The 57,671-nt window shown below is 40.4% G+C and carries 48 protein-coding genes, 2 tRNA genes, 3 rRNA genes and 1 pseudogene (1 of these 54 cut by a window edge); 34 read left to right on the forward strand and 20 right to left on the reverse strand.

The features are described 5' to 3' along the window. The 3 genes from BV902_RS09285 to BV902_RS09295 form a co-directional block, all read right to left on the reverse strand. Positions 1–1,058, reverse strand: the 5' portion of a protein-coding gene (locus BV902_RS09285; protein ID WP_075991693.1) for a SusC/RagA family TonB-linked outer membrane protein. 2,149 nt of this gene lie to the left of the window's left edge; 1,058 of the gene's 3,207 nt are visible here — the first part of the coding sequence; its start codon is at positions 1,056–1,058; the stop codon falls past the left edge of the window. A 122-nt stretch (positions 1,059–1,180) separates the two neighbouring features. Next, on the reverse strand, positions 1,181–2,236 hold the full coding sequence (locus tag BV902_RS09290; RefSeq protein WP_075991694.1) for a dipeptide epimerase: 1,056 nt from the start codon (positions 2,234–2,236) through the stop codon (positions 1,181–1,183). An 8-nt stretch (positions 2,237–2,244) separates the two neighbouring features. After that, a complete protein-coding gene (locus tag BV902_RS09295) occupies positions 2,245–3,471 on the reverse strand; it encodes a C40 family peptidase (protein ID WP_075991695.1) in 1,227 nt (408 codons plus the stop codon). A gap of 415 nt (positions 3,472–3,886) precedes the next feature. On the opposite strand from BV902_RS09295, the gene BV902_RS28045 reads away from it, so the two are divergent. The 3 genes from BV902_RS28045 (at position 3,887) to msrA (ending at position 5,630) form a co-directional block, all read left to right on the forward strand. Beyond that, positions 3,887–4,051, forward strand: a complete 165-nt coding sequence (locus tag BV902_RS28045; RefSeq protein ID WP_157625980.1) for a hypothetical protein — start codon at positions 3,887–3,889, stop codon at positions 4,049–4,051. Continuing rightward, positions 3,993–4,916, forward strand: coding sequence for a N(4)-(beta-N-acetylglucosaminyl)-L-asparaginase (locus BV902_RS09300; RefSeq protein ID WP_237242050.1), 924 nt, complete (start codon positions 3,993–3,995; stop codon positions 4,914–4,916). The genes BV902_RS28045 and BV902_RS09300 overlap by 59 nt, the downstream gene beginning before the upstream one ends. A gap of 198 nt (positions 4,917–5,114) precedes the next feature. After that, a complete protein-coding gene (gene msrA, locus BV902_RS09305; RefSeq protein WP_083663801.1) occupies positions 5,115–5,630 on the forward strand; it encodes a peptide-methionine (S)-S-oxide reductase MsrA in 516 nt (171 codons plus the stop codon). Positions 5,631–5,710: 80 nt separating this feature from the next. Here msrA and BV902_RS09310 read toward each other — a convergent pair whose 3' ends face one another. From BV902_RS09310 to BV902_RS09340, 6 genes are all read right to left on the reverse strand, one after another. Continuing rightward, on the reverse strand, positions 5,711–8,446 hold the full coding sequence (locus BV902_RS09310; RefSeq protein WP_075991697.1) for a DNA gyrase/topoisomerase IV subunit A: 2,736 nt from the start codon (positions 8,444–8,446) through the stop codon (positions 5,711–5,713). A 143-nt stretch (positions 8,447–8,589) separates the two neighbouring features. After that, positions 8,590–9,138, reverse strand: a complete 549-nt coding sequence (locus tag BV902_RS09315) for a GNAT family N-acetyltransferase (RefSeq protein WP_075991698.1) — start codon at positions 9,136–9,138, stop codon at positions 8,590–8,592. 27 nt (positions 9,139–9,165) lie between these two features. Next, the gene (locus BV902_RS09320; protein ID WP_075991699.1) at positions 9,166–9,843 is read right to left on the reverse strand and encodes an ABC transporter ATP-binding protein; all 678 of its coding nucleotides are present in this window, start codon (positions 9,841–9,843) and stop codon (positions 9,166–9,168) included. Further along, positions 9,840–10,754: a hypothetical protein gene (locus tag BV902_RS09325; RefSeq protein WP_075991700.1), complete on the reverse strand. Its 915-nt coding sequence runs from the start codon at positions 10,752–10,754 to the stop codon at positions 9,840–9,842. Before BV902_RS09325 ends, BV902_RS09320 begins: the two co-directional genes overlap by 4 nt. Positions 10,755–11,215: 461 nt before the next feature. Further along, entirely contained in the window at positions 11,216–12,388 is a 1,173-nt protein-coding gene (locus BV902_RS09330) for an MFS transporter (protein ID WP_075991701.1), read from the reverse strand. A gap of 344 nt (positions 12,389–12,732) precedes the next feature. Next, entirely contained in the window at positions 12,733–13,482 is a 750-nt protein-coding gene (locus BV902_RS09340) for a TrmH family RNA methyltransferase (RefSeq protein WP_075991703.1), read from the reverse strand. Positions 13,483–13,490: 8 nt separating this feature from the next. Here BV902_RS09340 and tamL point away from each other — a divergent pair, with 8 nt between their 5' ends. After that, positions 13,491–15,842 (forward strand): translocation and assembly module lipoprotein TamL, encoded by a 2,352-nt coding sequence (tamL, locus tag BV902_RS09345; RefSeq protein WP_075991704.1) that lies wholly within the window; start codon positions 13,491–13,493, stop codon positions 15,840–15,842. Between the two features lie 69 nt (positions 15,843–15,911). Here tamL and BV902_RS09350 read toward each other — a convergent pair whose 3' ends face one another. The 3 genes from BV902_RS09350 to BV902_RS09360 form a co-directional block, all read right to left on the reverse strand. Then, positions 15,912–16,439, reverse strand: a complete 528-nt coding sequence (locus tag BV902_RS09350; protein WP_075991705.1) for a hypothetical protein — start codon at positions 16,437–16,439, stop codon at positions 15,912–15,914. Between the two features lie 273 nt (positions 16,440–16,712). After that, entirely contained in the window at positions 16,713–17,171 is a 459-nt protein-coding gene (locus BV902_RS09355; RefSeq protein ID WP_075991706.1) for a hypothetical protein, read from the reverse strand. 49 nt (positions 17,172–17,220) lie between these two features. After that, the gene (locus BV902_RS09360) at positions 17,221–17,961 is read right to left on the reverse strand and encodes a hypothetical protein (RefSeq protein WP_157625982.1); all 741 of its coding nucleotides are present in this window, start codon (positions 17,959–17,961) and stop codon (positions 17,221–17,223) included. 233 nt (positions 17,962–18,194) lie between these two features. On the opposite strand from BV902_RS09360, the gene BV902_RS09365 reads away from it, so the two are divergent. After that, the gene (locus BV902_RS09365) at positions 18,195–18,443 is read left to right on the forward strand and encodes a WGR domain-containing protein (protein ID WP_075991708.1); all 249 of its coding nucleotides are present in this window, start codon (positions 18,195–18,197) and stop codon (positions 18,441–18,443) included. Between the two features lie 29 nt (positions 18,444–18,472). Here the strand turns inward: BV902_RS09365 and BV902_RS09370 are convergent, their stop codons facing one another. Both BV902_RS09370 and BV902_RS09375 read right to left on the reverse strand, forming a co-directional pair. After that, positions 18,473–19,027, reverse strand: a complete 555-nt coding sequence (locus tag BV902_RS09370; protein WP_075991709.1) for a hypothetical protein — start codon at positions 19,025–19,027, stop codon at positions 18,473–18,475. 10 nt (positions 19,028–19,037) lie between these two features. Further along, positions 19,038–19,823: an alpha/beta hydrolase gene (locus BV902_RS09375; protein WP_075991710.1), complete on the reverse strand. Its 786-nt coding sequence runs from the start codon at positions 19,821–19,823 to the stop codon at positions 19,038–19,040. Between the two features lie 446 nt (positions 19,824–20,269). Between BV902_RS09375 and BV902_RS09380 the strand changes: the two genes are divergently transcribed. Together BV902_RS09380 and BV902_RS09385 are read left to right on the forward strand one after the other, a co-directional pair. Further along, positions 20,270–21,283, forward strand: a complete 1,014-nt coding sequence (locus tag BV902_RS09380; protein WP_075991711.1) for a PDDEXK nuclease domain-containing protein — start codon at positions 20,270–20,272, stop codon at positions 21,281–21,283. A 167-nt stretch (positions 21,284–21,450) separates the two neighbouring features. Continuing rightward, positions 21,451–21,711 carry a hypothetical protein gene (locus tag BV902_RS09385; RefSeq protein ID WP_075991712.1) on the forward strand — a complete coding sequence of 87 codons (261 nt, stop codon included), beginning with the start codon at positions 21,451–21,453 and terminating at the stop codon, positions 21,709–21,711. A gap of 179 nt (positions 21,712–21,890) precedes the next feature. Here BV902_RS09385 and BV902_RS09390 read toward each other — a convergent pair whose 3' ends face one another. Together BV902_RS09390 and BV902_RS09395 are read right to left on the reverse strand one after the other, a co-directional pair. After that, positions 21,891–22,304 carry a hypothetical protein gene (locus BV902_RS09390; RefSeq protein ID WP_075991713.1) on the reverse strand — a complete coding sequence of 138 codons (414 nt, stop codon included), beginning with the start codon at positions 22,302–22,304 and terminating at the stop codon, positions 21,891–21,893. A gap of 67 nt (positions 22,305–22,371) precedes the next feature. Then, positions 22,372–22,986 carry a sprT domain-containing protein gene (locus BV902_RS09395; protein ID WP_075991714.1) on the reverse strand — a complete coding sequence of 205 codons (615 nt, stop codon included), beginning with the start codon at positions 22,984–22,986 and terminating at the stop codon, positions 22,372–22,374. Between the two features lie 302 nt (positions 22,987–23,288). Here BV902_RS09395 and recN point away from each other — a divergent pair, with 302 nt between their 5' ends. Beyond that, positions 23,289–24,950 (forward strand): DNA repair protein RecN, encoded by a 1,662-nt coding sequence (gene recN, locus BV902_RS09400; protein WP_075991715.1) that lies wholly within the window; start codon positions 23,289–23,291, stop codon positions 24,948–24,950. Positions 24,951–25,018: 68 nt separating this feature from the next. Here recN and BV902_RS09405 read toward each other — a convergent pair whose 3' ends face one another. Then, a complete protein-coding gene (locus BV902_RS09405) occupies positions 25,019–25,438 on the reverse strand; it encodes a hypothetical protein (RefSeq protein ID WP_075994693.1) in 420 nt (139 codons plus the stop codon). A gap of 139 nt (positions 25,439–25,577) precedes the next feature. Continuing rightward, complete coding sequence (locus tag BV902_RS09410) at positions 25,578–28,103, reverse strand: ATP-dependent Clp protease ATP-binding subunit (RefSeq protein WP_075991716.1); 2,526 nt, start codon at positions 28,101–28,103, stop codon at positions 25,578–25,580. Between the two features lie 185 nt (positions 28,104–28,288). Between BV902_RS09410 and ettA the strand changes: the two genes are divergently transcribed. From ettA to uxuA, 9 genes are all read left to right on the forward strand, one after another. Further along, positions 28,289–29,971 (forward strand): energy-dependent translational throttle protein EttA, encoded by a 1,683-nt coding sequence (gene ettA / locus BV902_RS09415; RefSeq protein ID WP_046672222.1) that lies wholly within the window; start codon positions 28,289–28,291, stop codon positions 29,969–29,971. 9 nt (positions 29,972–29,980) lie between these two features. Continuing rightward, entirely contained in the window at positions 29,981–31,165 is a 1,185-nt protein-coding gene (locus tag BV902_RS09420; protein ID WP_075991717.1) for a PAS domain-containing sensor histidine kinase, read from the forward strand. 42 nt (positions 31,166–31,207) lie between these two features. Further along, positions 31,208–32,275 (forward strand): response regulator, encoded by a 1,068-nt coding sequence (locus BV902_RS09425; protein ID WP_075991718.1) that lies wholly within the window; start codon positions 31,208–31,210, stop codon positions 32,273–32,275. A 373-nt stretch (positions 32,276–32,648) separates the two neighbouring features. Next, positions 32,649–33,065 (forward strand): lactate dehydrogenase, encoded by a 417-nt coding sequence (locus BV902_RS09430; protein WP_070567181.1) that lies wholly within the window; start codon positions 32,649–32,651, stop codon positions 33,063–33,065. Between the two features lies 1 nt (position 33,066). Continuing rightward, positions 33,067–34,437, forward strand: a complete 1,371-nt coding sequence (hemN, locus tag BV902_RS09435; protein ID WP_172840661.1) for an oxygen-independent coproporphyrinogen III oxidase — start codon at positions 33,067–33,069, stop codon at positions 34,435–34,437. Between the two features lie 9 nt (positions 34,438–34,446). After that, a complete protein-coding gene (locus BV902_RS09440; protein WP_075991719.1) occupies positions 34,447–36,840 on the forward strand; it encodes a heavy metal translocating P-type ATPase in 2,394 nt (797 codons plus the stop codon). A 5-nt stretch (positions 36,841–36,845) separates the two neighbouring features. Then, entirely contained in the window at positions 36,846–37,034 is a 189-nt protein-coding gene (ccoS, locus tag BV902_RS09445; RefSeq protein WP_075991720.1) for a cbb3-type cytochrome oxidase assembly protein CcoS, read from the forward strand. A 79-nt stretch (positions 37,035–37,113) separates the two neighbouring features. After that, the gene (locus BV902_RS09450; RefSeq protein WP_070567614.1) at positions 37,114–37,932 is read left to right on the forward strand and encodes an SDR family oxidoreductase; all 819 of its coding nucleotides are present in this window, start codon (positions 37,114–37,116) and stop codon (positions 37,930–37,932) included. Positions 37,933–37,944: 12 nt separating this feature from the next. Then, positions 37,945–39,105: a mannonate dehydratase gene (gene uxuA / locus BV902_RS09455; RefSeq protein ID WP_075991721.1), complete on the forward strand. Its 1,161-nt coding sequence runs from the start codon at positions 37,945–37,947 to the stop codon at positions 39,103–39,105. A 139-nt stretch (positions 39,106–39,244) separates the two neighbouring features. Here the strand turns inward: uxuA and BV902_RS09460 are convergent, their stop codons facing one another. Continuing rightward, positions 39,245–40,267: a LacI family DNA-binding transcriptional regulator gene (locus BV902_RS09460; protein WP_070567173.1), complete on the reverse strand. Its 1,023-nt coding sequence runs from the start codon at positions 40,265–40,267 to the stop codon at positions 39,245–39,247. Positions 40,268–40,985: 718 nt separating this feature from the next. Continuing rightward, complete coding sequence (locus BV902_RS09470) at positions 40,986–41,408, reverse strand: hypothetical protein (protein WP_075991723.1); 423 nt, start codon at positions 41,406–41,408, stop codon at positions 40,986–40,988. A gap of 988 nt (positions 41,409–42,396) precedes the next feature. Between BV902_RS09470 and BV902_RS09475 the strand changes: the two genes are divergently transcribed. The 17 genes and pseudogenes from BV902_RS09475 to BV902_RS27295 all read left to right on the forward strand — a co-directional run bounded on the left by BV902_RS09475 (position 42,397) and on the right by BV902_RS27295 (position 57,665). Continuing rightward, the gene (locus BV902_RS09475) at positions 42,397–42,576 is read left to right on the forward strand and encodes a hypothetical protein (RefSeq protein ID WP_075991724.1); all 180 of its coding nucleotides are present in this window, start codon (positions 42,397–42,399) and stop codon (positions 42,574–42,576) included. Between the two features lie 207 nt (positions 42,577–42,783). After that, positions 42,784–44,313 (forward strand): 16S ribosomal RNA (locus tag BV902_RS09480). 121 nt (positions 44,314–44,434) lie between these two features. Beyond that, positions 44,435–44,508, forward strand: a tRNA-Ile gene (locus BV902_RS09485). Positions 44,509–44,519: 11 nt separating this feature from the next. Beyond that, positions 44,520–44,593 (forward strand) — tRNA-Ala (locus BV902_RS09490). A 227-nt stretch (positions 44,594–44,820) separates the two neighbouring features. Then, a 23S ribosomal RNA gene (locus BV902_RS09495) occupies positions 44,821–47,702 on the forward strand. 128 nt (positions 47,703–47,830) lie between these two features. After that, positions 47,831–47,942: ribosomal RNA gene (gene rrf / locus BV902_RS09500) — 5S ribosomal RNA — on the forward strand. The 16S, 23S and 5S rRNA genes sit together here with 2 tRNA genes alongside, the layout of an rRNA operon. Positions 47,943–48,862: 920 nt before the next feature. Then, a pseudogene (gene ccoN, locus BV902_RS09505) lies at positions 48,863–51,002 on the forward strand (cytochrome-c oxidase, cbb3-type subunit I). A gap of 4 nt (positions 51,003–51,006) precedes the next feature. Next, entirely contained in the window at positions 51,007–51,204 is a 198-nt protein-coding gene (locus BV902_RS09510) for a hypothetical protein (protein ID WP_046671935.1), read from the forward strand. A gap of 3 nt (positions 51,205–51,207) precedes the next feature. Beyond that, positions 51,208–52,122 carry a cbb3-type cytochrome c oxidase N-terminal domain-containing protein gene (locus tag BV902_RS09515; protein ID WP_075991725.1) on the forward strand — a complete coding sequence of 305 codons (915 nt, stop codon included), beginning with the start codon at positions 51,208–51,210 and terminating at the stop codon, positions 52,120–52,122. 15 nt (positions 52,123–52,137) lie between these two features. Continuing rightward, positions 52,138–53,526 (forward strand): cytochrome c oxidase accessory protein CcoG, encoded by a 1,389-nt coding sequence (ccoG, locus tag BV902_RS09520; protein WP_075991726.1) that lies wholly within the window; start codon positions 52,138–52,140, stop codon positions 53,524–53,526. Positions 53,527–53,537: 11 nt separating this feature from the next. Beyond that, the gene (locus BV902_RS09525) at positions 53,538–53,960 is read left to right on the forward strand and encodes a FixH family protein (RefSeq protein WP_075991727.1); all 423 of its coding nucleotides are present in this window, start codon (positions 53,538–53,540) and stop codon (positions 53,958–53,960) included. Beyond that, positions 53,938–54,654: a sulfite exporter TauE/SafE family protein gene (locus tag BV902_RS09530; RefSeq protein WP_237242052.1), complete on the forward strand. Its 717-nt coding sequence runs from the start codon at positions 53,938–53,940 to the stop codon at positions 54,652–54,654. Before BV902_RS09525 ends, BV902_RS09530 begins: the two co-directional genes overlap by 23 nt. A gap of 158 nt (positions 54,655–54,812) precedes the next feature. Continuing rightward, on the forward strand, positions 54,813–56,276 hold the full coding sequence (cls, locus tag BV902_RS09535) for a cardiolipin synthase (RefSeq protein ID WP_075991729.1): 1,464 nt from the start codon (positions 54,813–54,815) through the stop codon (positions 56,274–56,276). Positions 56,277–56,543: 267 nt separating this feature from the next. Next, entirely contained in the window at positions 56,544–56,771 is a 228-nt protein-coding gene (locus BV902_RS09540; RefSeq protein ID WP_157625986.1) for a hypothetical protein, read from the forward strand. Between the two features lie 14 nt (positions 56,772–56,785). Continuing rightward, a complete protein-coding gene (locus BV902_RS09545; protein ID WP_075991731.1) occupies positions 56,786–57,160 on the forward strand; it encodes a hypothetical protein in 375 nt (124 codons plus the stop codon). 114 nt (positions 57,161–57,274) lie between these two features. Next, complete coding sequence (locus BV902_RS27290; RefSeq protein WP_157625988.1) at positions 57,275–57,421, forward strand: hypothetical protein; 147 nt, start codon at positions 57,275–57,277, stop codon at positions 57,419–57,421. Between the two features lie 79 nt (positions 57,422–57,500). Further along, positions 57,501–57,665, forward strand: a complete 165-nt coding sequence (locus BV902_RS27295; RefSeq protein WP_157625990.1) for a hypothetical protein — start codon at positions 57,501–57,503, stop codon at positions 57,663–57,665. Positions 57,666–57,671: the final 6 nt, after the last annotated feature.

Here is a 57,671-nt window from a genome sequence, read left to right on the forward strand (position 1 = left end):
TCTGTTTTTCCTGAGATATGTACGTTTTCCCATTGTGAGGTTCCATCCGTGCTGAATTGATAGCCATGAATACCAAAACCATAAGAAGAAGTTGGTTTACCGTAATTTGCCGAATTTGGATTCCAGTCCAAAGAATTTAAGCGGAATAAGGTGTTTTTATTCGCCTGTTCAGCCGTTTGACCAGCTGCTATTCTAGAGTCGTATAAAACACTATAAAGCATATTGATTTGATCCTGTACCGAAGCAGGTTCATTATTTTTGGTTGCCCAGGAAGGACTAATGCCGATAGAGGACTTGACATTGATCTTCGGATCTCCGTTTTTTCCCTTTTTTGTGGTGATGATGATGACACCATTTGCCGCGCGGGACCCATAAAGGGATGAGGCGGCAGCATCCTTAAGCACAGAAATAGATTCGATATCGCTGGGATTTAATGTGCTCATGACGTTGTTGGTATTGACAATATAGTCGCCCATCTGTCCGACACTACCCGAAATGACTGGAACACCGTCAATGACATAGAGTGGCTCATTCGACGCGTTCATGGATCCTATGCCTCGAATGCGTATAGCTGAAGTTGCACCTGCCTGACCAGATCCATTTGACATTTGCAGACCTGCAACACGGCCAGTAAGAGCTTTTTCAAAAGAAGTGACAGGTTGTTTATCAATGGCATCTGATTTTACTTGTGCTGCCGAACCTGTATAGGTACTCTTTTTAGCCGTTCCATAGGCAACGACAATGACTTCGTCCAATGCCTGCTCATCACTGTTGAGTGAAATACTGATGGTTTTGCGGCCATTGACCTGCACTTCTTGTGGTTGATAGCCTACGGCAGATATACTTAAGGTTGCGTTGGTGTTTGCGTTTAGCGTAAACAGGCCATTTTCATTTGTTGAGGTTCCTTGGTTAGCGCCTTTTACATTTATTGTAACTCCGCTAATTGGTTTTCCGTTGATGTCCGTTATCTTACCAGCAATTTGGATCTGTTGTGCATATAAAGACTGCATCGAACTACAGGCTATGAGACACAACGTTGTGAGCACATGTTGTTTCATAAAAGTGTGAATTGATTAATTTAGTTGTTAATATTTTGGTGCTGTCGAGTGTTGGTCAAACTTGCGATAGCAATTCAGTGCAATCTTTTCTTTAAGAAAAAAACATTGCACTGAATATAGGGTTATTTTCTTACAATTCCAATTCCCGGACGGTCGGGGAGAAGGCAACTGCCATTTACCACGGTCATGCCGTCGTAGATATCATTTCCAATTAATAAAGCACCGTCTAGATCTGCCCAGTCTGTTAATGGTGCAAGTTGTGCAGCTGCACTGATCGCGCAGGAAGTTTCGGTCATACAGCCGATCATAACTTTCATTTCCAAAGAACGAGCAAGTTCTGCCATTTGTTTAGCTTCACGCATGCCCGTGCATTTCATCAGTTTGATGTTGATCCCCGAGTATACACCCTTTAATGCCGGAACATCCACAAGGCGTTGGCATCCTTCATCGGCAATAGTAGGGATAGGACTATGCTCAGTAAGCCAGGCGTTGTCGTCTATCTGCTCCTTGGGCATCGGTTGTTCCAAGAAAGAAACATTTCTTTCTGCAAGCCAGTGTGCCATTTCCAAAGCCTCTTCACGCGTTTTCCAACCTTGATTGACATCGGCACACAAAGGACGATCGGTAACCTGACGGATGGTGTCTATGATCATTTTATCCGTATCAAGACCCAGTTTCACCTTTAAAATTTTAAACTGATCAGCTTCGGCGACTTTTTGGCGGATCATTTCTTCTGTATCGATTCCGATGGTGTAGGACGTCGGTGGGATAAGGTCAGGATTTAATCCCCATATCTTATAATAGGGTTGATTCATAATTTTACCAAGGATATCATGTAGAGCAATATCAATGGAGGCTTTTGCAGCCGTGTTTTTCAAAGCAAGCTGATCGATATAATGCAGGAGCTCTTCGGTTTGAAAAGGAGAGTTGAAGCCTGTCAGATCAATCTGACTGAGGAATGATAAGACACTTTCCTGCGATTCGCCTAGATAGGGTGGCATACTCGCTTCACCATAACCGATAATGCCATCATACTCTAGTTCGGTCAATACAACCGGTGTTGTGCTTCGGCTAAAGGAAGCTACTGTAAAGACATGGCGCAAAGTTAGCGTGTAAGGTCTAAATCTCAATTTAAAGGCCCCAAAATCTTTACTAATCCATTCAGATTGATTGCTCATCGCTATGTTTATTTATTGTTGTAATAATTGCTTTCGACGACTTTCTGTATTGCGCTATCGTGGGTCCCGAGGTAACGGCGTGCAGCAACCACGGTTCGGGTTTGGAAATCATCGTAGTTTGCAGCGTCCTTAAGCATACTGTTGATCCGGACTAATCCAGCAGCGTGAATAAAAGTTCCATTGCCGATATAGAGTGCAACATGTGTTACACGCGCATTAGGATTGCTGTTTTTGCCTGCCGCAAAGAACAGTAAGTCTGCCGGTTTTAGATTTTTGAGTGCTTTCTCAGGGTCGAAATGTCCTTCTTGATCTAAAATGTCGATTTTTTCACCTGCGAGTACTTGTTGCGATGCATCTCTCGGAATCACGAAGCCGTTCATGAAAAAGCTTGTTTTGGTAAAACCGCTGCAGTCTACACCTTTCACCGATGTTCCCCCCCATAAATAGGGCAGGCCCAACATTGTTTTTGCACTGGCGATAATATTTTCCGCCGTAGGCTGGCGCGTTTCAAACCAATTTTTTAAGGTGAGACTTTCTGATTTTTTAATATAACCTAAACGTCCATCCGGATATGCTATTTCATAAAAGTTGCCTTTCTGTCCTTTTAACTGAAGGATGTCACCATATACGAGATCAGACACTCGTTGGCTTTTTTCATTGGGTTCAGAATATGATTTTCCAAACTCCGCTGTATAGATAACTTTTTCTGCTTGCCGCCAATTTGTCAGCATGGTTTTGTCCATCGCTTCAATGGACGAACTTGGTACCCATGCTATATAGCCGTCCGGCGTGCGGACACGGTAGTCACCGCTCTTTTTCTGCAGAAGATCCACTTGCGTTCCCAATAAAACCTGGCTGGTCAGCTCCGCAGCATTATCTGGAAAAGTGCGCATATTTGCAACGGAGAGTCTGATGACTCCAGTAGTTTTTTCACCTACACTTGCATCAGGCAAGAGCTGTACTTGAATATTGGCTGATATATCTTTTGCCTTTTGCTCCAAAACGAACTTAGCATCTTTTTCAGTTGTTTCAAGCACATATTGGTTCTGTGCGATATCCGCTTTTTGGATTGCTACGATCTTGGTTCTTTTATCGGGAGCGAATTCACGTTTTACGTTTTCTTGCAACTCTTTGATCTTGAAATAAGTCGTGGAATCTAGCTGCTGCGCCTGACTGCTTTCAACACCTATAAGGCTTGCATAAGCTAAAATAGCGAATTTAAGAGTGTTTTTCATGCGAATTAGTTTGTTTCTAAAGATAGGATTAATTCATAATATAAGTCAATTTTTATTGTCGATTTTTAAGTGATTTTGATGTTATGTTGCTAAAAAACGAATGTTTGGGTTTAATTTTAATTAAATTATCTAATTGCTAAAACCATTTTGTAATATTGCTTATTGATTGTGAAGTCAATATCCTTCTTCAGTTTAACACGAAGCTGTAAAAATGTGGAACAGCATTTTCCTGCGTATATCGATGAAGTAGATTGGGGATGTGACGTAAGGTCGTGCAATACACTAGAAAGAAAGCGATGCCTTTGTGCAGTCAATGATGAAAATTTTTTGTATTCGGTAGACTGAAGGCAATTTTAATGATTGTTTTTTGCTGGATTAATCAATAGCGATAGTTTTATAAAATATTAATAAGGAAATGAGTTCAAGACGTGATTTTATTAGACAAGGTTTGATTGCTGCGACGGCAATGGGGACATTGACAGCATTTGATGCGAAAGGATTGACGATTGCAGCAAAGGGCAGTGTTAAAAAAATATCCTATTGTAATTTCAACTTGGGACTTTGGGATCGCAGCAAATAAAGCCGCTTGGGAAATATTGTCCAAAGGAGGCAAGGCATTGGACGCGGTGGAACAAGGTGTGCGTGTGCCCGAGGCCGATCTCAAAAATATGACAGTTGGTAAAGGTGGTTATCCAGATCGCGATGGTCACGTCACACTTGATGCTTGTATCATGGATGCGGATGGTAATTGTGGTGCTGTTGCTGGAATGGAAAAAATTGGACATCCAATATCAGTAGCGCGGATGGTCATGGAAAAAACACCCCACGTGATGCTGGTAGGCGAAGGCGCATTGCAATTTGCGTTAGAAAATGGTTTTAAGGAAGAAAATCTACTGACCCCAGAAGGTGAAAAAGCGTGGAAGGAATGGTTGAAGGAGAAAAAATACAAACCTGTAGCCAATATTGAAAACCAATCTTTTGCAGCAGAACGTTTGCCGGGAAACCAATATAACCACGATACGATCGGTATGCTGGCATTGGATGCCAATGGGAACATTTCTGGAGCTTGTACAACCAGTGGTATGGCTTTCAAGATGCATGGTCGGGTAGGAGATAGCCCTATTATTGGAGCCGGACTTTATGTCGATAATGAAGTGGGCGGAGCTACATCGACCGGAGTTGGCGAAGAAGTCATACGGAATGTAGGTAGTTTCTTGGTTGTCGAATTGATGCGTCAGGGTTATTCTCCGGAAGATGCCTGTAAGGAAGCCGTTATGCGTATCGTGAAGAAGAAACCTGCTATTGCGAAGGAAATTCAAGTGGGATTCTTAGCAATAAATAAAAAAGGTGAATATGGTGCTTATGCGCTGCAACAAGGTTTTTCCTATGCGGTTTGTGATAGTAAACAACAAGATTTATTGATCAAAGGAAAACACTACTATTAGTAAAATAGGGTGAGCGGGGTGCGAGTATTTCATTCTCAGGTGGTGAGTAGAACGTAAACTGATATTTTTCGTGATGATAGCAGGGTATATCATTTCCGATTAATAATTATATTTGTCTAAACATTTTTCGCCGTAGCTATTAAGTCGGCTATAATGTTTGAAAAAAGTAAGTTTAAAATACGTAAGATTATAAAAAGTATGAAAGCAACATTTGGAGGAGGATGTTTTTGGTGTACAGAAGTTATTTTCCAAAACACGGAAGGGGTAACATCGGTATTGCCTGGTTATATGGGAGGGCATGTAGATAAGCCAACTTATGAGCAGGTCTGTACGGGTACAACTGATCATGTTGAGGTTGTCGAGCTAGAATATGACGAAGAGCTGGTGAACTATGAAGACCTATTGAAAATCTTTTTTAAGACACATAACCCGACGACATTAAACCGTCAAGGTAACGACGTGGGGACGCAGTATAGATCAGTTGTTTTTTATCATAATGAAGAACAGGAGATCTTAGCGCAGAATTTTATCGACGAATTGGAAAATGAGGATGTTTATGAGGACGCTATTGTCACAACGGTAGAACCAGCTGTGACATTTTGGTTAGCAGAAGATTATCATCATAATTATTTTAATGATCATCCTGAAAATCCATTTTGTTCAGTAGTCATTGCTCCAAAACTTCAAAAATTCCTAAAAGAATTTAAAGCTTAAAGGACAATACTTAAGGTGTTGTATCCTACACAAAAAAGGCTCGAATATTTATTCGAGCTTTTTTGTGTATTGAATACGAGTTAGAACATTTCCATCTGTCCTTTATCGTCGATTTGGATGTCATTTGGATTAGTGATTTCCAATTTGATATCGTCATTTTTATCGGTTGACTCTACCTCCTTCTCCTTCACGGAACTGTCCACCGCCGTTATGGTACTATCAACCGTTGTTTCTGTGATATCAGTACTCGTTTCGGCTGCTTTTTCTTTACCTTTTTGACTTAAATCTTCATCCGCTGTTGTTAGCGTAACCGATTTTACGGTATGGAAAGACAGGCGGTTTCCTTGTGCTTTTATTCCTTTTACGTCAATAATTTCAGTCAAAGGCTGATCAAGAGTTTCTTCCGTTTGGGATTTACCTTTTAAAATCTCCAATTTGACCATCGGTTCAGCCGCATTACTCATCAATACCAATTTAGATCCTGCATCTTCATTAATAAAGGAAATGCGTTTTCCAATAGGTTGATCGTCAAATTTAAAACGTTTGACAAAGTACGTTCCGCTCTTGCCGTCCTGATGCACAACTGTATAGATATGGTCTGGATAGTATTTTTCGATCCGGATCATTTTCTCGTCAAAGTGGTTGCTTAGATCAAAGTTTGATAATTCGTAGCTACCATCTGAAAGCACCACCAATATCTTATCATCACCGTCGAATTCACCAAGGTATTGGCCACGCTCATCAGCGTTCAAACGTTTCATGATGGTGTCATACCATATTTTTCGTCCTGCCAGCGTGGAGACACCGGAACTTTTAAAGCTGATTTTTTTGACGGGGTATTTCGATACAATATTTCCTTGTGAAGCACGGCCCTTGATTGCAATCTCGGCAAAGTCCATGTCAAAATTTAGCTTGCGCAACTTTGTGTGCGGTTTAAGCTGTATGTTGACTACTTCTGCTTCACCGTTTGGATTGGCTGTGAAATACAGGATTTTAGATCCTTTGGAACCTTTGGATACATCATATTCCTTATCCCGTGTGACACCTACCACAGAGAAACGTTTGATGTAACTGGTGCCAGTTTCGCCTTCTTTGTAGATTGCGTTATAGATTGTACGTTCATCACCTTTTTTGAAAACAGCAACATGGATAATTCCTTTTCCAACGAATACTTTATCCTGGATTTTACTAACAACATATTTGCCATCCTCGCGGAATACAATAATGTCATCGATATCCGAGCAGTCGCATACAAACTCATCTTTCTTCATGCCTGAGCCAATAAATCCTTCCTCACGATTGACATATAGTTTGGCATTTGCTAGGGCAACTTGGGTCGCTTCTACTTTATCGAATATACGCAGTTCGGTTTTACGCTCGCGGTCTTTACTATATTTCTCACGCAATTTCTCAAACCATGCAATGGCATATTCTGTCAATTGACGTAGATGACGCTTGACTTCCTTGATCTCATTTTCGAGTGTTTTCATCATTTCGTCCGCTTTTTTAACGTCGAAACGTGTAATACTACTCATTGGTTTATCGATCAATTTTTTGTAATCTTCTGGTCGTATCTCACGATAAAATTGATCGAAGAAAGGTTCAAACAAACGATTCAGAACCTGCACCACGACCTCAAAGTCACCTGCATTTTCATAATCCGGATGTTTGTACATCCCCTCTTGAATAAATATTTTTAATAAACTACTGAAGAAGATTTTTTCTTGAAGATCGTTTAAGCGAATCTCCAATTCTCGTTTCAATAAATTTTTTGTGTTTATTGTGTTTTCCGTTAGAATGTCATTGACACTCATAAAGTGAGGTTTCTCATCTTTGATAACACAAGTGTTAGGTGAGATAGAGACTTCACAGGCGGTAAAGGCATATAAAGCATCAATCGTTACATCAGGAGAAATTCCAGGAGCCAAATGCACAATGATCTCTACATTTCCTGCTGTATTGTCCTCGATTTTTTTGATCTTAATTTTTCCCTTATCGTTTGCTGTAACCACACTTTCAATCAGACCGCCCGTCGTAGTTCCAAATGGAATTTCTGTAATTGCGAGCGTCTTTTTGTCGCGTTCTTCAATTTTCGCACGTACGCGGATTTTACCGCCACGTTGACCCTCATTATAATTTGAAACGTCGGCCATACCACCCGTAGGGAAGTCTGGGAAGATATTCGGACGTTCACCGTTTAATACCTGAATAGATCCGTCAATTAACTCAATGAAATTGTGCGGCATAATCTTGGTTGCTAAACCAACAGCAATACCTTCGGCACCTTGAGCCAATAATAATGGAAATTTTACCGGAAGTGTGACAGGTTCGCGATTCCGTCCATCATAACTCAATTGCCACTCAGTTGTTTCGGGATTGAAGACAACGTCGTTTGCAAATTTGGATAATCTTCCCTCGATGTACCGTGGAGCAGCAGCAGAGTCGCCCGTAATTGGGAAGCCCCAGTTACCTTGACAGTCAATCAGGAGATCCTTTTGGCCCAATTGTACCATGGCATCACCGATAGAAGCATCACCATGTGGGTGATATTTCATCGTGTTACCAATGACATTGGCAGCTTTATTATATCGTCCATCATCCATTTCCTTCAAGGAATGGAGGATACGACGTTGTACGGGTTTCAAACCGTCATTGATATGTGGAACGGCTCTGTCCAAGATAACATAGGATGCATAGTCCAAAAACCAGTTTTCGTATAGTCCTGATAAAGGTATCGTCTGACTTCCGTTTTCTGTTTTTCCTGATCCCAGCTCTTCTTGATTATCTTCCGTTGGGAAGTTCGTTTCGTCACTCATTTACTCAGCAATAGATTAAATTGTACAATACAGAAATGTTCGAAATAATATTTTATTCGAACGTGTAAAAATACAAAACCATTTTGTTTTATCCCAGTGAAACTATGAAAAGTTAAAAAAATTAGTTTTTAAAACTAATATAATTAGTTTGTTGATTGGTCAATGGCTAGATCATACCAATAACAGGGAATATTCCATAGATCGAAATGAAATTCTTCAGTTACCTGAAATCCTACTTTTTCCAAGACATGCCTTGATCCCAGGTTTGCTGTATGCGTGATGGCATGTACTTCAAAATGGGTCAGCTGTTCGCTGTAATATTGCATGCAGGCTAGCGCGGCTTCTGTCGCATAGCCTTTTCCCCAAGATTCCGTTCTGAAACGATAACCAAGGTCTAAAAATCCAATACGTCCGTTCTCCAATTCGTCAATATACTTAAATCCCGTCCAGCCAATCCATTGATTGCTTGATTTCTCAATGACCCCTAGACGGCCTATACCGTATTTTTCATATTGTTGCTGAATATGCGCGATGGCTTTTTTCATTTCTTCAACAGATTGAACAGGTTCGTTATTCAAAAAGGTATGAACCTCCGGCTGTGAATCCATTGCGAAAAAATAAGCTGCATCATCCATCTGTATTGGACGGATAATTAAACGTTCAGTTTCTAGTATAGGTAAGTGTTTTTCCATAGTGTTTATCTCAAGTGTTACGGTATGCTAAAGCCACAATTTGTCGATATCTTTTTGTAGTATTTTTTCTTTCATTTCCTCTTCAAATTCGCCGAACTGCTCTTTTTTTACAGATTTACTAATTCTGCCCGTTTCGAGTACCAAGATTTCATCGCAGGTATCTTTTAGCGTGGAAAAGATATGGGACGAAATCAGGATCGTTTTACCCATTGCTTTTAAACGAAGAATAATCTCCGTAAGAATAATACTGCTTTGTAGATCGATGCCATTAAAAGGTTCGTCAAGGATATAATAATTATTGTCCTGAAGTAAAGTAGCTGTCAGGGCAAGTTTTTTTTTCATTCCCGTGGAATAGGCGCTAGCATACTCCTTTAAGGGCAACTCGAAAATATTTCTCTCACTGAGGTTTTTGATCTGTTTACCGCGTGCATCCGTCAGTAGATAAATATACTCTTCGCCGGTGAGCTTTGAAAGGAAATACGGATCCGAGGTGAGGTAACCTAAATTGTTTTTTAGCGGTTCTAAATCAGATTTTAAACTTCCCGAGGCGGTTTCTAGTCCAGCAATACAACGAAACAGCGTTGTCTTTCCAGCGCCATTTTCACCGACGATACCATATACTTTTCCGCTATCAAAGAGGTAAGTAACCTCGTGGAGTACTTGATGCTGTCCAAAGGACTTATTGATATTCGTAAGCTCGATCATAAGTGATTTTTTAGATTGTTGATTGCTTTGATATAATAAAAAGGCAAGAGCGCTAGAATCAAAGGGTAAAAGCTAAAACAAAGTGCCAAAGCAAAACCTTCGGGGAAATTGATCTCCCGTGGGTAAGCGACGTATTTCAATGTGATTGCAAAAGGAAGTAAAAGTAATATTCCGCCCAATACAATACAGGCATTAAATAAATCCGATGGAAAGATGACAACATACAGAAAAAGAAGGGGCAGTACCAAGAGCAGACACTGAAAAATTCCCCTTTTAAACTTTCGCATCAGAAAGACTGTTGGTGTATGATGGTGATTCCAGAGGTAAAAAATAGGCTCCGGCAATTGATAATAGAAAACGCAGGTGAGCGCAATGCAAACGACGCAAAATAAAACAAGATTGGAATTGGCTACATAAAAACCGATTCCAGCCAATAGATATACAACAAGCAAAAGCAAGTAGCTCCGTCGGACCCCGATGATAAATTCAAAAGGTTTTTTTGCGAAAGGTGTTGGAATAGATTTTCCGAAAGCTCTAAACGTCAAAAATGTAAAAACAACAGCCAAAGTAATTAATAACAATGCATAGGGCCATTGGCTGTGGAGAAAAAGAATGACGAAGGACGGCAGCGTCAATAGGGCATTCTCTACTATTCTGATCTGATGAAAATCTCGTTTACTGTATGTGTTTTTGAGAAAATCATTTCTATTTTTTTCAGTGAGGAGAAAAAGCAGTTGAAAATTGCCTAGTATCACGGCATAACAGCCAAAAATAGGGTATTGAAACAAAAAGTAATAGATCAAATAGCATAACCCAAACAACAGGAAATATGCGATCGGAACGGGTAGTCCTGTAGCCTTGATATGGCGAGCTAGTAATCTGTATTGAAGCTTTAAATAATTGCTTACCATGATAATCAAACTTAGATAAATTACCTTTTATATGCAATATATTGCATACTATTTCTAAAACCTGTTACTTGGGTGCCTGTTCAGGCATATCGTTCGTGGATTCTATTCCGATAAGCGTGTAGGGTTAATATTTTGAAGAAAGGGAACAAGGAAGCGATGATTTTTAGACGCAACAAAGGGATATTAAATGGAGTCCAGATTCTCCATTTAGACAATGCTTGTTCAGTGATTGTTCAGTGATTGTTCAGTGCTTGTTCAGTGCTTGCTCAGTGTAGACTGAATTAGCACTGATTGATCACTGTCTAAACATTAAATAAAAATTGATATTAGCTCCTTCTTGGTAGACGTATGTGTCCGTTTTAATATTTATCTAGATTATCCCAGCAATAAGGCTGCTATCGGGAAATCAACGATGCAATTAAACCCAAAATCAAATAGCTATATTTTAAATCGAACGCAGACTAGCGGGCTTTGTGCTTTCTCTGCCAGCTCAGCATATAGGTCAATGCAAGTAGCAAAACTACCGCATTGGCATACATAATGACTGGAATCCGAAGGATAACATCACTATAGTATAATCCAGCAAGCAGTGCGCCAAGCCCTATTCCAGCTTCAAGTGAGATATACATGGTTGCTACTGCCTTACCCCGATGTTCAGGTAGGCTAAGGTCGATCGTCCAGGCATTGACGGCAGGGGAGAGTATACCTGTGCCCACGCCATAGATGCTTGCGCCGATCATCATTCCAATGAAACTATTGCCCAAACCGATAGCAACGAGTGCAATAGCAATAATGACCAATCCGACAACAATGACCTTAGGTCTTCCATAACGGTCGGAAACTTTGCCCGATACGAAACGTATCAGCACCGATGCGATCGTAAATGCGAGGAAAAATAGCCCTTTATTTTTAAGTCCCAGGTATTCACTCCAATCGGGAATTAAAGTTAAAATGACCCCATAGGCGGTATAAGATAAAAACGTGACGATTCCAGCTGGAAGGGCACGCCATTCAATAATATCCTTGCGGTTTATTTTGAGCATGGAAAGATTGAATTTTTCTTTTTTCGCCAGTGTTTCTTTCATGTTAATGACGATAAGAATAGACAGAAGTGCCATGAAAGAAGAACAATAAAACATAACATTGATACCAAAGGCCTCGAAAATGGCACTCCCAATTGCTGGGCCAACAGCTGTACCGACGCTAAAAGCCAGTCCATGCATGCCAAGAGCCTCACCCCATCTTTTTTGAGGAACCAGATCGGCGACATACGCAGAAGTTGAGGTAGGTTTAAAACCGGTGGAAAAACCATGTATCAATCGTAAGAATAGGAAGCCCGCGACTGATGTTAAAATGGGATAAAGAAAACCACAGATGAAACAGACGATAGATCCAATTGCCATGACCGGTACACGTCCCCACCGATCGGTCAATTTACCACTAAAAGGCCGCGAAATTCCAGCAGTCAAAGTAAACAATGCTATGATTAGCCCTTTGTACTCCGCACCCCCCAAACTGCTCAGATAATTGGGTAGTTCTGGGATAATCATATTGAAACTGGAAGAAAATAGGAGCGAGCTTAAGCAAAGTAAAATAAATTGTAACGTATAGATGGATTTCTGTTCAGCGGGCATGGTGTAATTTTATCGTGTGTGAATATTCAAAAAAGAACATGGATAGCGGTATCGATCCGTCTTTCAATTGAACTGTTCAAATGTACAGTTTTTGGAGCGATTAAGCTTTTTCTTTTGACAAAAATTAATCGAATCTTTTAAACGAATAGAAAAATGTCGCGACGGGGCTTTTTCTCTATTAAAATTGATATTTTTGATGAAGATCAGAGTTTAAATATGGAAGGGTATATCCAGCCACCTTTCATACCGACTTGGGCTTTGCCGTGGCAGAAACTGAAGATTTGGAAGGAAACAGGATTGGATTACATCAAAAGCTCTAAGCGAAGCATCAAATAGAATCTGTTTTAGGTCAGTTTTTGTCTGGAAATCTCACTACAGAAGATCGTTGTTGCTACGGCTACATTCAATGATTCGGCTTGCCCTAGGCGAGGTATAGTGACAGCTTGATCGATCAAAGCTATTATTTCGTCGCTGATGCCATTTCCTTCGTTACCCATAACAATTAGCCCCTCTTTAGCCCATACAGTCTGATAAATGGATTGACCATCAAGCAGGGCGCCATATACTTTCAATCCAGTAGCCGGAATAAAATCAGTTAAATCAGTATAGTGGATCTGCAGTCTTGCCAATGAGCCCATAGTTGCTTGCACTACTTTAGGATTGTAGGCGTCTACAGTGCCAATGGAACAGATAATATGTTCGATTCCAAACCACTCCGCCGTGCGGATAATTGTCCCAAGATTGCCTGGATCCTGCACATCATCGAGTACAAGGCTAAACTTATTTTTTAAATTACTTGGAACAATTTTTTGCTGTAAAGGAAGTTTGACCAAAGCGAGTATACCTTGTGGCGATTTCAGTGCACTAATCTTTTGGAATTCAGTTTCCGTTAGTTCATGGGATTTTATATTATGCGAGATTTTACCCACTTTTGTGTTGGCGTCGTCCGTGTAGAAAATAGACTCAACCTCATAACTTGATGAAATAAATTCCATCACGGATTTTATACCCTCAACGATAAACAGGCCGTGTTGTTTTCTATACTTTTTATTTTGTAGAGACGTTATTAGACTGATTTGCGCTTTTGACAACATTTTTATTGATGATTAAGTATACTCGTTTTATCGGATTTGCAAGTATAACGCTTTTAGTGTTATTTTTTGCATCATGCCGGTCTTCAAAATATCTTGACGATGACCAAGCTCTGGTTACAAAAGTACAGATTTCTGGTGTCACCCCTGCATTGAAAGAATCATCCGAAACGTATATTTCCAATCAAATAAGACCTAATTCAAGGGTAAATCTATTTATTTACAATACGTTCAATACTAAAAACGGACGCTATAAAACCAAGAAAATTAGGAATGTCGGCGAACCACCTCACTTGCTGGATTCGGCAATGGTAGATTTGTCTGCCAATCAAATCCGGCGTTTTCTATTTTCAAAAGGTTACTTTAAAGCTAAGGTCGAACCTACGATTTCAGTTTCCAAAAAGCGAGCACATATCGATTTTAAAGTGAATGAAGGTGTTCCTTATCAAGTTAGAAATATAGATCGAAAATTTGAGGATGAAGATATAAAGGCAATATTTGAACGGGAGGTACTTCCTAAAACTTCCGTAAAATCCAATACCCAGTACGATGCCGCAAAGTTGCTCGATGAGCGGGAGAAACTTTATGTTTCGATGCGTAACAATGGGTATTACGATTATGTAAGGCAATATATGCGTGCTGGGGTCGATTCAACTATCGATGGACCTTTGATCGACTTGAAAATTAATGTCGAAAATCCATCTGACTCTACGATACATAAAAAGTATCAAATAGACAGTGTTTATATGACGATAAGGAATTATGGAACAATGTCGAAGAAGGAGCCACGTCGTATCCTAGATTCTGCAAAACGCCTTTTATTTGTTGATGAAACGAATAGTTTCAGATGGAAACCTTTGGAACGTTATATGTATTTACGCTCAGGTCAGTACTATTCCTTGCGGGAGGAAAATAAATCCTATGATCGATTGTACGAGATGAATGGTTTTCGTTCTGTCAAAATGCAGTTTGTCAAAAAAGATTCCAATAAACTCGATGTGCACTATGATTTCGTTCCAAGACCTCGTATGGGAAACCAGATAGAGGGGGAGTATACTTTTAGTTCAGGTATGAGCGGCTTCAATATTGGAAATACATTCTCACAACGTAATATCTTTGGTGGTTCGGAGCAATTGGAAGTGAAATTACGTTATGGCGTATTGTTTGATCCGCGTTTAGCAGGAGGGCTTTCCAGCAAAATATTCAATAACGATTTTCAAGCGGGCGTAAATTTGGTTATTCCTCGTCTGATGGTACCCTTTCATATTAACCCAGGGGGGAAGTTTGGTTTGCCCAAAACGACCTACTCGATGACATTGCAGTTGTTCGATCAAGATAAAACCTATTCAAACCGCTATTTTATCACATCGCTGAATTACTCTTGGTATGAAACAGAAAATAAGTACCATAGTTTTACGCCTATCGTTTTGGAGTATCGGGATGGACGCTTGGATTCCAATTTTCGGAACAAGCTTGTACAGGAAGGCTACCAGCTGTATGTACGTAGCAACGATCGCCAGTATTTTGGTTTAGGAACACAATATACCTTTATCCTGAATGGCAAGAAATTGAATAGCAAGGAGGATTTTCAATATTTCAGAGGAACATTGGACGTGAGTGGAAACGTGCTGGACCTTATTAGCTCCTTGGCAAAATTGCCGAAGAATGCTGACGGTGAGAAAAAAATATTTGGTGTGCCCTTTCTTCAATACGCCAAGACAGAATTTGATTATCGTTTATACCGAAATCTTGGTGGAAATAGGCAGTTTGTCTTCCGTTTTAATCCAGGGATAGCGATTCCTTATGGTAATAACTCTAAACTGTTGATTTTTGAAAAGAGCTTTTATAGTGGGGGGATGAATGGTATACGCGCTTGGCAGGCGCGTACCCTGGGACCAGGTGCCTATAACCGGCAGAGTCTTAGTGAGGATTTGCGTTTAAACCTGCGTAATTTGGATCAGTTGGGGGAGATTAAGCTGGAAGCGAATGCGGAGTATCGATTCAGATTACTTAATAACTTCCTGGGCGCGAAGATGAATGGAGCGACATTTGTGGATATGGGAAATGTTTGGCGACTGAAGAAGGATGAAGAACTAAATCCGGGTGGAGAGTTTAAATTCAATAAATTCCTTGGGCAAGTCGCCATCGGTACCGGTTTCGGACTTCGTTTCGATTCGGACTATTTTGTGATTCGCTTAGATGCCGGGCTTAAACTAAAAGATCCACAATTCTCAGGTGCTGATCAATGGGTTATCAAGCACTTCTTTGATTCCAAGGAATTTAAGGCTCAATATTATGAAACCCATAGACCCGACAGATACAATTTTATTCAATACAATTTTGGAATCGGTATGCCGTTCTAATGTACAATCGTTTTTTTATGATTTACTTTGATCACATCAATTGATAGGATTTCCCGAGAGATCGTGTTGTCAACCGATGAGATTTTTGAGACTTGAAAATATAGATTCAAAAATTTTACTCAAGTCTAAACCCTGTGAATGGTTGAATAAAAAGAAAACTATAGCCAGTGCGATCGCTGTCATAATCACTTTTTTAAACATGTAAGCTATTCCTAATACAATGGCCGGGATAATCAAAAACATCAATCCGCTAATGGCAAAAGGAGAGAGTCCGCTATCGCTCTTATAGATATAAAATAAGCGACCTTTGGAAGTTTGTTGATTCTTATGGCTAAAGAATACAAATGTTGATGACTCAATTTTCTGATTAGGGACAGCGACACCCTCATGAAATTGTAGTGCTTGCGAGAAACCATTGATTGTAAATAGGTAATTGCCATGGATGTTTTCATTGGTGTTTCCTAGCGAATCCAATGCAACTACAGCCAATTTTCCATTTTTGGAGAGGTTTTCTTTTACGATAAAGTTTTGGATATTTTGCTCTTGAGCAGCCGCCCAAAAAGGTATCAGTAATAGAAAAAATATAATCTTTTTCATCGTTTTATTTTTATTCAACTCGCTATTTCCCTTTTTAGGGCCTATTTCCGTAGCGTCAATATCGTTTGGAAGATCAGTAGCATTAATATGCTGAATCCGATTTCCTTGAAATGAGACTGCAATTTTAGGGATTTTAATTTTCTTTTGAAAATCTTTAACTATACGAATGTTGAAACCTTTGTAAATACGCTCGAGGGTTTTTCATTATTCCTCAGAAGAAGGTACGATCTCCTGCTTCAGTTAATCCTACTTTTATTTTCTTCTATGGGTAAATTAAGTATTATCCTCCTTGGGTAAAGCATACGAATTGCTTTTATCTGTGTCGTTTGTTAATATCATATTTTGGAAATATCTAATATCAGGCTCCCCCAAAAACTTGTTTATTTTTCCCATCGTTTGATCATCGCACCAGTTACCGTTCTGATCTTGGACTTGTAGTACCCATTTATAAGGTCGTTTGTTGTTGGAAAATTCCTTTATCCTAATAACCCCAAATAAGGCATAGGTAATCTGATTTAACATTTCATCTATTTCCTCTTCTGTATTATCATAATGCCAATGGAAGTGGTCAAAAAAGAGCATATTTTCTCTTACGTCAATACATAATGTAATATCAAAACCCTGAGTGGGAGTGCCTAATATTTGAAGTTCGTTCGCGTTTGGTCTTCGGTATGAGATTTCAGGGTGTTTTGTTAGTTCATCTATAATTAAATCGATAATATTTTGGTCCATCGTAATGTTGGATTATTCACTTATAAAATAGGCTAATTTCCAGAAAAATTTAGTTCTTTGAAAGTTCTTGGATCAATTGCAATTTCACTGCGTCATTTAGAACACCTTTTGGATCATCAATAGTTATTTTTCCAAGGATATCTTTCTTGACGGAAGCCCGATTTCCTTTATTGTCACTCGCATCATAATTTCCTAAAATATCCTTTCTAACTGAAACTCGATTTCCGCTATTGTCTTCAATCGTTTTACCACCTAGAATATCAGTTCTCACTGTGGTACGTTGACCATCACTATTTTCGATAGTGCGATTATCAAGAATATCTTTTGTTATCCGGCTTGAATTACCTTTGTTGTCTCGAATTTCCAGATTGCCGAAGATATCTTTCGATATCGTTGAGCTATTGCCTTGATTATCTCGGATGTCGAGACCTCCAGAAATATTTTTTGATACAGTTTTTACATTTCCTTTTTCATCACGTGTTTCTAAATTACCGTGTATATTTTTTAAAACTGTAGATGAACTTCTGTCTAGATCGGGGATATCAAAATCGCCGCTGCTATTTTTTCTGATAGTAGTTTTATCTCCATCCTCATCTTTTACGACAATATTTCCTGAAAAATCTTCTTTTATGGTCAGTTTAATACCACTCTTATTGACAGTTGTATATTCACCCAGGCTACCCCGTCTAAATTTAATGGTATTTCTCCATGTGTCTGAAAGAATAACTTCTCCCCAGCTATCGGTTTCTATTTTTATAGAGTTTTTATCTAGCCCATCTGAAATTGCCATTTTAATCATGTACTTTTTTATATTGTTAGAAGGGGGATCGGACCATATTCGGGTATACTCTTCCGCTGTTGAAATTTTGGCTTCTGACGTTAAAGTAACTAATAGTAGTGAAAAACTGAATAAGAAATATATACGCATGATCTGTCTGTGATTTAATGTCAATATACGTTTTTTTCGCTACTTTCGTTATATTTAAACAGTAAGCGAAATAATTGATATTACAGTTATAAATAATGTTTAAGCACTTAAAATACATAGACGGTACATCGGATAAATTTTGGGAAATACAAACTTCGGGAGCAACCCATACAATCACCTACGGACGGAACGGAACCGCTGGGCAAAGTAAAAGTAAAACCTTTGATTCCGAGGAAGCCTGTCTAAAGGATGCTGAAAAACTAATTGCGGAGAAGACTAAAAAAGGCTATTCTGAAGATGGTGCTGTAGATGCAGATAGCAAGGAAAAAGGATCCGCTGTTTGACAGCCAACGGCTGCCAGCCAGTTATTGAATTAGTCTAAGATCTCTTCGTATGTCAATGTATTTTTATGATTGGATACACAGATTTTTATAAATGTTGGAGTGATGCCTTTGCCATTTGGACGATACATGGAATAGGTATAGGAATCATTGTCATGATAATTGGCGCGTAGCGTGTCACCTTCATATCTGTCTACCGCAGAGCTATGAACTTCTATTCTTTCATCCATTTTGTCACTCCAAGTTCGTTGATTGATAAAAGATTGTTTGTCTTTTTCGGAAATAGATAGTTCAAATTGATGTGTGTAATCTCTTAAGCCACCACTTTGATTGGAAATAATTTTAAAATCATCGTTTAGCGTGATATGGTGTTCGCTGAGTAGTTGTCTTGCATCAGATTTAGAGAATAATAGATCATCAAATAGTAGGTATAGCGTGAGCATAAGAAAAGGCAATATTAAAACAATCGAGACGATAGTTCCCAACTTTTTACGGCCAGATTTTTTTAGAATCCAGTACATTAAATAGATGAATAGGCCTGGAATGCCAAACCATATCAAAAAAATTAGCGCATATAGCGTATACATTTGTTAATCGTTATAATCCTAAAGCTCCTAATCCACTAATAATGTCTAAGTAGATTTGTGGTATATGTACATTCCCAATATTGTTACGGGTGATATCAGTAATACCAGCATGCGAGATACCCTGAGAAGCATGTATATGTTTAAAGTTGGCTCCCCACATTGCACTTTCTAATGGGACCATCCCATCATTTTTACCTGCCAGTCCCGTTAGGTATTTAAAACTCAATGCGTACAATAAATCATCCTGTGGCTTATTCATTGTCGAAGCAAAGCTCTGATAAAATACATTGTCCATATTGGGGTTGAGCTGGTTGAAAGCACGCATTTTTTTTACACTGAGATCTCGGATTAATTCGATTGGGGCGGGAGATTGCCCTCCAAATAAAAAAGAAATACGTTGGATCAGTTTTTTTGTAACAGAATCCCCGGATAGATGTTTTTCTATTAGATAATCTGCTATTGGTGTTCCGAAGTGTGGCGTGGTTATTGTGCTTAAGGAGGCCACCATTTGATGGCCTTTTAGCGTTGAAATAAAATAGCGAGCGTCGATCCCACCTTTAGAATGCGCGATGAGATTAAATTTAGTGACACCTGTTTTTTCTGCAAGATCTGACAGATTTCTTTTCAGCATCTGTGCATTGTTAGCAACGGTGCCCCATCCATCGGTCTTACCATAAAAAAATGAAATATTGTTTTTTTTGAAAGTCTTGGGAATCCTGCCCCAAAACAAACTACTATCTCCAGCTGCAGTACCATGGATCAATATAATAGGATATCTTAATTTAAAGGCATTCATTGGTTTTTTTTATACGTTTTAATCCATCCAATAGATTTTTTAAATTAGCTTTATCGCATTTATAAAAATATCTGTTTTCCTTGCACCATGTTTAATCTGTTCAAAATGATTCCAGGTTTCTTCGTTACCATTGTCATATTATCCTTTCTTTAAACCAGATAAATAATTGTCAGCTATTTTCATTTACTTTTCTTCTTGTCAGTGAAGTTAGCCAAACTTTATGATAGAATAAAAGTAAATTCTCGCGTATCTCCTATTCTGTTGATTTTAAAAAGGAACTGAAATTTAAAAGTATAGAAAAGAATCATTTTAGCTAATAATTCTTGAATAGGGTAATTAAATTTGATGTGCAGGGAATTATTTGCTAAAATAATTAGTATTTAAATTATTTATAGTTATCTTTGTATTATTCATTTACAGAGGTAATACCAAGAAAATAAACAATTATGTTGTCCGATCAAACTTTAGTATCCGATATAAAGGCAATTATTGTGCAGTCCAAGGAAAATGCTGTGCGTGCTGTCGATCATCAACGCACATTAATGTACTGGCACATAGGTAAACGTATTTTTGAGCAGGAACAGCAAGGTAAAGATAGGGCCGATTATGGGAAATATCTGACCCAATATCTTGCTAAGGCCTTGGAACCTGAATTTGGGAGTGGATTCTCGCGAAGGCAAATTGAATTGTTCCGGCAGTTTTACCGGGTATTTCCAATTGCGAACGCACTGCGTTCGCAATTGAGCTGGACGCAATATCGATTGTTAATGCGACTTGACTTGGACGAACAAAGAGAATTCTATACGGCTGAAACAATCAAAAATAACTGGACATCACGACAGCTCGAAAGACAAGTTTTTAGTAATTTATACGAACGCCTGTTGCTTAGCAACGATAAAGAAAGTGTGTTGGCTGTAGCGAAAAAGGAAAAGATGCCTTCCGATGCGAAGGAGATTATCAAAGATCCGATGGTGCTGGAATTTTTGGGTTTGAAACGGGAAAGCGCTTACTATGAGAAAGATCTTGAGGGCGCCATTATTGCCCATCTTCAAGAGTTCTTATTAGAATTAGGGAATGGCTTTTCATTTGTCGCTAGACAAAAACGTATTCATATCGAAGGCGATGAGTTTTTTGTTGATTTGGTCTTTTACAACCGTTTGTTGCAAAGTTTTGTGATCATTGAGATTAAGACCCATAAATTAACGCATCAAGACATCGGTCAGCTGCAAATGTATGTCAATTACTACGATCGTATCGAAAAGCTCCCGCATGAACATCCGACGGTTGGCATCTTACTATGTGCGAGTAAAAACGATGCGGTCGTCAAATTTACGCTCCCTGAGGGACAAAAACAGATTGTTGCCAGTCAATACGACCTTTACCTGCCTACAGAGCAACAGTTGCTGGATGAGGTGAATAAAGAGTTGAATAGTTTTGTAGGTAAAAGTGACGCTGAGTAGAACTTTCAAGCGTTTATATGGCGCCATTTAAGGGAATTTTAAACGCGCTAAACCGAGTTAATTTATAAGCATTGGGAGATGAAAGCCCTGAGTTTCCGCTTTTTTCATTTTTATTTTTCTAACATAGATTATTTTGTACATTTGTATCGAATAAAATCGAAATTGAAATGGCAGAAACTGTACAACCAAGAGGTCCAAAGACAACTGATAATAATGCGAACCAAACTCATTACTACAAAACATTGGTAGTAGCGATCGCTTTAGGTTTAATAGGTACATTTATCCGTTTTGTACCGGATGTATGTGCGGCAATGGGTCAACAAACTTTTTTGTTTTCCGCAATAGCTAACATCTCCATGATCGTAGGTGCACTTATCGCATTCAAAACCGTTTTCGGAATTTTGGGATTTGGAAAAAACCGTGACTAATTAAAAGTCAACACTAAGATATTTGAAAGCCCCAGTTTACTGGGGCTTTTATATTTTAATCCTTTTTTCTAACTCAGTTCATCGTGGACGATCCCGTCCCGTTATGCTTCCATGATCTACAAGATACAAAAAAAAGGCCTCACGATAGTGAGGCCTTTTTTTTGTATGATTATCGCAGACTATGCGAAAAGTGACCAAGTAGACCAAGGAATACGAGCAAGCATCAAGATCAAACCGATGATATAGAAAATAACAACCGTTTGGTTTGCTTTTCTGGCATTTTCAATCTTTTTAGCTTTAGAGTAACCAATTGTGATCAATACAATAGCAATGATCATAGTTAATGGGTGTTCGATGATTTTAAAACGTAATGTCGGATCTTTCATTACGGCGCCAGAGATCATCGATGGATACTTTAAATAAAAGAATAAGATCAATCCCACCAATAATTGAATATGCGATGCGATAAAACCCAATAAAGCAATTTTACGGTTGTACGGTTTGTTGCCTAAATAGTTTGATAGGGTGATCACGATCGATATCACCAGGGCTAGCAATAATACAATTGCTATAGTCGAGTGTAAGTGTAACATAAAAGCTCTCTTTAATTATTTCCTAAGTTAGCAAAGATAAAAATATAATGAATGTATTTGTCAAAAATCATTGTTCTAGCAGAAATACCTCCGCTATTGGATTGAATAAGTACATGCGTTTGCTGTTCAATTCCATGCACTTATAGCGTTTTCTTATCTTTTCAATGCGTTGAAATGAACGACCATTTTTTAGTTTAAAGAAATGGCCATCCTCCAAAGATTCCACCGTAAGGGCACTGGTTTTGACGGTATCGTATGATTTTAAGGTGCGAAACAGGTGAAGGTCCGTGCAGCTTGAAGCCGCGGGGTTTTCCATGTAGCGATGAATGGCACTGCTAATATCGATTGGAAAAATATTTAATTTAAGGAAGGGCTCCATCAGTTCCTTGAAATTATTTTTCCACTCAGTACCATGTGGCTTGACACGATGCTGGTGTTTGTTCCAGGTTTGTAAATGGGCAAATTCATGGATCGTCGTAATCAGAAATGAATAGGAATTTAAGTCATGGTTGACTGAGATGCGGTGTGGGCTTCCTTTAAACGGTGCACGGTAATCTCCCAGTTTGGTACTCCTTGAACGAGAGATCTTAAATAAGCAGCGGGTATGATTAATCCAGTTGGATATAATCGGCGCAGCTTCTTCAGGCATGTATTTTTTAAGCGTAGCACTATAATCTTGCATGCCATAAAAATAGGGATTTATTCATGTCAATAGTGCTAAATGAGAACATTCTTTTGTCAAAAATAAAAGCAGTTTACTAAAAATAGTAGTTTTTAATTTGGAAAAATGATATTATTTTTAGTATTTAGTACCTAAGAATATTAAAAGTGGGCATGTTATTAAAGCAGAGTAGCTGTTTTTTTAAATAAAATATATTGAAATCGCCTGAGTTTTAGGTAAATTACCTACAGAAAGGTTCATGAAACATAGGATCCGATTGAGGAACGGTATTTCCTCTAAACTGTAATTAGACCTTCAAGAATATGCTAGATACCTTACATATTAGAAATTATGCGCTCATCAACGAATTGGAAATCCAATTTGATAAAGGTTTGAATATGATTACCGGTGAAACCGGTGCCGGTAAATCTATTATCATGGGAGCATTATCGTTGATCTTAGGAAATAGAGCAGAAGGCAAGCATTTTTTCGACCCAACCAAGAAATGTGTGATTGAAGGGGAATTTAAAATTGGTTCTTACCAGCTACTTCGTTTTTTTGAGGAAAATGATCTCGATTACGCGGACCATACGATTATTCGAAGAGAGATATCTCCCGATGGTAAATCCCGGGCATTTATTAATGATTCTCCCGTCACCCTGGCTATCCTTAAAGCTTTAGGCGAGCAGTTGATTGATGTGCATTCTCAACATGCAACATTGCAGATTAATACAGAAGATTTTCAGTTTTTGGTAGTGGATAGTGTAGCAGGCTCTTTCGGACTGAAGCAAAGCTATCGAGAGAGCTTCTTCGCTTATAAGAAAGCAAAAAAAGAACTCGAAGAATTTAAGGATCTGGTAAAAAAAGCTGCAATAGAACAGGATTATTTTCAGTTTCAATTTGATGAACTTGACGCCGCCCGATTGGTCGCAGATGAACAGGGACAACTCGAAGTACAACAGCGGCAGTTGGAAAATGCAGAAGATATCAAACGTGCACTAACTGGGGCATCAAATCTATTGGAAAATGAAGATACGGCAGTTTTAAGCCGTTTAAAAGAGACGATGAGCCAGGTGGAAGGCATTGCCTCATTTCTGCCTGAGGCTGCAGATTTGGCTGCACGATTAAAGAGCACATGGATTGAGCTGAAGGATGTCGCAGCAGAGCTGAGCTCTCTTGAGGAGGATACCCAAATCGACGAAGGTACTTTATTGGAAATAAATGAGCGCTTGAGTTTATTGTATTCCTTACAGAAAAAACATCATGTGGACTCCGTTGAGGAGCTGATCAAATTACGTGATGATCTTGAATCCAAACTGTTTGCTATAAATTCTTCGGATGAGCAATTGGAGCGATTGGAAAAAGAGGTTGTGGCTAAATTAGCCATTGCCCAGAAAAACGCAAAGGAACTATCAGCAGCCAGAAGAAAGGTACTGGAGATGATCGCAAAGGATGTGCAAGCGACCTTGTCAAATGTAGGTATGCCGAATGCACGACTTCAAATTAATCTGGAACCATTAAAGGAAGGGGATATGCGGGAATCGGGGATGGATTCAATACAGTTTTTATTTTCGGCCAATAAAGGACAGGCATTGCAATCCATTCATAAGGTTGCATCGGGAGGAGAGCTTTCTCGTGTTATGTTGGCCATTAAATCCTTAGTTGCTAAAACTTCTGCATTACCTACTATTATTTTTGATGAGATCGATACAGGAATCTCTGGAGAGGTTGCGCTACGCGTAGGAGAGGTGATGGAAAGTCTTGCTGAGAATATGCAGGTTATTGCTATTTCCCATTTACCGCAAATTGCCGCTAAAGGTGCTGCGCATTATAAAGTATATAAGGAAGACAAAGCCAACCGAACCATATCTAACATTGTTCGTTTAGATCAAGAGGGGAGAGTCAAGGAAATCGCTCAGATGCTTAGTGGGGCCAATCCCACAGATGCAGCATTGGAACATGCGGAGTTGTTACTGAAAGGATAGTTAACATAAAAAAATGCCCCAAAAAGAATTCAACTTTTGAGGCATTTTAATTTTTCACGATCTTTTTACTAGTTTCCTATAGTGGCATCTGTTAAAACAACTTTAACGATCATATTGTCCGGTGCAGCTGGAGCTCCCCCACTTACGTCGTTAGCGTAAATACGTACGACGCCAATAGAATAGTTGTACGAAAACTGATATCCATATAGTTCTGAAGGAATCGCTTCATATCTATCAGGAGTAGCGTCCACATTTATGGCCACGCTAACATGACCGTCTTCATAATAACGTTTATCTAAATCTTTGATGGCGATATCTTTTCTATAAGTATTAGTACCCTCTTTGACCCATTCAGTTGATTTTACGGGAAATACATAACTTGTGCCGTCTAAAACGTTCACTTCTTGAGTAATATATTCCTTCTTACAAGAAGAAAATGAAACCAGGGCTGCGGTTCCAATTAATGCTGCGAATAAAAGTCTTTTCATATTGTTTGTGTTATTTGTGATAATTTTTTTATTATAGGACGATAAAATAGTGCGAAAGTTTAACGCCAAATTCATATACAACAAAAAATGCACCATAAAGGTGCATTTTATTGAAATTATTTTTAAAGATGGCTGAAGCTTACTTCTCAGCTGTATCTTTTGAAGACTTAGAATCTGAGCTAGAAACCTCAATATCTTTGGTTTCAGGATTAATGCTCACGGTCAAAACTGAACCAGTTTGCACATTTCCTTTGAGGATCTCTTCTGCAATCGGATCTTCAAGATATTTTTGGATTGCTCGTTTTAATGGACGTGCACCAAAATTACTGTCATAACCTTTGTCTGCGATGAAATCTTTTGCCTCATCGGTTAAATTGATGGTATAACCCAAATCAGCGATACGTTTGAACAATGACCTTAATTCAATATCAATGATTTTGAAGATATTCTCTTTTGTCAATGAGTTGAATACAATCACATCATCGATACGGTTCAAAAATTCAGGAGCGAAAGCTCTTTTCAAAGCGGTTTCAATAACTCCACGTGAATGCGCATCAGATTGTTGTGATTTTGCTGCAGTGGTGAAACCAACACCCTGACCAAATTCCTTCAATTGGCGTGCCCCAATATTTGAAGTCATAATGATTATGGTATTTCTGAAATCTACTTTACGGCCCAAACTATCTGTCAATTGGCCTTCGTCCAACACCTGTAACATGAGATTAAATACATCCGGGTGAGCTTTCTCAATCTCATCCAATAAGACAACCGCATAAGGTTTACGACGTACTTTTTCAGTCAATTGACCACCTTCTTCATAACCAACATATCCTGGAGGCGCTCCAACAAGGCGAGATACCGCAAATTTCTCCATGTATTCGCTCATGTCAATTTGGATCAGTGCATCTTCTGTATCAAACATAAATCGCGCTAATTCTTTAGCCAACTCTGTTTTACCAACCCCAGTAGGACCCAAGAAGATAAATGACCCGATTGGTTTTTTAGGATCCTTCAAGCCCGCACGTGTACGTTGAATAGCTTTCACCAATTTACCTACAGCGTCATCTTGACCAATGATTCTTCCCTTCATCAACTCAGCCATATTCAACAGTTTTTGACTGTCTGTTTGACTAACACGTTGTACTGGAATACCTGTCATCATGGCCACTACTTCAGCAACATTTTCTTCTGAAACAGTATAGCGTTTAGATTTTGTCTCTTCTTCCCAAGCGATTTTTTCTTTCTCGAGCTCTTCGATCAATTTTTTCTCCGTATCACGCAATTTGGCAGCCTCTTCGTATTTTTGACTACGAACGACTTTGTTCTTTTCCAATTTGACCTCTTCAATTTTATTTTCAATGTCAATAATGGACTGCGGTACATGAATATTGTTTAAGTGCACGCGAGAGCCTGCCTCATCCAAAGCATCAATAGCCTTATCTGGTAAGAATCTGTCTGTAATATAACGTGTTGTTAATGACACACAGGCTTCGATCGCTTCGGGAGTGTAGGTCACATTGTGGTGATCCTCATATTTCTCCTTGATACGATTCAATATCTCAACCGTTTCATCATGCGTTGCCGGCTCAATTGTTACCCGTTGGAAACGACGGTCCAAAGCACCATCTTTTTCAATGTATTGACGATATTCGTCCAATGTGGTTGCACCAATACATTGGATTTCTCCTCTTGCCAAGGCTGGTTTGAACATATTGGAAGCATCTAACGATCCTGAAGCGCCACCTGCACCAACGATGGTGTGAATCTCATCGATAAATAAGATGACATCCGGTGATTTCTCCAGTTCATTCATGACCGCTTTCATACGTTCTTCAAATTGACCTCGGTATTTTGTTCCAGCAACCAATGAAGCCAGATCCAATGTGACTACACGCTTATTGAATAATACACGTGATACCTTGCGTTGAACAATACGAAGAGCAAGTCCCTCCGCAATAGCTGATTTACCAACTCCCGGTTCACCGATCAACAAAGGATTGTTCTTCTTGCGTCGGGATAAAATTTGAGATACACGCTCAATTTCTTTTTCGCGACCCACAATAGGATCCAATTTACCCTCTTCGGCAGCTTTGGTCAAATCACGGCCAAAGTTGTCCAATACCGGAGTTTTGGATTTGATATCCGAAACTTTTTTAGGTTGGATATATTGATCATCCTCAGCAAAATCATCGTCGCCGGTAGGAGAGCCCGGAGCTTCATCCTTGATGGTCGTTCTATTTTGCTCAACTTCAGATTTGAAGATGTCGTAAGTCACATTGTATTGTTGTAAAATCTGAGAAGCAATATTATCTTCATCTCGTAAGATAGCCAATAATAGATGCTCCGTTCCGATGATGTCCGATTTGAATATTTTAGCTTCCAAATAAGTGATCTTCAAAACTTTTTCAGCCTGTTTTGTTAATGGCATATTGCCAATAGGAGCGCGTGAAACCGATGCCCCCTTCACTGCGTCCTCCACAGATTGACGTAGTGCTGTCGTGTCAATGCCTATGTTTTTAAGGATCTTTATCGCCATACCATCGCCTTCACGAATCAATCCGAGCAATAAATGCTCCGTTCCTATATAATCGTGACGCAATCTCAAAGCTTCCTCTCTACTGTACGATATGACATCCTTTACGCGCGGTGAAAATTTTGCTTCCATTGAATACCTTTCTGTTTTATATTAAGGATATATAAATGTAGTAAATTCTGCATTTCAAACCTTAAAATTATTTTAAATAATGTCATCAACAATTAAGCCATGACCGTTATACGTCCAAAATGTCAGTATAAAAGATTACATTTGTATGTTAATATAATAAGAGTTTTCGAATTTTTTTAAATTTTATGTCAGACGAGAAGATCATTTTTTCGATGGCGGGTGTCAACAAAATCTATCCGCCTCAAAAACAAGTGTTAAAAAATATCTATTTATCTTTTTTCTATGGCGCGAAGATCGGCGTGATCGGTTTAAACGGATCAGGTAAATCTTCCCTATTAAAAATTATCGCTGGATTGGATAAGTCCTACCAAGGCGAGGTGGTGTTCTCCCCAGGTTACTCTGTGGGTTATTTAGCACAAGAACCTCAATTGGATCTTGAAAAGACTGTTCTTGAAGTCGTTCAGGAAGGTGTCGCTGAAATTACAGCCATCTTACAGGAATACGAAGAAATCAACGAAAAATTTGGCTTGCCAGAGGTGTATGAAAATGCCGATGAGATGGACAAATTGTTGGCTAGACAAGGGGAACTTCAGGATATCATTGATGCCACTAACGCTTGGGAAATCGATTCGAAATTGGAAAGAGCAATGGATGCTTTACGTTGCCCCGAACCAGATGCGAAGATTGTCAATTTGTCAGGTGGCGAGCGCAGACGTGTAGCATTATGTCGCTTATTGTTGCAGGAACCTGATGTATTACTCCTAGATGAGCCGACCAACCACTTGGACGCCGAGTCGATTGATTGGTTAGAACAACATTTAAAACAATATAAAGGAACGGTCATTGCCGTTACCCACGACCGTTATTTCTTGGATAATGTAGCTGGATGGATTCTTGAATTGGATCGCGGAGAGGGTATTCCTTGGAAAGGAAATTATTCTTCTTGGTTAGATCAAAAAGCAAAACGCTTGGCACAGGAAGAAAAACAGGAAACCAAACGTCAAAAAACCTTGGAACGTGAGCTGGAATGGGTGCGTATGGCACCGAAAGCACGCCACGCCAAATCGAAAGCTCGTTTGCATAACTATGAAAAATTAGCTTCTGAGGAAACGAAAGAACGCGAAGAAAAATTGGAATTGTTTATTCCACCGGGACCACGTTTAGGTAATTCGGTCATTGAGGCAACTAATATTTCCAAAGCGTATGGCGATCGTATCTTGTTTGAAAACTTGAGTTTCATGTTGCCGCCTGCGGGTATCGTAGGGATTATTGGACCCAACGGTGCGGGTAAAACAACCTTATTCCGTCTGATTACAGGTCAGGAAACACCTGACACGGGTTCGTTCAAGGTCGGAGAAACAGTAAAATTGGGTTACGTAGACCAAATGCACCACGACCTCGATCCTGAAAAATCGGTTTGGGAAAATATTACGGGTGGCAGCGACAATATGATGCTGGGCAATCGCTCGGTAAACTCAAGAGCTTACGTTTCCAAATTTAATTTTAACGGTGCTGATCAACAAAAGAAAGTAGGTGTACTTTCTGGTGGAGAACGTAACCGTGTTCACTTGGCTATTACACTCAAAGAAGGCTCAAATGTGCTCTTACTTGATGAGCCGACCAATGATATTGATGTAAATACCTTACGGGCACTGGAAGAAGGCTTGGAGAATTTCGGTGGTTGTGCCGTTGTGATCTCCCACGATAGATGGTTCCTGGATCGTATCTGTACACATATCCTTGCTTTTGAAGGGGATTCACAGGTTTATTTCTTTGAAGGTAACTACACTGAATATGAAGAAAACCGTAAAAAACGTGTTGGTGACGTGACACCGCACCGTATTAAATACAAGAAACTGGTAAAATAAGCAACGATCATGGACGGTGGAAGGCTTTTAGCTGCTATAATAGATCACGCTATTGATGGAATAATTACCATAGACAACAGGGGGAATGTGGAAAGCATTAACCCTGCTGCCTTGGAATTGTTCGGTTATCAGGCTGAAGAAGTGATCGGACACAATATCTCCATGTTAATGCCTGAACCTGATCGTGGTAATCACGATGGTTATCTGCATAATTACCAAACCACAGGTCACAAGAAAATTATCGGAATCGGCCGTGAAGTGATGGGCTTAAAGAAAAATGGAGAAACATTTCCATTCCGCTTGGCAGTCAGTGAGGTTTGGTTAAAAGATAAGAATATCTTTACCGGCTTTATTCACGATTTATCGCGTGAGAAAGCTGCCGAGGATATGCTCAAGCAACATGCAGCCGAACTTGAACATAAAGTCAGTGAGCGTACACGCGACCTGATCTCTCTGGTATCTGAACTTGAAAAAGCGAAAGCAGAAGTCTCAAAGTCTTTGGAAAAAGAAATTGAACTTAACCAGCTGAAATCACGGTTTGTGTCCATGGCCTCGCATGAGTTCCGGACACCTTTAAGCTCGGTTCAGCTTTCGGCTTCTCTGATTGAAAAGTATTCCGAACGACCGGATGATAAGGCTAATATCATTAAACATACCAATAAAATTAAAAGTGCAGTTCAATTGCTCACAAGTATCCTGAACGACTTTCTGTCACTTGAAAAATTGGAAGCGGGTATTGTTGTGATGAATAAGAAGTACATCAATCTCGTTGAGCTGGCAGAAGAGATCACCGAAGAAATGCAATTGATCTGTAAGAAAAATCAGCATATTGTATACCAACATACCGGAGAAATTGGGCATTTCACCCTAGATCCAAATTTGTTGAAAAATGCATTGGTCAACTTAATCTCCAACGCGATCAAATATTCCGGAGAAGATACCTTGATCGAATTCACAACTTGTATCGACGACGAAGGCTGCTTAATATCCGTGAAAGACAATGGTATTGGTATACCCGAGGAAGATCAGGTACATTTGTTTGAGCCTTTTTTTAGAGCACATAATACAGGTAATATCCCTGGTACAGGATTAGGTTTGAATATTGTAAAACGATACATCGAATTGATGGCGGGGCAGATGGAATTTGAATCGGAAGTACACAAAGGAACTTCATTCAGAGTAAGCTTTAAATAAAGGTGAACTTGCAGATTCGCATAACTGAATAAATAATTGCAGATGAGAAATAAAAAGACAATTCTAATTATTGAAGATAATATCGATATCCGAGAAGGGACTACCGAAATATTGGAGTTGACAGGAAGGTATGATGTCATTACAGCCGAAAATGGGCGCGTTGGCGTCGACCTGGCGACAAGACATATTCCTGATTTGATTCTCTGTGATATCATGATGCCTGAATTGGATGGTTACGGAGTCTTATTTATGTTAAGCAAAATTGAGAGTACAACCAAAATTCCGTTCATTTTTCTGACTGCCAAAGCGGAACGCGCAGATATGCGCAAAGCGATGGAAATGGGGGCGGATGATTATTTGACGAAACCTTTTGATGATGTTGAATTGATGAATGCAATAGATGTTCGCCTCAAAAGACATGAGCAGCTTGCAGCAGATATCCCTCAGGAAGAAGATTTGAGTTTGAGCGCCGAAGAGCAGGTATTGTTGCTAAAAGAGCTAATTGCCAATTCACGGGTGAAAACAGTGAAGAAAAAACAGTCTATTTATGAAAAAGATGATTCGCCAACGTACGTCTATTTTGTGAAATCTGGTCAGGTGCGCAGCTTTAAGTCCTATAAAGATGGACGTGAGCTGTCTACGGGGATTTTTATTAAAGGAAATTACTTTGGTTATGCCTCGATTTTGCTGAATGATAATTATGAAGACTACGCCGAAGCTGTTGAACAAAGTGAAATTGTATTGATTCCAAAGGATAGTTTTTTGGAGCTGTTATGGAAAAAACCTGCAATAGCCAGTAAATTTATAAAGCTTCTTTCTGTCGATTTACGGGAAAAAGAAGAGCAATTGCTGGGTTTTGCCTATCATTCTGTCCGCAAGCGTGTCGCCAATGCGTTGATTAGCGTTGCTGAAAAAAGTGGAGTTAATATCAATGAGGCTGATGCATGCTCAATTGATGTGACACGAGACGGCCTAGCTTCAATTGCAGGGACAGCCAATGAAACTGTTTCCCGTATACTCTCCGACTTTAAAGAAGAAAAACTGATTTCGAAAGAAAAAGGGAAGATATACATCAATTCTATCAAGAACCTGCGGGATGTGAAGCAGTAGCGATCAGCAGCTAAGATTTAAAAATCAATTTACTAAAAAAGGCGTGTTCAGTTTTTCTGAACACGCTTTTTTTCTGATAGCCTATGTTTACTGATTTGTGTCTTTTCATTAAAGTATCAATGCGAGTTCGCTATGCCGTTTTATTGAACTAGTTTGGTTTCATTGGTTTCAATGAACGTATAGTACGCGATTATTGGCCATATAATAGCTTTCGGTTGACTTTTACAGCTGTTGATGTTAGCGAAATCATGCAAGTTTTTGTGAATTGTGATAAATATCATTTTAAGGTGTGGTGCTATATCATCTTTTTGCCCATATGCATGATTTACTTTTGTTCTTAGGATAAACCTTAATTGGTGATTGTAGAATCAGAATGAAAGTAGTAGTATATAATGTAAGGTCATTTGAAAAAGAGTTTTGGGCATTGGCAAATGCCAAACAACATGATTTGACTTTGATTTCAAATGGATTAAATGCGGAGACACAGAATTACGCGCGTGGAAAAGATGCGGTAGTTATTTCCGTGAGCGATATGTTGGACGAGAGCATGCTACTTAATTTAAAAGGGTTAGGGATCAATAAGATTATGACCCGCAGTAAGGATACTGCTCATATCGATCTGGTAAAGGCTGGAGATTTGAATATTCAGATTGCCAATGCGCCATTTGAAGATCAGAGTCCAAAAGGACTGGCAGAGCAGACGGTCCGGAATCTCAACTTATGGGGATTAGAAAAATGTGTGGGTAAAGCTTGTTGTTGTCTAAACGACTGTGCTAAAAAAATAAAATAAAATGATTACATCGCAGGTTACAATGGAAGAATTGGTGCAAAAATATAATGTTGCCGCACCGCGCTATACAAGCTATCCTACTGTTCCCTTTTGGGATAATGAAGCATTTTCCCGGGCAGCTTGGACTAATCAAGTCTACCAAACTTTCCAGCAGTCGAAAGAAAAAGGTATCAGCTTATATATTCACCTTCCTTTTTGTGAAAGCCTATGTACGTATTGTGGTTGCAATACGCGCATTACAAAAAACCATCGCGTTGAAGAACCTTATATTGCCGCTCTTTTGAAAGAATGGGAAATGTATGTCGCTTTATTTAAGGGAGAAAGACCGTTATTGGCGGAAATACATTTGGGTGGTGGTACTCCGACCTTTTTCCATCCGGATAATTTGAAGGTACTGATTGAGGGGATCCTTAAACACGCAGACCTGGCTCCTGACCGTTCATTCTCTTTTGAAGCTCACCCTGCTAATACAACCGTCACACATTTAGAAACCTTATTTGACTTGGGGTTTCGGCGCTTGAGCCTGGGAATACAGGATTTTGATCCACTTGTGCAGTTTGTGATCAACCGACATCAAACATCGGCGGAAGTGAAAGAAGTGATGCTGAATGCGCGGAAAATTGGATTTGAGTCGATCAACTTCGATTTGATCTATGGATTGCCTAAGCAAACATTGGCTTCGGTGGAAGATACGATCCAAAAAGCGATGCTGCTCGGTCCAGACCGGATCTCTTTCTATAGCTATGCCCACGTGCCTTGGATAAAACCCGGTCAACGGCATTATACTGAAGCAGATCTACCTCATGGCGCAGCCAAACTCGCCTTGTATAACCTTGGAAAAAAAATGATTTTGGCCCATGGCTATGAAGATGTCGGTATGGATCATTTTGCGAAAAGAGAGGACGAGTTATTTGTCGCTTTTCAACAAGAAAGATTACATCGCAATTTTATGGGGTATGCCGATCGATTTAGTCCCTTGTTAATCGGTATCGGAGTCTCTTCGATCAGCGATGCCTGGGGGGCTTTTGCTCAAAATGTGAAGACCGTAGAAGAATACCATAAACTTATTGATGCGGGGGTATTGCCCGTTATAAAAGGACATATACTCAACGAGGAGGATCTTCTTGTAAGGCGTTATATCCTCGATATGATGTGTAAAGGCAAAGTGCAGTTGCCGACAGGTGCGCCGTTGAATGAGCAGATTATCGACGAATTGTCTGAACTTGTTGCAGATGGTTTAGTCTCCATTACCGGCGACCTAATTCAATGTACTGCTATTGGACGCTCTTTTTTAAGAAATATCTGTATGGCCTTTGATCAGCGATTATTGCGTTCAAAAGCACAAAATCAATTATTTAGTCAGGCAATTTAGAACGAAGGTATGGCAGAGCTAAGGGATGAAATACAACTTGCAGAAAAATGTTTCCATTGCGGCGATAAAATTGAGGAAACGGGTTATCAGCTCGATCATCACGATTTTTGCTGTCTGGGGTGTCAGACCGTTTACCAAGTCCTGAACGATAGTGGTATGCAGCAATATTATCGCTATAATCAGCACCCGGGTAAATCAAATAAATCCAAGCAAGAAGATTTTTCTTATCTGGATGAACCACAGATTGCCGATAAATTAGTGGATTATAAAGATGATAAGATGACCATCATCACCTTTTATATTCCGGCTATTCACTGTAGCTCTTGTATCTGGTTGCTGGAAAATTTATATAAACTCAATCCCAATGTACTGCAGTCGCGCGTGGACTTTATGAAGAAACAAGCGAGCATTACATTCAATCACAATGGGCTGCCATTGAAAGACCTGGTTTATCTTTTGGTCCATATCGGTTATGACCCTAAAATCACTTTGCAGGATGTTGTAAAGGAAGGGAATAGAAATAATCTGAATCCTTTGGTCGCAAAAATTGCTGTTGCCGGTTTCTGTTTTGGAAATTCTATGTTATTCAGTTTCCCTGATTATTTTGGAATGGGGAGTTTTGAAAAGGAATATGCCAATTTCTTTGGTTATATAAACCTTGCCTTTGGTCTCCCTGTTTTATTGTATTGTGCGTCGGATTATTTCAAATCGGCCTATTGGAGTCTGAAACAAAAGCGGTTGAATCTGGATGTGCCATTAGCTCTGGGAATCCTCGTGTTATTTTTGCGTTCCGCGTTTGAGGTGATCACGCAGACAGGAGCTGGTTTTACGGATACACTCTGTAGTCTTGTATTTTTTATATTGATCGGAAAATGGGTACAACAACGTACCTATTATCACATCTCATTTGAACGGGATTACCGGAGTTATTTTCCGGTGGCTGTAACAGTATTGACCGAATCGGGGGATAAACCTGTACAATTAGCTGACGTTCATATAGGTGACCGTATCTTGGTTCGGAACAATGAAATTATACCGGCCGATGCTATGCTTTTAAAAGGTGATGCTGCGATAGATTTTAGCTTTGTAACGGGAGAATCAAGTCCGGTCAGTAAGACCTTAGGCGAAATTATCTATGCCGGCGGACGCCAGACGGGGGAAGCGATAGAACTTGAAGTGGTCAAACCGATTTCACAGTCCTATTTGACCAAATTATGGAATAATGAGAATTATAAAGATTACGACAAACATTTTCAGACTTTTGTCAACTTTATAAGTAAATATTTTACTGTTGTTTTATTGGCTATTGCACTATTGGCTGCCTTATTTTGGGCCGTTGATGGGAGTGCAAGCCGGGCTTGGGGAGCTTTTACGGCGGTATTAATTATTGCATGTCCATGTGCGTTGGCGTTGAGCTCTCCATTTACCCTTTCTGCAGCGCTAAGTATTTTTGATCGAAATAAGTTCTATGTGAAAAATACGGCTGCTATTGAGCAGATGGCGAGGATTGATACTCTGGTGTTCGATAAAACTGGCACAATATCGTCGCCTAAAGCAACCTCAATTTATTTTGAAGGTAGCCTTTCGGCAGTTGACAAAAAGCTACTGAATGCGGTATGTAGAAACTCTAGCCATCCGTTGAGCCGTGAAATCGTCAAGTGGCTGAATGTCTCTTCTGCTATTTCGATACAGGATTTTAAGGAATTTCCGGGAAAGGGGATGCAGGCTAATGTAAGTGGTAAGGAAATTAAAATCGGTAGTGCTAACTTTTTGAATATCGGTAATATTAAAACAGATGGTTCTGTGGTTTTTATTCGTATAGGTGAGGAGTTAAAGGGGTATTTTACCATGGAGCAATCCTGGAGGGATGGCCTTTCGGCTTTGATTGAAGAATTTAAAGTCGAATACGACCTTCATTTAATCTCAGGGGATAACGATAGACGTCTGGATGCACTCCAGTTAATTTTTCCCTCGAATGCAAGTTTGCTTTTTAATCAATCACCAATGGAAAAACTGGAAACCATTCAAAATTTTCAGGTAGCAGGAAAGCATGTCTGCATGATTGGTGATGGCCTTAATGATGCGGGGGCATTGCGTAAAGCAGATTTGGGCATCGCCGTGAGTGATGATATCAATAACTTCTCTCCCGGCTGCGATGCGATACTGGATGGGGAGTCATTTTCAAAAATGCCGGATTTCTTTGCTTTTAGCAAAGATGCGGTGAAAGTAATACATATGAGCTTTGGTATATCTCTTTTATATAATGTAATTGGATTGAGCTTTGCCGTGCAAGGTATTATGTCGCCGTTATTTGCGGCGATTCTAATGCCAATAAGTACGGTAACGATCATCTCCTTTACAAGTCTCATGACGAGGTGGTATGCCAAACGCCGTAAACTCTAGTTGTTATGGAAATAATGTATATTTTGATCGGTTGTAGTGTTTTGTTGGCTTTGGTTTTCCTATGTGCTTTTTTCTGGGCAAATAAAACCGGTCAGCATAACGATACCTATACACCTTCTATACGGATTCTGTTTGATGATGAAACGACAGAAGGGGAAGATAAAGAAGGTGACGTAACTAAAACGTTATCGTAATTAAATCAATTACTTTTTTTTGTAATTAAGGTTATTATCAATAAAATTGGGGGTAAATACCAATTTGAAATAAAAATACATGCATAATAATCCATTTTCATTAAAAGATAAGGTAGTTGTAATTACGGGAGGTACAGGGATTTTAGGCGAAGCATTTGTTGAGGCTTTGGCCGAGGCAGAAGCCAAAGTCGCAATCCTTGGACGTAATGGACAAATCGGAGCGGAGCGTGTCCAGCAGGTAGAGTCTGTTGGTGGCGAAGCTATATTTATTGAAGTTGACATCATGAACGAACAGGATGTCACTCGGGCGAAAGATGAAGTTTTGCAAAAGTGGGGTAGGATAGACGCTTTAGTAAACGCCGTTGGAGGCAACATTCCAGGTGCAACAATTGGTGCCGATCAAGATTTATTTGCGAGCAATATTCAGGATACCATTAAAGCAATAGAGCTTAATTTGTATGGTACAATGATTCCTACGCATATTATTGGTCGTGTGATTGCTGAAAGCGGAAAAGGTGTCATCATCAATATATCTTCTCTTACAGCCAGTCGTCCTTTTACACGTGTTTTGGGCTATACTGTTGCAAAACACGGTATCGATGGGTATACAAAATGGATGGCCACCGAACTCGCTCAGCGTTATGGTGATCAAGTTCGTGTCAATGCAATCGCTCCCGGTGTATTCTTAACCAAACAAAACAAAAACTTATTGATCAATCCAGACGGTACTTATAGCGACCGTACCAAACGTATTCTTAACGGAACTCCCTATAACCGTTTGGGTGACCCTCGTGAGTTAAAAGGAACTTTAATCTATCTATTGAGCGATGCATCGGCCTTTGTGACAGGGGAGACGGTTTTTGTCGATGGTGGTTTTAATGCATGGTGTGGCGTTTAATTAAACTTTAAGATGAGAAAATTAGAACAAACCTGGCGTTGGTATGGTCCCAATGACCCGGTATCTTTACAAGATATCAAACAGGCTGGAGCTACTGGTATTGTTACGGCATTACATCATATTCCACACGGTGAGGTATGGCCACTTGCCGATATTCAAGAAAGAAAACGCATTATAGAAGATGCTGGCCTTACTTGGTCTGTTGTGGAAAGTGTGACAGTACACGAGGAGATTAAGACAAAAGGTGCTAGGGTCGATGAATACCTCCAGAAATATAATGAGACTTTAACCAATCTTGCACAATGCGGCATCAAAACAATTTGTTATAATTTTATGCCGGTGCTGGACTGGACACGTACACAATTGGATTTAACCATGGCGGATGGTTCAAAAGCATTGTATTTTGACTGGATTGATTTGGCACTGTTTGATATTTTTATATTGAAACGTGATGAGGCACAGACAGCGTATCCAGAGGATGTTGTTAAACGTGCGACTTTACGATTTGATGAAATTTCCGAACAGCAAAAAGAAGAATTGGCAAATGTTGTCTTAATGGGGATCCCCGGAGAGAAAAATGTGGAATTGGATGCCTTAAAGGCGAGCATTGATACCTATAAACATATTGGGAAAGATGGTTTACGCGATAATTTGGTTTATTTCCTTCAGGGAATTGCGGCAACTTGTGAGGAGAACGGTATATGTATGACCATTCATCCCGATGATCCACCGTATCCTATTTTAGGTTTGCCCCGCATCGCCAGTAATGGTGCAGATTTCGATTATTTTTTGAATGCGGTTCCACAACGATTTAATGGTGTCTGCTTTTGTACAGGATCTTTGGGGGCCAGTCAGACAAACGATCTGCCGGCTATCTTAGAAAATATTAAAGGACGGGTAAACTTTGTTCACTTACGGAATGTGAGGAAAGATGCGATCGGAAGCTTTTATGAGGCAGACCATTTGGATGGGGATGTCAATATGTATAAAATCATGAAAATCCTGGTTGCTGAAAATCAATTGCGATCAACAGCGATCCCATTCAGACCAGATCACGGCCATCAGATGCTGGATGATCTGAATAAAGTAACAAATCCAGGGTATTCTGCCATTGGAAGATTGAGAGGGCTTGCGGAATTACGGGGCCTAGAGTATGGTATTGTTGGTGAATGATACCAATAATTCGGGCGAAGATTAGAGATTATGACCTGTAATAGAGGTCGCATAAAGACAGTCGGGAAATAGGAGAGCTAACTTCTTATTTCCCGACTGTTTTGTTTTAAGTATGTCGGCGAGATTATAATCAAAAGAATTATAAGGAAGATTTGCGAATGATGAGCTGTGTTGGAAGCTCAATCGTTTCAAATTCATGTATTGGTCTTGTTTGGTTAATGGTGGCGATTAATTTATTTGTCGCCAGTTCCCCAATTTCTGTTGCCGGTTGTACAATTGTGGATAGTGCCGGATTTAAGGAAGCTGCTATCTGTGTGTTTGAAAAACCAATAACCGCGACCTCGGAAGGGACTTGAATCTGAAGCTCAGCCAAAATACCTAGTGTTCGAGTTGTAATAACATCCGTAGCACCGAAAATTGCATCTATACTTTTATGTTCAAGATATTCTTTGCGCAAAATCTCCCGAATTGTTTCGTCTATATCGGTGGTATTATTAAAACTACATTCGATATAATGTCTAGTATCAAAAGGAATCCCCGCATCTGATAAAGCAGATTTGAAGCCATTTAATCGTTCGGCTGCCACACCTAAGTTCTTTCCGGTGATATGCAAAATATTCTTTTTACCTTGTTCGATGAGATGCTTTGTGGCATTATATGAACCCTGGAAATTATTGACACCAACCTTGAATGTGTCGAGCTGGTGATTGATACGATCAAAAATAACGACGGGGATCTGCGATTTTATCAATGCTTTTAGCTCTTCAATATTTGAATCGGAAGAAACCGGAGATATCATTAAGCCATCAATACCGCGCATGCGTAAGACGTCAATACAATTTTTTTCGATCCGTTCGTCTTCCCGGCTTTGCATGAAAATAACGTCATAGACCGTCTGTTGAGAGGCTATTTGAATTCCATCGAGGATTTGTGAAACGAATGTATTGCTAATGTTGGATACAATAACCCCTATTGTATTGGATTTTCCTATTTTTAAGCTCCGTGCCAACTTATTTGGGTGGAAATTATGCTTTTTGGCATATTCCTGAACCATCTTTTTAGTCGCTTCACTTATTTCGTAGCTGTCTGATAATGCTTTGGAAACCGTCGAAACAGAAATATTGAGTGCCAACGCTATATCTTTCAGGGTAGTTCTGCTCATCGCTCTGGTGGTTATTTTAAGAAGATAAATCTACATAAAAAAATGTATAAATGCGTTTTTATCTTCATAATTAGCCATTATCTATGGTCGGTTGGGATTTAGTCAATGGATTTGATTGGCAGGATTTCCTGTGTGTTTTTGAGATAATTTTTATCTTGGAGCTTTTCCGGCACTCCTTTTTTTCTGAAATCCCCTTTTTATCCTTTTTCCAATCCCTCTTCAATGCAAGACGAAGGCTAGCTGGGGATGGGTAGCGAATGAAAAGCAACTTCAAAAGTTCTAATAGATGAGGTAATAGAAAGAAATTAGTAACTAGAAAAAAAGGTTTCCCTAGCTACTAATTTTCTGAGGTAGTTGTCCTATCTTTCTTTATATAAAGAATATAGAAAAAAATTGAGCCTGAAATGACGTATGGTATAAGTGGTGATAAATCAGCAAATTTCAATTGATGAGTGTCTCTATAGATATGAGTTATATCATTGACCCCTAAACCTAAAAAAAACAGGCATACTACAAAAGCGATAAAGATTACCTTTTTATTTATTTTGAACATATCATTATAATTTATCGACAAGCTTCTCCCCATTGAGCACTTGCATATATAAATCCTACAGCACCATACCAGCTCCAACGACAGAAGCTCCACTAGCAGCTAATCCAACAAAAGCTAAGGCAAGGCCAACAGATGCACCAGCACATGATGATAAAAAGCTTTTTGTCAATTTGTTATTTGATGCTGATTTAACAAATATATTTTTTCTCTTAAAGATAAAAATTCTGGGTGAACTTCTGCAGTATATGTTAATGCTAAAAATACACTTTCGTATTTACTGTATATTCCGTTCTCTTTTAAAATACCACTGTATTTATTGAGTGTTTGTTGTGGAGCCGCAGAATAATAAAGTTCATTGGATAAATTAATAAATATTTCTTTTTCCTTCTCGTTTATCACATTATTTTGAGAAAGAATATTGATAATATCAGTACTATTTGTTTTTGTTGATATTTCTTCTAAAAGATTGATTCTATCTTGTTGTATAGAAGATGAGATATTTTTATTCGCTTGTATAGCTAGATCTATTGTAGATAAGTTATTGCTTTTACTTTTTAAGGCTATGATGTTTTGAATATTTGAATTCATCGAAGTCCTCAAAGCACTAGATAGTTCAATTTTGCTGCTACCTTCATTTAAAACATTGGGCTGTTTACTACAAGATGTTGAAATACTACACAATTGTGTATAAAAATAAGATAAATCAAAGTAAGACGAAGGATAGCCGGGATATGGGAAGCGAATGAAAAGTTTTTCGGCTTATGTATCCTATGCTAGTCCGAGTGTTTGTTGTTTTTTGGTTATTCTTTGTTATTTCTAGGGCAGGGGGTCGGATCCAGTTCGACTTGTTTTCGGCTGCGGTGCGACTCATGTTTGACTCTGAAAGAGCCTGGACAGGGTTTAGATAGGTCTTAGGTTCGCCCTGTGAGCAAGGTGTGTCCATCGTGAGCGGGTTCTGTCTCCATGTCGGGGTCGGACGGAACACGGACTCAACACGGACAAAACACGGAGTCAGTGCAAATCTTCCCCGAACATGGCACGAAGCCTGTGGAGAGCGGAACAGGAGGTCCCCCCAGATCCTGCGCGGCAGCCGGAGGCCTACCTCCGAGCAGACCCCTAGTTACCCTCTCGATAAAAATAATTCTGAACTTCTTATTCTTTAGTTTAGCTTTTGTTTATACTTAGCTTAGCATTAAGTTAGGTTTTGATTAGCTTATACCTATACTATACCTAAACTAACCCTAACTAAACCCTAAACTAACCCTAAGTAAACAGGTAAGAAAGTGTTGCTTATGTTTGCCCCTGCCGCCGGTGCTGAAATCCCTCCGTTAAACCTCGGGGGAGCCCATTTCACGGTACCTTGGACTTCCCTGTCCCCATTTCGGGTGCAGGATCAGCTGTTTTTCGCCTCCCTCTGCAGCTTCCGTCGCTAAAATGAAAAAGAATCTCGCACCGTTACAGGTAGTTAGGGACAAAATGAAATAAATAAGAACAAAAGGCTTGGAAGTCTGCCCGAAAACTCCCTATCTTTGCACCACTCCGCAAGGGAGGGACGGTTACCCCGAAAGAGGGAATCATGAAAAAAGAAGGGTTTAAGAGAAGCCTGGCAGGATCAAAAATCCCGCCCGGTTTAAGTTTAAACGCGGAAATCGAAAAAAGGGAAAAGAAAAAAAAACTTCAAAAAGTTTTTGGAAGTTCAGAAAAGATTTCTACCTTTGCAGTCCCAACGGAAACGAAGGGAAAAACAAAACGATAAAGAGGGGCGCAATGCCTATCGGAATAAAGCAGATACGGAAGTTGAAGCGACAAAGTTCTTTAAGAAAACACAATCATGTAAGCGTGACGAGTAGACAAACGAAAGTCATGAACAAATTCAAGTAATTCGTTCAATTCGATCCAAGATCAGAGATATAAAAAAAGAATTCTGATTATTATAAATAGTTGGAATCAAAAACTTCATTTTACAATGGAGAGTTTGATCCTGGCTCAGGATGAACGCTAGCGGCAGGCCTAATACATGCAAGTCGGACGGGATCCATCGGAGAGCTTGCTCGAAGATGGTGAGAGTGGCGCACGGGTGCGTAACGCGTGAGCAACCTACCTCTATCAGGGGGATAGCCTCTCGAAAGAGAGATTAACACCGCATAATATAATTTCCCGGCATCGAGGAATTATTAAATATTTATAGGATAGAGATGGGCTCGCGTGACATTAGCTAGTTGGTAGGGTAACGGCTTACCAAGGCGACGATGTCTAGGGGCTCTGAGAGGAGAATCCCCCACACTGGTACTGAGACACGGACCAGACTCCTACGGGAGGCAGCAGTAAGGAATATTGGTCAATGGGCGGAAGCCTGAACCAGCCATGCCGCGTGCAGGAAGACTGCCCTATGGGTTGTAAACTGCTTTTGTCCAGGAATAAACCTCTTTACGAGTAGAGAGCTGAATGTACTGGAAGAATAAGGATCGGCTAACTCCGTGCCAGCAGCCGCGGTAATACGGAGGATCCGAGCGTTATCCGGATTTATTGGGTTTAAAGGGTGCGTAGGCGGCCTATTAAGTCAGGGGTGAAATACGGTGGCTCAACCATCGCAGTGCCTTTGATACTGATGGGCTTGAATCCATTTGAAGTGGGCGGAATAAGACAAGTAGCGGTGAAATGCATAGATATGTCTTAGAACTCCGATTGCGAAGGCAGCTCACTAAGCTGGTATTGACGCTGATGCACGAAAGCGTGGGGATCGAACAGGATTAGATACCCTGGTAGTCCACGCCCTAAACGATGATAACTCGATGTTGGCGATAGACAGCCAGCGTCCCAGCGAAAGCGTTAAGTTATCCACCTGGGGAGTACGCCCGCAAGGGTGAAACTCAAAGGAATTGACGGGGGCCCGCACAAGCGGAGGAGCATGTGGTTTAATTCGATGATACGCGAGGAACCTTACCCGGGCTTGAAAGTTAGTGAAGAGTGCAGAGACGCACTCGTCCTTCGGGACACGAAACTAGGTGCTGCATGGCTGTCGTCAGCTCGTGCCGTGAGGTGTTGGGTTAAGTCCCGCAACGAGCGCAACCCCTATGTTTAGTTGCCAGCATGTAATGGTGGGGACTCTAAACAGACTGCCTGTGCAAACAGAGAGGAAGGTGGGGACGACGTCAAGTCATCATGGCCCTTACGTCCGGGGCTACACACGTGCTACAATGGATGGTACAGCGGGCAGCTACATAGCAATATGATGCTAATCTCTAAAAGCCATTCACAGTTCGGATTGGGGTCTGCAACTCGACCCCATGAAGTTGGATTCGCTAGTAATCGCGTATCAGCAATGACGCGGTGAATACGTTCCCGGGCCTTGTACACACCGCCCGTCAAGCCATGAAAGTTGGGGGTACCTAAAGCATGTTACCGAAAGGAGCGTGTTAGGGTAAAACCGATAATTGGGGCTAAGTCGTAACAAGGTAGCCGTACCGGAAGGTGCGGCTGGAATACCTCCTTTCTAGAGTATCGAAGATCGGTGCTCGTCACGTTACATATGATTGCAAGAAGAAAAAACATCAGAAGAAAGTGCCCGCCCCGAAAGGAGCAGGACCGAGAGAAAGAGATGAACAAGATAAGCTAGTCCCGTAGCTCAGTTGGTTAGAGCACTACACTGATAATGTAGGGGTCAGCAGTTCAAATCTGCTCGGGACTACGAAAACGAATGGGGAATTAGCTCAGCTGGCTAGAGCACCTGCCTTGCACGCAGGGGGTCAACGGTTCGAATCCGTTATTCTCCACATCACCGGTGAAGTGTATAGCGATATACTTCAGGATACCGGAAAAAGAGTTCTTTGACATATTGAAAGAGAAAAAAAATTACAAGAGAAGACAACAGTATAGAGACAATACGTGTATGTGTTTGAAGTAAGGGAGAGGCCCTCGGTGAATGCCGAACGATCCCGAACCTAGCATACGGGTATATATATCAAAAGCAGCCGCATAGTAGCAAAAGGCTATGCCGGTGAAGAAAGTAAATAAGGGCACACGGGGGATGCCTAGGCTCTCAGAGGCGAAGAAGGACGTGATAAGCTGCGATAAGCTTTGGGGATTGGCAAATGCGACTTGATCCAGAGATTTCCGAATGGGGCAACCTGACTATTTGAAGAATAGTCGTATAAAACGCGAACGCGCTGAACTGAAACATCTAAGTAGGCGTAGGAGAAGAAAATAACAATGATTTCCCAAGTAGTGGCGAGCGAACGGGAAAGAGCCCAAACCGATCATGTTACGGCATGGTCGGGGTTGTAGGACCACGAGATTGTACAGCGCTATGAACTGGAAGCAGGTGGGAAACTGCGCGACAAGGGTGAGAGCCCCGTACAGGTAAAGAATGTTGACATAGTGGTATCCTGAGTACCGCGGGACCGGAGAAATCCTGTGGGAATCCACCAGCACCATCTGGTAAGGCTAAATACTCCTGAGAGACCGATAGTGAACCAGTACCGTGAGGGAAAGGTGAAAAGAACCCCGAACAGGGGAGTGAAAAGAACCTGAAACCGTGTGCTTACAAGCGGTTGGAGCAGGCAGGTCCTGTGACAGCGTGCCTTTTGCATAATGAGCCTACGAGTTACTCTTGTCTGGCAAGGTTAAGTCCTTCAGGGACGCAGCCGAAGCGAAAGCGAGTCTTAATAGGGCGCATAGTCAGATGAGGTAGACGCGAAACCTTGTGATCTACCCTTGGGCAGGTTGAAGTTGCAGTAACATGTAATGGAGGACCGAACCGATAAACGTTGAAAAGTTTCCGGATGACCTGAGGGTAGGGGTGAAAGGCCAATCAAACTGGGAAATAGCTCGTACTCCCCGAAATGTTTTTAGGAACAGCGTCGGCGTAGAGTTTGATAGAGGTAGAGCTACCGATTGGGTGCGGGGGAGTCAAATCCTACCAAATCCAGACGAACTCCGAATGCTATCAAATATAGCCGGCAGTGAGGCTTTGGGTGCTAAGGTCCAAGGCCGAGAGGGAAAGAACCCAGACCATCAGCTAAGGTCCCCAAATTCGTTCTAAGTTGAACTAACGAGGTCCGGTTGCCCAGACAGCTAGGATGTTGGCTTGGAAGCAGCCATTCATTTAAAGAGTGCGTAACAGCTCACTAGTCGAGCGGCCGGGCGTGGATAATAAACGGGCATCAAGAACGGTACCGAAGCTATGGATTTGTACTGAAAGATGTGCATCTGGTAGGGGAGCATTCCATCGCCGGGGAAGCAGTTTGGCAATGAACTGTGGAGGTTATGGAAAAGCAAATGTAGGCATAAGTAACGATAAGGCGGGTGAGAAACCCGCCCACCGAAAGACCAAGGTTTCCTGATCAACGTTAATCGGATCAGGGTCAGTCGGGACCTAAGGCGCACCCGAAGGGGGCAAGCCGATGGACAACTGGTTAATATTCCAGTACTCTTCATAACTGCGATGTGGTGACGGAGTAGTGACACTGCCGCGAACTGACGGAATAGTTCGTTGAAAGGCGTAGGTATAGGGACGGTAGGCAAATCCGCCGACCCTGCTGAACCCCAATAGTACAGCAAAGCTCCGGTGGCGCTGATAGAGCAGGTAAACAGACTTCCAAGAAAACCCGCTAAGCTTCAGGTTATGAAGACCCGTACCGCAAACCGACACAGGTGGTCGAGGAGAGAATCCTAAGGTGCTCGAGTGAGTCATGGCTAAGGAACTCGGCAAAATGGCCCTGTAACTTCGGGAGAAGGGGCGCTGTCTCGTAAGAGCAGCCGCAGTGAAAAGGCCCAGGCGACTGTTTAACAAAAACATATGGCTTTGCAAAATCGCAAGATGAAGTATAAGGCCTGACACCTGCCCGGTGCTGGAAGGTTAAGAGGGGATGTCATCGCAAGAGAAGCATTGAATCGAAGCCCCAGTAAACGGCGGCCGTAACTATAACGGTCCTAAGGTAGCGAAATTCCTTGTCGGGTAAGTTCCGACCTGCACGAATGGTGTAACGATCTGGGCGCTGTCTCAGCCATGAGCTCGGTGAAATTGTGGTATCGGTGAAGACGCCGATTACCCGCAACGGGACGGAAAGACCCCATGCACCTTCACTATAGCTTAACATTGAGATTGGGTACAGGATGTGTAGGATAGGCGGGAGATGTTGAAGTGGCTTCGCCAGGAGTCATGGAATCAACCTTGAAATACCGCCCTTTCTGTATTCGGTTTCTAACTCGGCAATGCCGAGGACATTGTTTGGTGGGTAGTTTGACTGGGGTGGTCGCCTCCAAAAAGGTAACGGAGGCTTTCAAAGGTAAGCTCAGTACGCTTGGTAACCGTACGTGGAGTGCAATGGCATAAGCTTGCTTGACTGTGAGACCGACAAGTCGAACAGGGTCGAAAGACGGACATAGTGATCCGGTGGTTCTGTATGGAAGGGCCATCGCTCAAAGGATAAAAGGTACGCTGGGGATAACAGGCTGATCTCCCCCAAGAGCTCATATCGACGGGGAGGTTTGGCACCTCGATGTCGGCTCGTCACATCCTGGGGCTGGAGAAGGTCCCAAGGGTTGGGCTGTTCGCCCATTAAAGTGGCACGCGAGCTGGGTTCAGAACGTCGCGAGACAGTTCGGTCCCTATCTGTTGTGGGCGTTGGAAGTTTGAGTGGATCTGACCTTAGTACGAGAGGACCGGGTTGGACAGACCTCTGGTGAACCTGTTATGCCGCCAGGTGTACGGCAGGGTAGCTACGTCTGGAATAGATAAGCGCTGAAAGCATCTAAGTGCGAAACTAGCCACGAGATGAGACTTCCTTATAGGGTCGTAGAAGATGACTACGTTGATAGGCCATAGGTGTAAAGGTTGAGAGACCAAAGCCAAGTGGTACTAATAGCCCGAAGCTTTCTCAAGCAGACAGACACTGTTGTCTTCCTCTTTAATTTTTAAGAAACAAACAGGAAACGAACCTCTTTCAATAGCTATGTCAGTTGGCATGAATCACATGATAAGAATATCATAGATCATCCAATAAAGATTTTTAGGTGCCTATATCGGCGGTGTCTACCTCTTCCCATTCCGAACAGAGCAGTCAAGCCCGCCAGAGCCGATGGTATTGCCGTAACAGGTGGGAGAGTAGGTCGGTGCCTTTTTTTACACGGAAGCCCTTGCTGGAAACAGTCAAGGGCTTCTTTCGTTTGGATACTTCCGTATTTCGCTGTACAGGCCATTGCCTATCCTCCGCCTATCGGTTATCGCAGCACAGGACCGTCGGTGAGCCCGGCCATCGGTAGCTGTTCCGCAAACGGTAGCAGTCCTGCAATCTGCACTGACCGTGTCAAATCCTATTACTTTTTACCTGTATGCTATAGCTGCATATCAATTGGCCTTGCAGTAGCTACTTGTAATGCTATATATGCTATTCGGTTGGGAAGTATACAGGTAAAATGGTACCAGTCATAGCAGGAGCAGGCGGTCATGCAGTCATCACTGTGCTCCGCTGCTATGCTGCACTGTCGTAGCCAAGGGGTATTACAAAACTCAGGCTGAGCCCATATTCTTTTAATAAGTGGCTTTTCTACAGTGGTTAACTAAATTATGCTATAACAGTACACAGAAGCCAGTTCAAGCTAATCCCACCACTAATCTGTTACGAATCTTTAACTCCCTTGCTACCGGCGAATAGTGAAATAAGTCTGCAGATTAAGGTTTGCTACTTTGATGAGGTTTGATGCGCTATAGTTACAATTCATTTCGTGCCGATAGTCTCGATGTTTGTGGAATAAATTCGTGTGTATGGGACAGTGATTTTAACTCATATTGCCATTGAAACAGGGTATTAAACTGCAGGAAATGTGACTGCGGTCACTATTGATGTCTGATTTAATTGTAAAAAGTATCTTTCAAGATCTCTATTTTCCCTAAGTCATTTACAACCAATGGTCGAAATTGCTAACTAACCCTTTTAATCGGTTAATAAAAAAGTGACGTACATCACTTTTGTACGCATTGTCCATCATTAGATTGTCATAAATTGCTGCTTATTTTTGAATCAGAATCAACAATTTAAGTAATGCAGTTAGAGCAATTTAATTACGACAACAAGATTGTCAGGAATTTCGGAATCGCTACCATTATTTGGGGGATAGTTGGTATGACCATAGGATTGCTTGTGGCAACGCAGCTTGTTTGGCCCCAGATGAACTTTGGATTGCAATTTACAACATTTGGCCGTGTACGTCCTGTGCATACCAATGCGGTGATTTTTGCTTTCGTAGGTAATGGTATTTTTATGGGAGTGTATTACTCCTTACAGCGGGTGCTTAAAGCAAGAATGTTCAGTGATGCTTTGAGTAAGCTCCATTTTTGGGGTTGGCAATTAATTATTGTTGCCTCGGCTATTACACTCCCACTCGGTCTTACTTCAAGCCATGAGTATGCCGAAATGGAATGGCCTATTGATATCGCAATTACCCTCATTTGGGTCGTATTCGGAATCAATATGTTCGGTACTATTATCAAACGACGCGAACGTCACATGTATGTCGCTGTTTGGTTCTATATTGCCACATTTGTTACAGTAGCGGTATTACATATTGTTAACTCCATCCAATTACCTGTAGCTGGATGGAAAAGCTATTATGTCTACAAAGGCGTACAGGATGCGCTGGTACAATGGTGGTATGGTCACAATGCAGTTGCTTTTTTCTTGACAACTCCTTATTTGGGAATGATGTATTATTTCCTTCCTAAGATGGCCAACCGTCCAGTTTACTCTTACAAGTTAAGTATTCTTCACTTTTGGTCTTTAATCTTTATTTATATCTGGGCAGGTCCTCACCATTTGCTCTATACGGCGCTACCTGGTTGGGTACAGTCTTTAGGGGTTGTATTCTCCATTATGTTGATTGCTCCGAGTTGGGGCGGTATGATCAATGGCTTGTTGACCTTACGTGGTGCCTGGGATAAGGTGCGGACAGAGCCTATGTTAAAATTCATGGTCGTGGCCCTTACTTGTTATGGTATGGCGACTTTCGAAGGCCCTATGCTATCTTTAAAGCAGGTGAATGCAATTGCTCACTTTACCGACTGGATCGTAGCACACGTACACGTAGGTGCATTGGGATGGAACGGCTTTATGACATTCGGTATTCTGTACTGGTTGATACCACGTATTTATAAAACGGAGTTATATTCTAAAAAATTGGCATCAACGCACTTTTGGATAGGTACCTTGGGTATTTTGTTCTATGCGATCCCGATGTATTGGGCAGCTGTAGTACAAGGCTTGATGTGGAAAGAATTTACACCGGAAGGGGTTTTGAAATATCCCAACTTCCTTGCGACAACATTGGAAATTTTGCCAATGCACATGATGCGTGCACTAGGTGGTGCACTTTATCTATCGGGCGTGTTCCTAATGACGTTCAACTTGATCAAAACTATGCAAAAAGGGAAGCTTTTGGCCAATGAGCCTGCAGAAGCTCCTGCATTATTGCCGGTTCAAGTAAACGAACAGTCTCAACACCGTCGCCTTGAACGTAAGCCAATTTTATTTATGGTACTGGCTCTTATTGCGATCCTCATCGGGGGTATGGTGGAGATGGTGCCGACTTTTACAATTTCTAAAAACGTTCCAACGATTGCGAGTGTAAAACCTTATACAGCATTGGAACTGCAGGGAAGGGATCTCTACGTGAGAGAAGGTTGTGTAAACTGTCACACGCAAACTATTCGTCCATTTAGATCCGAAACTGCCCGTTACGGAGAGTATAGTAAGGCGGGAGAGTTTGTTTACGATACACCGTTTTTATGGGGTTCGAAGCGGACGGGACCAGATCTGCATCGAATCGGTGGAAAATACCCAAATAAATGGCACTTTGATCACCTGTTGGATCCGACGATTACCTCGCCAGGAAGTATTATGCCAACATATCCTTGGTTGATCGATCAGAAGCTAGATAATTCTATTCTGCAAGATAAAATGAAAGCGTTACGGAAATTGGGAATTCCCTATACCGATGCGGAAATTGAACATGCTGAGCAGGATCTTACCAAACAGGCACAAAAAAATTGCTGATGATCTAAAACAAAATCAAGTGAATGTGTTAGCTGACCGTGAGATTGTAGCTGTAATTGCATACTTACAGCGATTAGGAACAGATATAAAAGCAGCTCCAAAAGTAGCTGATAATGTTAACGCAAATCAATAAAGCCATGTTTAAGCAAATAACAAATCTAAACGGCAGTGAGCTTTATCTAATTGCATCACTTTGGATCTTCTTGGTGTTCTTCATTTCAGTAGCAATAATGTTGTTTCGAATGAAAAAAGACTATGTTACTTATATGAAGGAATTGCCTTTGGAAGAAGATGAAACAGAAAAGGAACTGAATCATTCACCTGAAAGTCTATAATATATGAGTTTATTATTGGATACTGCACCAGCTACCGCAGAAGTTGTTCAATCTACGATAGGATTCGGTACAGATAATTTATACACAGATATCTTAATTGTTGTATTGATCGTTGTGATGCTGGCTCTTCTTGCTTCGGCATTGATGGTCAATCGCGCGATGAAATCCATCATTAAGATTACCATGCCTGAATTGGCCAAGGAGGAAAAACTCAAAAAGGCGGCGAATAAGGGCTGGATGAAAAGGTCGTGGAACAAGATCATGGGGATCAGACCGATTTCAGAAGAAAAGGATATTGTTATAGACCATGAGTATGATGGTATCCGCGAATTGGATAATCCGATTCCGATCTGGTTTAATTTTCTTTTTTATGGAACGATTTTTTTCGGCCTTGTTTACTTATTTGTTTATCAGGTGTCGGGCATCGGAATGAACCAGGACCAGGAGTATGAACATGAGATGGTCGTTGCCGAGAAAGAGCGTCAGGCTTATCTTACTGCTTCTGCGAGCAATGTAGACGAAAGTAGCGTGGAGTTTCAGCCGGAAATGGCAGCTGATGGAAAAGCGATCTTTACCGCAAACTGTGTCGCTTGCCACGGTGGTAGTGGCGAGGGAGGCATCGGACCTAACTTGACCGATAAGTTTTGGCTTCATGGTGGCGAGATTAAAGATATCTTCAAAACCATTAAGTATGGTGTTCCTGATAAAGGAATGGTGCCATGGGAACAAACCTTAAGTCCTGCACAAATTGCACAGGTTGCCAGTTATATTATCACCTTAAGGGATACACACCCCGCTAATCCAAAAGCTCCGCAAGGTGAAGAGGTAACCTATGGCGGTGGCCAGGCTGCAAGTGGAGAGAAGCCGGCGGATGAGAGCAAAGCCGATCAGGCTGAAACAGAAAAAAAAGCAGAGTAGTAAATTGAAATAGCAATGAGTACAGTAGTCGTGAATAATGCCAATAACGGTGGATCTAAGTCAAAAAAAAGACAATGGATTTATGCCAAAAAACCGCAGGGAGAGCTTTACAAAAAGAGACAGTGGGTTGGGTATTCACTACTGCTGTTCTTGTTTGTAGTTCCTTTTATCAAAATAAATGGTGAACCGTTTCTCATGTTCAACATTATTGAGCGAAAGTTTTCCATCTTAGGAAATCTGTTCTATCCACAGGATCTCTACATATTCGTATTCGGCATGTTAATCGTGATGGTATGTGTGGTTTTGTTTACTGTTGTCTTTGGACGGGTATGGTGCGGATGGACTTGCCCCCAGACCATTTTTTTGGAATTAATATTTAGACGAATTGAATATTGGATCGAAGGTGATTGGCAACAACAAAAGAAATTGGATGCTGGACCCAATACGGATCAAAAACAATTGAAAAAGTTTTTGAAACATGGTATATTCCTGATCATATCATTTTTCATTTCAAATATCTTTTTGTCTTATATCATCGGTGTTGATGCACTGATGAAGATTGTCACTGATCCATTGGACCAACATATCGGTGGATTGATCTCAATAATCATCTTTACATTGGTTTTCTATGGTGTGTTTGCGTACGTCAGGGAGATTGTATGTATTGCAATTTGCCCTTATGGCAGATTGCAGGGCGTACTCCTCGATGACCAAAGTATCACTGTTGCATATGATCATAGACGTGGAGAGCCAAGAGGAAAACAGCAAAAGGATGCAATGACGACACATGGAGATTGTGTAGACTGCAAACTCTGTGTACATGTATGCCCCACAGGAATTGATATTCGAAATGGTCTGCAATTAGAATGTGTAAGCTGTACGGCCTGTATTGATGCCTGTGATGCTGTCATGGACAAAATTGGAAAGCCTAAAAAGTTAATTGGCTTTTATCCAATGGGTGAGATTGAAGGAACACTGAAGAAAAAAAGCAATACGAGGGCAATAGCCTATTCTATCGTGTTGGTTGCATTAATGTCGGTCTTTAGTTTTCTGTTGTTCAATCGTTCTCAGGTGGATGGAAGATTGCTTCGGGCAAAGGGAAGCACCTACCAGCTTCGTGATGATAAGACAATAAGCAACCTGTATTCTTTGGAATTGATTAATAAGTCTGGTAAAGAAATGCCTTTTAAATTGGTCTGTGATGATCCGCGTTTAACGATTCAACTGGTCAATCCTATTCAAAAATTGAGTAAAGATGGGCATGCGACACTGAGTTTTTTTCTAATTATCGCGAATAAGGATGTGGAGACCTATAAAAGTAATATAAAATTAGCTATCTATTCGGGAGATAAGAAAGTGGAAAGTTTAAAAACCACTTTTATTGCGCCTCCGGGTATGAATTAAAATGGAAAACAATGAATTGGGGTACAAAGATTTTTTTAACCTTGGCGGTATTTATGTTGTGTATAGTCGGAGCAGGAATATACATGGTGAGTCACGATTCGGATAGTCTGGAAGAAGATGACTATTACGAGCAGGGACTGAATTATGATCAAGCTTACGATAAAAAGCAAAATGTATTGATTATGAAGGAATCACCGACGATAGAAATCAGGCAAGATACCTTGTATATTCATTTTGTCTCCAAAGTAAATAAAGGGAAATTGCTGTTTCGAAAACCTTCGGATAACCGATTGGATAAAGAATTACCATTTCAGACAACCAGTAATTTATATACACTGCCCATTTCCACGTTCGATAAAGGAATGTGGAATTTGTATATTGACTGGAAGAGTGTAGGTAAAGATTTTTTGTTTGAAGAGCATATTTTATTTTAGGGAAATGAGCTATACCTATTTTGCATTTTTCATGGGATTGTTTGGAAGCATACATTGTGCGGTAATGTGTGGTCCATTAATTTTTGCTATTGAAGGAAGGCAGGGTTTTGGTTGGAACGTTTTTTTAAATAAAATACTGTATCAATCCGGAAGGGTACTGACTTATGGTTGTTTAGGACTTTTACTCGGTACGATCGGAACATTTGCGCAGATTCAAGGTTGGCAGCGAAGTTTGAGCTGGGCCACAGGTATTATTTTGATCGGAATTGCTTTATTCCAGCTTATTGGTAAGCATAATCGGAAAATCGCTAGCTGGCAGACGAAGGCTGTGCAGCCAATTGTACGCTTATTATCGAAATGGCTCTATAAACCGGGGGGGAGTTTTATTGCTGGCGTACTGAATGGCTTATTGCCCTGTGGTATGGTCTACATGGCACTCATGTCGTCCATAAATGCAGACAGTCCACAGCAAAGTTTCTTTTTTATGTTGTGTTTTGGCTTAGGAACTATCCCGCTATTGTTTGCGTTTTCTTTTCTGGGAAATTTCTCCAGATCTTTCAAAATCGGATTTTCAAAATGGGTTCCCTTTCTCTATTTCTTATTGGGAATTTGGTTTATACTCCGGGGTGCCAATTTAGACATTCCTTATTTAAGTCCATTCATTCATGTCGATGGTGCAATAAACTGTGTTTAAGGACAAACAATATGTCGATGCTAAGTATTATATTTCCTCAATAAATAAATTTCTCAATAAGCAGAGGAGAGATCGATAAATTACTTATATATGCTAGGCAATTAAATTGCATATAAAAGGTAATTTATCTAAGTTTGGTAAAACCCTTAGCAAACAATATGGAGGTACTTCATCATATTTTACAGATTGCATTAACATACTATTGGATCCCCTTACTCATCCTTTATATTGGTGTAATCGGAACGATCCTGATCGAAAACCGTAACCCTTCCAAGACCATTGCCTGGATTATGGTCATTGTTTTCTTACCTGTCATTGGATTACTCAGTTACTATTTCTTTGGACAAAAATTTAAAAAGGTCAAAAGAATGAAACGTGTGTATCGTGAGCAGTCCAAAAAACTCATGGATGCCTGGCGTAAGGAATCTGAAATTATGGAGGAACATATCGATACCTTAAACGAGCGAATCGGTAGTTTGGCCATGGTATACCGCTACCTTAAAAATCAGAAGATCTCTACATTCTCCCTCAACAACGATGTAACCCTGTTTATCAATGGGGAAGAAAAGTTTCCGGTACTTATTGATCGTCTTAAAGCTGCGCAGCATTCCATTCACATGGAATATTATATTTGGGAAATGGATGAAATAGGGCAGGAGATCTTACATATTCTAGAAGAAAAAGCAAAAGCTGGGGTCACCGTACGTCTGATATTGGATAGTTTTGGTGCTCCAGATGTAATTAAATATTTACGGCGGCATAAACCCGATTTTGTGTTTCAAGCTTTCCTTCCAGTAACCTTTAGTTCCTTGGCGAATAGCAACTACCGAAATCACCGCAAGATAGCGGTGATCGATGGGAAAATAGGTTTTGTCGGCGGAATCAATATTTCAGATCGGTATATCAATAATGGAAAAAATGAGGTTTATTGGCGGGATACAGCTATGATGGTTGTCGGCGCGGCTGTAAATACGTTGCAAATCCAGTTTTGGAACAGCTGGAACCAGACAGATGGGGAATCGTTTGAATTGGGCCGAGGTTATTTAAACCGATTTCCTCTTACCGATGAAGATGCGAGTGGAGTAGGATTTACAGCCAGTGATCCTGGATCGCCAGCGCCTTTCAATATGGAAGCAATTATTGCCGGTATCAACGAAGCAAAAGAATATGTACAGTTGTGTACGCCATATTTTATTCCCAGCGATCAATTGACGACCGCTTTAATGCTCGCGGTATCTTCAGGAGTCCGTGTGGACTTGATGTTGCCGGCCCGGTCTGATTCGTTTTTTGTACAGCACGCCTCATTCTCGTTTATAAAACCACTGTTGGAAAGAGGAGTCAACGTATACCTTTATACAAAGGGATTTCTGCATGCCAAAACCATCTGTATTGATGGGAAGCTTGCCTATATCGGTACGACAAACTTAGATATCAGAAGTTTTTACATCAATTTTGAAATCTCGGGAATTGTCTCGGATAAAGCGCTTTGCGACCGTCTTAATGCGCAATTTTTGGCTGATATTGAGGCCTCAGATCTGATTACAATCCGAAAATGGATGCAACGAAGCCGCTGGAAAAGAGGAGTTGATTCCATCTGTAGGCTTTTGGCTCCATTGCTTTAAATTACCTTTAAAGAGTCGGTAATGACCCTATGGATAGGTATAATAAATGTTAAAAATACCCCAATGAGGTTGGTCTTTGCTCAAAATTGAATATATTTAGCTATTCATTTTTTATTCTAAGACTTTCAATGAAGCACATAAAACTATTGATTTAATTAACGACATTTTAATATATTTGAACCGCTTTAAACATGTTTTAAGGCGGTTTTTTTATTTCCTTTCAATTTGATGACGTATGATTTTACAGCAATAAATAAATCTAAATCATTGTTCAATTTATATTACACCAATAGAATAAAGGAGCTGATCGATAACAATTTGACAGTGTTGGAAGTTGAAATTTATCTTACAAAAGAAGAGGTTGAAGAGTTGGATTTTACTAAGCCAATCTATGTGGAAAATGAAGATGGTAATACATACTTTAAGCTACTAGAGGTGAACTATAGTAACAATACCTTACTATCAAAGTGCAAATTGCAGAAGATTATTATTTAATATATATTTACAGGATGAAAAAATCTTTATTATTACTGTTACTTATGTTAGGGCTGACGACAACCATACTAACAAGTTGTGAGGGGGATAAAGACCCTTACCAATATGAACATACTATTAAAAAAGGATATTCCAAGGAAGAACTTATTGCCAATCTAGAGGGAGCTTATAAGGAAATATATGGGAAAGATTTTTTGTACGAATTGGAAAAAATTCAGAACAACAAAAATGAAACATATAGAATTAGTGTAAAACCAGACGGTCTTATAGATTTTAATTTTGAAAGTGGTAAATTAAATAATTATCTCTTGATTCGAAATGATAATAAACGTCTTGATTGGATGTTCAATATAATAAAAGGTGTCGAAGCTACAAAAGCTGAATATTAAAATACATAATACCGTACATATTACCTACCAGAGTATGTACAATGATGGCTATCCAATTGGGTAGCTTTTTTGTTTCCACCCTTTGCCACGGAGCCAATAATTATCTAAAAAATTATGGCTATTAAAGGCAATTCAAATAAAGAAGAAATAGTATTAGGCGTATCTGTCGATGTTGAGGAAGCGCAAAAAAGGGTGAAAGTTTTAGAAAAAAAACTTGATGCTCTTCAAGGGATCAAATTAAAAGTCAAAACTTCGAGATGAGCAACGCACAACTAAAGACCCTTTACGTTTACAGCAACTAGCTAACGAAACTAAGAGCCTAACGTTACAAATATCTGCAATGGAGGATGGATATAAGGACGAGGATGAGTTGTATTCCCTATCAGTGAGTAACCAGCAAAATAGTGAAGAGTTCGCCACTAAAGAATTGTTTGATGAGTTGGTGCTTATCAACCGTCAAATAATGTTAAAAAATGAATTGTTGAATAATATAAAATGGAAATAATTATAT

Origin of the sequence: Sphingobacterium sp. B29, from assembly GCF_001952815.1 — a bacterium.
Taxonomy (GTDB): domain Bacteria; phylum Bacteroidota; class Bacteroidia; order Sphingobacteriales; family Sphingobacteriaceae; genus Sphingobacterium; species Sphingobacterium siyangense.

Bases quoted from the DNA above. Each gene is read 5' to 3' on its own strand.
- BV902_RS09515 (WP_075991725.1), top strand. From the start codon at position 51,208: ATGAGTTTATTATTGGATACTGCACCAGCTACCGCAGAAGTTGTTCAA.
- BV902_RS09375 (WP_075991710.1), bottom strand. From the start codon at position 19,823: ATGAATGCCTTTAAATTAAGATATCCTATTATATTGATCCATGGTACT.
- BV902_RS09390 (WP_075991713.1), bottom strand. From the start codon at position 22,304: ATGTTACACTTACACTCGACTATAGCAATTGTATTATTGCTAGCCCTG.
- BV902_RS27295 (WP_157625990.1), top strand. From the start codon at position 57,501: ATGGAGGATGGATATAAGGACGAGGATGAGTTGTATTCCCTATCAGTG.
- BV902_RS09525 (WP_075991727.1), top strand. From the start codon at position 53,538: ATGAATTGGGGTACAAAGATTTTTTTAACCTTGGCGGTATTTATGTTG.
- BV902_RS27290 (WP_157625988.1), top strand. From the start codon at position 57,275: ATGGCTATTAAAGGCAATTCAAATAAAGAAGAAATAGTATTAGGCGTA.
- BV902_RS09410 (WP_075991716.1), bottom strand. From the start codon at position 28,103: ATGGAAGCAAAATTTTCACCGCGCGTAAAGGATGTCATATCGTACAGT.
- msrA (WP_083663801.1), top strand. From the start codon at position 5,115: ATGAAAGCAACATTTGGAGGAGGATGTTTTTGGTGTACAGAAGTTATT.
- BV902_RS09325 (WP_075991700.1), bottom strand. From the start codon at position 10,754: ATGGTAAGCAATTATTTAAAGCTTCAATACAGATTACTAGCTCGCCAT.
- BV902_RS09395 (WP_075991714.1), bottom strand. From the start codon at position 22,986: ATGCAAGATTATAGTGCTACGCTTAAAAAATACATGCCTGAAGAAGCT.
- BV902_RS09385 (WP_075991712.1), top strand. From the start codon at position 21,451: ATGGCAGAAACTGTACAACCAAGAGGTCCAAAGACAACTGATAATAAT.
- BV902_RS09380 (WP_075991711.1), top strand. From the start codon at position 20,270: ATGTTGTCCGATCAAACTTTAGTATCCGATATAAAGGCAATTATTGTG.
- BV902_RS09370 (WP_075991709.1), bottom strand. From the start codon at position 19,027: ATGTATACGCTATATGCGCTAATTTTTTTGATATGGTTTGGCATTCCA.
- BV902_RS09510 (WP_046671935.1), top strand. From the start codon at position 51,007: ATGTTTAAGCAAATAACAAATCTAAACGGCAGTGAGCTTTATCTAATT.
- BV902_RS09440 (WP_075991719.1), top strand. From the start codon at position 34,447: ATGGCAGAGCTAAGGGATGAAATACAACTTGCAGAAAAATGTTTCCAT.
- ccoS (WP_075991720.1), top strand. From the start codon at position 36,846: ATGGAAATAATGTATATTTTGATCGGTTGTAGTGTTTTGTTGGCTTTG.
- hemN (WP_172840661.1), top strand. From the start codon at position 33,067: ATGATTACATCGCAGGTTACAATGGAAGAATTGGTGCAAAAATATAAT.
- uxuA (WP_075991721.1), top strand. From the start codon at position 37,945: ATGAGAAAATTAGAACAAACCTGGCGTTGGTATGGTCCCAATGACCCG.
- ccoG (WP_075991726.1), top strand. From the start codon at position 52,138: ATGAGTACAGTAGTCGTGAATAATGCCAATAACGGTGGATCTAAGTCA.
- BV902_RS09330 (WP_075991701.1), bottom strand. From the start codon at position 12,388: ATGCCCGCTGAACAGAAATCCATCTATACGTTACAATTTATTTTACTT.
- BV902_RS09460 (WP_070567173.1), bottom strand. From the start codon at position 40,267: ATGAGCAGAACTACCCTGAAAGATATAGCGTTGGCACTCAATATTTCT.
- BV902_RS09340 (WP_075991703.1), bottom strand. From the start codon at position 13,482: ATGTTGTCAAAAGCGCAAATCAGTCTAATAACGTCTCTACAAAATAAA.
- BV902_RS09450 (WP_070567614.1), top strand. From the start codon at position 37,114: ATGCATAATAATCCATTTTCATTAAAAGATAAGGTAGTTGTAATTACG.
- BV902_RS09420 (WP_075991717.1), top strand. From the start codon at position 29,981: ATGGACGGTGGAAGGCTTTTAGCTGCTATAATAGATCACGCTATTGAT.
- BV902_RS09355 (WP_075991706.1), bottom strand. From the start codon at position 17,171: ATGGACCAAAATATTATCGATTTAATTATAGATGAACTAACAAAACAC.
- tamL (WP_075991704.1), top strand. From the start codon at position 13,491: ATGATTAAGTATACTCGTTTTATCGGATTTGCAAGTATAACGCTTTTA.
- BV902_RS09320 (WP_075991699.1), bottom strand. From the start codon at position 9,843: ATGATCGAGCTTACGAATATCAATAAGTCCTTTGGACAGCATCAAGTA.
- BV902_RS09350 (WP_075991705.1), bottom strand. From the start codon at position 16,439: ATGAAAAAGATTATATTTTTTCTATTACTGATACCTTTTTGGGCGGCT.
- BV902_RS09310 (WP_075991697.1), bottom strand. From the start codon at position 8,446: ATGAGTGACGAAACGAACTTCCCAACGGAAGATAATCAAGAAGAGCTG.
- BV902_RS09430 (WP_070567181.1), top strand. From the start codon at position 32,649: ATGAAAGTAGTAGTATATAATGTAAGGTCATTTGAAAAAGAGTTTTGG.
- BV902_RS09295 (WP_075991695.1), bottom strand. From the start codon at position 3,471: ATGAAAAACACTCTTAAATTCGCTATTTTAGCTTATGCAAGCCTTATA.
- BV902_RS28045 (WP_157625980.1), top strand. From the start codon at position 3,887: ATGAGTTCAAGACGTGATTTTATTAGACAAGGTTTGATTGCTGCGACG.
- recN (WP_075991715.1), top strand. From the start codon at position 23,289: ATGCTAGATACCTTACATATTAGAAATTATGCGCTCATCAACGAATTG.
- BV902_RS09475 (WP_075991724.1), top strand. From the start codon at position 42,397: ATGAAAAAAGAAGGGTTTAAGAGAAGCCTGGCAGGATCAAAAATCCCG.
- BV902_RS09405 (WP_075994693.1), bottom strand. From the start codon at position 25,438: ATGAAAAGACTTTTATTCGCAGCATTAATTGGAACCGCAGCCCTGGTT.
- BV902_RS09545 (WP_075991731.1), top strand. From the start codon at position 56,786: ATGAAAAAATCTTTATTATTACTGTTACTTATGTTAGGGCTGACGACA.
- cls (WP_075991729.1), top strand. From the start codon at position 54,813: ATGGAGGTACTTCATCATATTTTACAGATTGCATTAACATACTATTGG.
- BV902_RS09425 (WP_075991718.1), top strand. From the start codon at position 31,208: ATGAGAAATAAAAAGACAATTCTAATTATTGAAGATAATATCGATATC.
- BV902_RS09470 (WP_075991723.1), bottom strand. From the start codon at position 41,408: ATGAATTCAAATATTCAAAACATCATAGCCTTAAAAAGTAAAAGCAAT.
- BV902_RS09360 (WP_157625982.1), bottom strand. From the start codon at position 17,961: ATGGCAATTTCAGATGGGCTAGATAAAAACTCTATAAAAATAGAAACC.
- BV902_RS09290 (WP_075991694.1), bottom strand. From the start codon at position 2,236: ATGAGCAATCAATCTGAATGGATTAGTAAAGATTTTGGGGCCTTTAAA.
- BV902_RS09315 (WP_075991698.1), bottom strand. From the start codon at position 9,138: ATGGAAAAACACTTACCTATACTAGAAACTGAACGTTTAATTATCCGT.
- BV902_RS09365 (WP_075991708.1), top strand. From the start codon at position 18,195: ATGTTTAAGCACTTAAAATACATAGACGGTACATCGGATAAATTTTGG.
- ettA (WP_046672222.1), top strand. From the start codon at position 28,289: ATGTCAGACGAGAAGATCATTTTTTCGATGGCGGGTGTCAACAAAATC.